Raw genomic sequence first — 55345 nt, 5'->3', positions numbered from 1 at the left:
CGCCGGTCAGCTCCCCTTGAAGCCCCGGTGCAGGGTGACCACGCCGCCGGTCAGGTTCCGCCAGGCGACCCGGGACCAGCCGGCCTTGCCCAGCCGCTCGGCCAGCGCGGGCTGGTCGGGCCAGGCGCGGATGGACTCGGCGAGGTAGACGTAGGCGTCCGGGTTGGTGCACACCGTGCGCGCGAGCGGCGGCAGCGCGCGCATCAGGTACTCGGTGTAGACGGTGCGGAACGGCGCCCACGTGGGGTGCGAGAACTCGCAGATGACGATCCGCCCGCCGGGCCGGGTCACCCGGTGCATCTCGCGCAGCGCGGCGTCGAAGTCCTGCACGTTGCGCAGCCCGAAGGAGATGGTGACGGCGTCGAACACGTCGTCCTTGAAGGGCAGCCGGGTGGCGTCCCCGGCGGTGTGCGGGAGCCACGCGTGGTTGCGCTTGCCGACCCGGAGCATGCCGAGGGAGAAGTCGCAGGGGACCACGTAGGCCCCGGCGCGGGCGAAGGGCAGCGAGGACGTGCCGGTGCCGGCCGCCAGGTCGAGGATCTTCTGCGCGGGGCGCGCGTCGACGGCCCGGGCGACCTCCTTGCGCCATCGGCGGTCCTGGCCGAGGGACAGCACGTCGTTGGTCAGGTCGTAGCGTTCCGCCACGTCGTCGAACATCGAGGCGACTTCGTGCGGCTGCTTGTCCAGGGATGCGCGGGTCACGGGCCCATTGTGGCAGCCCGCCCCCGGCCGCCCCACGGCGCCCGCCGCGCCACCCGGCGTTCAGCGCCGCCGGTGCACCAGGCGGCCGGCCAGGACGGTGGCCACGCAGGTCCCGGCGCCGCGGACGGCCAGCGCGGCCTCGTCGGGCACGTCGAAGACGGCGAACGTGGCGGTTCCCTGCCCCGCGACGAGCGGGGGCGCCGCCACGGCGGCCGGACTCCGGCCGGCCAGCGGGTCCAGGACGGCCGGGCCGGCACAGTCCCCGGTGCCGCCGGAACCGGCGGGACCCGGCAGGACGCCCAGCCCCGCCCGCCGCACGGCGTCCACCACGGCGGGCCGCCGCAGCGGCCCGGTCACGGCGACGACGCCGTGCGCCAGCAGCCGCTGCGCCCCGCGCCGGGCGCTGGCGCCCCAGCGGGCCTCGGTCGGGGCGAGCGCGGCGAGGGCGTCACCGGTCAGCGGGGCGGTGCCCAGTTCGTCGGCCTCGCGCGGGTCCGGGTGGTAGGCGCGTTCCAGCAGCGCGGCACCGCAGGGGTGGACGAACCCCGGGGTGAGCAGCCCCGGCCAGCGCCGGGTGCGCGCCGCCGGGTGGGCGGCGGCCAGCGTCGCGTACGGGCCGACGGCGGCCGGCACGCGGCCGTCCACCAGCACGGCCCCGTCCGGCACGGCGGGCCGCCCGCCCCCGGGGACCACGAGGTCCGCCGCGTGAAGCGTCAGCACGGCCCGGTCAGTTGGAGGCGAGGAGCTTCAGCTCCGGGTGGGCGGTGCCGCCCTCGATGGCCGTGGAGGAGATGTGCGAGACCACGCGGTCGTCGGCCGGGTCGTTCGCCGGGTCGTCGTGCACGACCAGGTGCTCGTACGTGGTCGACCGCTGCGCGGGGACCCGGTCCGCCCGGCGGATGAGGTCGATGATCTCCAGCCGGTTGGAGCGGTGCTTGGCACCCGCCGAGGAGACCACGTTCTCCTCCAGCATGATCGAGCCGAGGTCGTCCGCGCCGTAGTGCAGGGACAGCTGGCCGGCCTCCTTGCCGGTGGTCAGCCACGAGCCCTGGATGTGCGCCACGTTGTCGAGGAACAGGCGGGCGATGGCGATCATCCGCAGGTACTCGAAGAGGGTCGCCTGGGTCCGGCCCTTCAGGTGGTTGTTCTCGGGCTGGTAGGTGTACGGGATGAACGCGCGGAAGCCGCCGGTGCGGTCCTGCACGTCGCGGATCATGCGCAGGTGCTCGATGCGCTCGGCGTTGGTCTCGCCGGTGCCCATCAGCATCGTCGAGGTGGACTCCACGCCCAGGGTGTGGGCGATCTCCATGATCTCCAGCCAGCGCTCGCCGGACTCCTTCAGCGGCGCGATGGCCTTGCGGGGGCGCTCCGGCAGCAGTTCGGCGCCGGCTCCGGCGAAGGAGTCGAGCCCGGCCGCGTGGATGCGGGTGATGGCCTCCTCGACCGACACCTTCGAGATCCGCGCCATGTGCTCGACCTCGCTCGCCCCCAGGGAGTGGATGACGAGCTGCGGGAACTCCTTCTTGATCGCGGAGAAGTGCTTCTCGTAGTACTCCACGCCGTAGTCCGGGTGGTGCCCGCCCTGGAACATGATCTGGGTGCCGCCGAGTTCGACGGTCTCCGCGCAGCGGCGCAGGATGTCGTCGAGGTCGCGGGTCCAGCCCTTGGCGGTGTCCTTCGGCGCGGCGTAGAAGGCGCAGAACCGGCACGCGGTGACGCAGACGTTCGTGTAGTTGATGTTGCGCTCGATGATGTACGTCGCGATGTGCTCGGTCCCGGCGTAGCGGCGGCGGCGCACCGCGTCGGCGGCGGAGCCCAGCGCGTGCAGCGGGGCGTCGCGGTAGAGGAGCACGGCCTCCTCGGGGGTGATCCGCCCACCGGCGGCGGCGCGGTCGAGGATGGGCTGAAGGTCGGCCTTCTCGGTCACCGGCGTCCCTTTCGTGAGGGTTGATCAGGCGGTGCGCGCGGAGCGCTCGCTGGGGGAGTGGTGGGGTGGGAGACGGGTGGGCGGACCGATCCAGCGTACGTCAGCGCGGATTCCCGGCCGACGTCAGGCCGTGTACGCGCCGATGAGCAGCCCGGTCAGGGCGCCCGTGACGAGGAACGGCCCGAACGGTATGACCGTCCCGCGTCCCGCCCGGCGGGCGAGGACCAGGGCGCCGCCGTACAGCGCCCCGAGCAGGAAGCCGGCGAACGTGCCGAGCAGTACCGTCGGCCAGCCGTACCAGCCGAGGACGGCGCCCGCGCCCAGGGCGAGCTTGACGTCCCCGAAGCCCATGCCGCCGGGGTTGATGAGGAACAGCACGAGGTAGCCGGCGCCCAGGGCGAGCGCGCCCAGCACCGCGGTGGTCCACCGGCCCGCGTGCCCGGGGAGGAGGGCGGCGGCGCCGAGCAGGAGGATCGCGGCACCGGCGAACGGCAGGGTGAGCGGGTCGGGCAGCCGCTGCACCCGCAGGTCCACCACCGCGAGCAGCACGCCCACCGGCGCCAGCAGCAGCCAGACGGCCAGTTCGGGCCGGGGCCCGGTGGCGGCGGCCAGCACGGCGCAGACGGCGGCGGTCACCGGGACGGAGGCCGATCCGGACCCGTACGGCCGCCCCGGGCAGCCCGCGCACCGGGCCGGGCCCAGCCAGCCGACGAGCACGTGTCCCGCCGGGCACACCGCCCGCCAGTCCTCCTCCGGCGGGACGGACAGCCGGTAGGCCGCGCGCGGCAGCAGCGCGCCCGCCGCGGCACCCCACAGCGCGGCGAGCACGATCAGCACGGCGTCGACGGGTAACGGCATGGGGCGTCCTGACGGGCGGGCGACGGAGGGCGGCGCCGGGGTGCCGGGCCGAGGAGATCCTAGGGATGCTCCGCGCCCGCGTCGACGGGCCCGGAGGGCCGCCGGGTCCGCCGGGCCCGTCGAGGCGGGCGCGCACGGCGGCGCACGGCAGGCGGGAAGGTGACGACAGGGCCTACGGGGTGTCCCCCTGGCTCAGCCGCGACAGGCGGGCCTCGGGCCGCCCCGACGCCTTGCTGTCGGACTCGTAGCGGAGGTCGTCGCCGGTCGGGGTGAGGACGACGGTGTGCCGGTCCTGGTCGCACACGGAGCGGTTGGACTCGGCACCGGACGCGCTGGTGACGAGCCGTTCGCCGGAGACCCGCACCAGGGTGAGGACGTCGTCGCAGACCCCGCCGAGGATGTCGGTGTGGCGGACGGTGCCGACCCGCTCGCCCACCTTCGCGTCCTGCACCGTCACCCGGAACGTCCCGAGCGGGATGGTGATGCTGTCCCGGGAGGCGGCCTGCCCCTCCCAGGTGCCGACGTAGGCGGCGGGGACCGTCCGGGCGGGGGCCTCGGACTGGGCGTCGTCCCGCGAACCCTGCGCGCCCCCGGGGGAGCCGCCCGGCAGCAGGTCGAGGACGAGGACCGAGCCGACGGTCACCGCGGCGAGGGCACCGGCGACGGCGAGCGCCACGGTGCAGCTGACCCGCCGGCCCCGGCCGCCGCCGCGCTCCCGGCCGCCGGTGGCCGTCACCGACACGGAGAGCCGTCCGGGCCGTCCGCCGCCGGAGGGCTCGGTCGGCGGGTGCGGCGGTACGGCGGACGGGGCGGGGTCCGGCGCGGGGGCCGTCCGGGGCGGCTGCGCGGGCACGGCGGGCGACGACACCGCGGGCGCATCACGGGGTTCGGGCACGGCTCCCCCGCCCGCGGCCCGGCCGGTCCCCGGCATCACCGGCGGCGGGCCGAACGTGCCGAACGTGCCGGACGCCGTCCCGTCGCCGGACCAGGCGGCCGGGCCGCCGGGCTCCGGGCCGTCGGCCGCTCCGACGGACGGGGTGCTGAACCCCACGGGCCCGGACGCGGGTCCGTCGCCGTCCCGGCCGCCGTGCCCGGCCTCCAGGTTGAGCAGCCGGACGGCGCCCCGGCTGACCTGCTCCACCAGCGGTCCGGGCAGCCACCCGCCCGCCACCAGCCGGGCCGCCCCCTCGGGGGCGAGCCGCCGGGCCACCTCGGCGGGGGCCGGGCGGGCGGACGGGTCCTTGGCCAGGCACTCCTCCACCAGCGCCCGCACCTCGCCGTCCAGGCCGCCGAGTTCGGGCGGCTCGTGGACGACCTTGTAGAGCAGGGCCGCCGAGGAGTCGCCGGGGAAGGGCGAGGCGCCGGTCGCCGCGTAGGCGAGGACCGCGCCCAGGGAGAACACGTCGGCCGCGCCGGTGACGCCCCTGCCGAGGATCTGCTCGGGCGACATGTAGCCGGGCGAGCCGATCGAGACGCCGGTGGAGGTGAGGGAGGCCGTGCCGTCCGTGGCCCGGGCGATGCCGAAGTCGATCAGCAGCGGGCCGTCGAGGGTGAGGAGCACGTTGGACGGCTTCACGTCCCGGTGCACCAGGCCCAGGTCGTGGACCGCCGTCAGCGCCTCGGCGAGGCCCGCGCCCAGCGCCCGCACCGTGCCGTCGGGCAGCGCGCCACCCTCGGTGACCGCCGCGGCGAGCGAGGGACCGGCGGCGTAGGCGGTGGCGACCCAGGGCACGCGGGCGTCGGGGTCCGCGTCCAGGACGGGGGCCGTCCAGGCGCCACCGACCCGGCGCGCGGCCTCCACCTCGCGCCGGAACCGCGCCCGGAACTCCTCGTCGAGCGCGAAGTGCGGGTGCACGATCTTGACCGCGACGGTGCGCCCGCCGGCGCTCCGCCCCAGGTAGACCCGGCCCATGCCGCCGGAGCCGAGCCGGCCGAGCAGCCGGTACGGCCCCACTGCCGTGGGTTCGTCGGCCTCGAGCGGCCGCATGGCGCCCCCCTCCCCCGTCACGCCTGGTGCGCCGGAACTCCAGCAGGGTAGTGGGCGGGGCGCCCGCTCCTCACGGCCGCAGCAGGTCCACCGTCACGTCGGCCGGGAAGCCGGTCGTGGGGCCCACCCGGCGGGCGAACTCCGCGACCGCCGCGAGCTGGGGCGCGCCGAAGCTGAAGTCGAGGGTGGTGAAGTACTCGGCCAGGGTCGCCTCGTCGAAGTCCTCCCAGCGGGCGGCCTGCTCGGCGACCTTGCCGACCTCCTGCAGGGAGAGGTTGCGGGAGGAGAGGAACGCCTCGTGCACCTTGCGGGTGATGACCGGCTCGCGTTCCAGGTAGTCGCGGCGCGCCGCCCAGACGGCGAAGACGAACGGCAGCCCCGTCCACTCCTTCCACAGCCGGCCCAGGTCGTGCACGTCGAGCCCGTAGCGGGGCGCGTCGAGCATGTTGGCGCGCAGGGCGGCGTCGCCGATCAGGACGGCCGCCTCGGCCTCCTGCATCATCGAGCTGAGGTCGGGCGGGCAGGTGTAGTAGTCGGGCCGGACGCCGTACCGCTCGGCCAGGAGCAGCTGGGCGAGGCGCACGGAGGTCCGCGAGGTAGAGCCGAGGGCGACGCGGGCGCCGTCCAGGCGGTCCAGCGGGACCTGCGAGACGATCACGCAGGACATCACCGGCCCGTCGCAGCCGACGGCGATGTCGGGGAAGGCGACCAGCTGGTCGGCGTGCTTGAGGAACTCGACCAGGGTGATCGGCCCGATGTCGAGGTCGCCCTGCACCAGCTTCTCGCTGAGCTTCTCCGGGGTGTCCTTCGTGAGCTCGAAGTCGAGGAGTGTGCCCGTTCTGGCGAGCCCCCAGTACAGGGGCACGCAGTTCAGGAACTGGATGTGGCCGACGCGCGGCCGGGTGCGAGGATTGTCCACATCGTGAGGCTAGCCCCCGCCCGGCGCGGCCGGGCCGCCCACCCTCCCCGTCCGGGGACGCCCCCGGGAATCGGGGCCCGCGGAAGGCACACTCAGGGGCGTGACGGGGGTGACGGAAGGGGCATTCAAACATTCGGGTGACGTGATCTTGACCTCTATTGCGAACGGGCACCCCCGTGCTAGGCTCGTCGCAAGTTGCAGTTTGGTTTCCCTTGCAGTACAGAGCCTGCGGAGCATGTGACCGCGGGCTCTCGTCGTTCTCAGACGGATGCAGTTGTGCGGAATTGGTCTTCACACTTGCTGGTTCTGGAGCAGGGCAACCCTTTTGAGCCCAAGGAGGGCTTATGGCTACCGGAACCGTGAAGTGGTTCAACGCCGAAAAGGGCTTTGGTTTCATCGCCCAGGAAGGCGGCGGCCCCGACGTCTTCGTCCACTACTCCGCGATCAACGCGACCGGCTTCCGGTCCCTCGAGGAGAACCAGCAGGTCACCTTCGACGTCACGCAGGGCCCGAAGGGCCCGCAGGCGGAGAACGTCACCCCTGCCTGACCCGATCCTCCGATCCGGGAACGACCAGCAGTACCCAAGGAGCCCCGCGCCGTACGGCGACGGGGCTCCTGCCTTTCGCCGTCCGGACCCCGCCCTTTCCCCTCGTCCGCATTCCGGAACGGCAGGCCACCGGACGTTGCCCGCGCGGGAATCCGCGGTCCCGGCCGGCCGGGGTACCGTCGCCCGAACGGCGTCATCCGCGGTGAATTCCCGGAGAATTTTCCGCCTCCGGGCCCCCTCTTCCACAGGAATTGCCGCCCCTCCGCGCGACACGCGGCCGGGCGCGCCACCCGTCCGGCCGGTCATCCCGCGTACAGCTCCTCCACCGCGTCGGCGAAGTCCCGCAGGACGGCCTCGCGCCGCAGCTTCATCGACGGGGTGAGATGCCCGGCCGCCTCCGTGAAGTCGACGGGCAGGACGGTGAAACGGCGGATGGACTCGGGGCGGGACAGCATCCTGTTGGCCTCGTCGACGGCGCGCTGGAGGACCGCGAGCAGGTCCGCGTCGTCGGCGAGGAGCTCCGGCGGGACCGGGTGCCTGCCGTTCATGCGCCGCCAGTGGGTGATGCCGTCCGGGTCCAGGGTGATCAGCGCGGTCACGTAGGGGCGGCCGTCGCCGAGCACCATGACCTGGGAGATCAGGGGGTGCGAGCGCAGCCAGTCCTCCAGCGGGGCCGGGGCGACGCTCTTGCCGCCCGCGGTGATCAGCAGCTCCTTCTTGCGGCCGGTGAGGGTGAGGTGGCCCTCGTCGTCGAGCTGTCCGAGGTCCCCGGTCGCGAGCCACCCGTCGGGCGCGGCGGGCACCACTCCCCCGGCCCGGGGGTCCCAGTAGCCGCGCAGCACGTGCTCGCCCGCGACGAGGATCTCGCCGTCCGCGGCGATCCGGACCCGGGTGCCGGGCAGCGGCAGGCCCACGGTGCCCAGGCGGGGCCGCTCGGGCGAGGTGATGGTGGTGGCGCCGGTGGTCTCCGTCAGTCCGTAGCCCTCGAAGACCTCGATGCCGGCCCCCGCGTAGAAGGCGGCGAGGCGGCGGCCGAGCGGGGAGCCCCCGCTGATGACGTAGCGGACCCGGCCGCCCATGGCGTTGCGCAGCTTGCGGTAGACCAGCGGGTCGTACAGGGCGCGCGCGGCCTTCAGCGCGCGGGACGGGCCCGGCCCGGTGCCGTTGCGGCCGGCCTCGACGGCCTCACCGTGGCGGCGGGCCACGGCGACCGCCCGGTCGAAGGTCGCCGCGCGCCCGCCCGACTCCGCGCGGGCGCGGGCGGTGTTGAAGACCTTCTCCAGCATGTAGGGGATGGTCAGCAGACAGGTCGGCCGGAAGGCCGCCAGGTCCGGGAGCAGGTCCTCCGGCTTCAGGCTGGGCGCGTGGCCGAGGCGCACCCGGGCCCGGACGCAGGCCACGGCGACCATCCGCCCGAAGATGTGCGACATGGGCAGGAAGAGCAGGACCGACGCCTCCTCGCTGGTCCGGGCGCGGAAGACGGGGTAGAGCAGCTCGATCGCGTTGTCGACCTCGGCGAAGAAGTTGCCGTGGGTCAGGGCGCAGCCCTTGGGGCGGCCGGTGGTGCCGGAGGTGTAGACGAGCGTGGCGAGGGTGTCGGGGCCGAGGACCCCCCGGCGCACCTCCACCTCCTGGTCGGGCACCTGTGCCCCGGCCTCGGCCAGCCGTTCCACGTGCCCCTTCTCCACGACCCACACGTGGCGCAGGCCGGGCAGGTGGGCGAGTTCCGGGCCGAGGGCGGCGGCCTGTCCGGCGCTCTCGGTGATCAGGGCGACGGCGCCGGAGTCGTGGAGGATCCAGCGCGCCTGGTACGGCGAGGAGGTGGGGTAGACGGGCACCGTGACCAGCCCGGCCGCCCAGGCCGCGAAGTCCAGGACCGTCCACTCGTAGATCGTGCGGGCCATGACGGCGACCCGGTCCCCCGGCCGCAGCCCTTCGGCGATCAACCCCCGGGCCACCGCCCGCACCTGGTCCGCGAACGCGGCGGCGGTCACGTCCGACCAGTCGCCGTCCGCCGACCGACGGCTGAGGACCACCTCGTCCGGCGCCGCGTGCGCGTTGTCGAAGGGCAGGTCGGCGAGCGAACCGTGACGCACCGGCCGGGCGAGCGGCGGCACCGACACCTCGCGCACGACGCCGTCGAGCCGTCGGATCTCGGCCTCGGCCGGGGCGGTCGCGCCGTACGCGTCGTCGGGGGCGGGGGAGGAAGGCGCGGGGGACACGGGGCGGCTCCAGGGACGTGCGGTGGGGGTGGCCGGGTGCCGTCGCGCGGGCTCACCGGCCGGGGCGCCCGGCGGCGGCACGCGTCGCGGGGCGTTCCGGGGGAAGGGGGGCGGACCGGCCGGACCGGGATCGTACGGCGCGCGCGTGACGGGATCGTGCGGGTTCCGGGGCGGTCCGGAGCCGGGGATGTGCAGTCTCGGGGGATCACCGGGCGACGCGCCCGCCCGCGACGGCCGGTCAGGCGCGCTCCAGCACCGCCGTCACCCCCTGGCCGCCGGCCGCGCACACGGAGATCAGGCCGCGGCCCGGGCCGTCCCGCTCGGCGAGGAGTTTCGCCAGGGTCGCCACGATGCGGGCGCCCGTGGCGGCGAACGGGTGGCCGGTGGCCAGCGACGACCCGGCCACGTTGAGCCGGGCGCGGTCGACGGCCCCCAGCCCCTGCTTCTCCCAGGCCGCCAGGGTGGCCAGCACCTGGGAGGCGAACGCCTCGTGCACCTCGATCAGGTCGAAGTCGTCCAGGCCCAGCCCGGCACGCTCCAGCATCCGCGGGACCGCGTACGCCGGGGCCATCAGCAGGCCGTCCTCGCCGCCCGCGACGTCGCCGCCGGCGAAGTCCACGGCGGCCGTGGCACAGGTGGTCAGGTGGGCCAGCGGGGTCAGGCCGCGGGCCTCGGCCCACTCCTCGCTCGCCAGCAGCACGACGGCGGCGCCGTCGGTGAGCGGGGTGGAGTTGCCCGCCGTCATCGTCGGCGCGGGACCGTCGAGGCCGAAGACCGGCCGGAGCTTCGCCAGGCTCTCCACGGTGGAGCCGGGCCGCAGGTTCTGGTCGCGCTCCAGCCCGCGGAACGGCACCACCAGGTCCTCGAAGAAGCCGCGTTCGTACGCCGCCGCCAGCCGCTGGTGGCTGGCCGCGGCGAGTTCGTCCTGGGCCTCGCGGGTGACGCCCCACGCCCGGGCGGTCACGGCGGCGTGCTCGCCCATGGACAGGCCGGTGCGCGGCTCGGCGTTGCGCGGGATGTCGGGCACCAGGTGACGGGGGCGGATCCCCGCCAGGGCCTTGAGCCGGGCCCCGGCCGAGCGGGCCCGGCGGGCGGCCAGCAGGATGCGGCGCAGGTCGTCGTTGACACCGAGGGGCGCGTCGCTCGCGGTGTCCGCGCCGCCCGCGACCGCGGCCTCGCTCTGCCCCAGCGCGATCTTGTTGGCGGCGGCGATCACGGCCTGCAGGCCGGTGCCGCACGCCTGCTGGATGTCGTAGGCGGGGGTGCGGGGGTCCAGCCGGGAGCCGAGGACGGTCTCGCGGGCCAGGTTGAAGTCGCGGCTGTGCTTGAGGACCGCGCCGGCCACGAACTCGTCCACGGCGCCCGGCTCGTCGAGGCCGTGGCGCTCGACCAGGGCGTCGAGGGCGGCGGTGAGCATCTCCTGGTTGGAGGCGGTGGCGTAGGGGCCGTCGGCGCGGGCGAAGGGGACGCGGCTGCCACCGATGACGGCGACCCGCCGCACCGCCGTCCCCGGCAGCGGCTTCGAAGGACTCATCTCGACCTGCTCCTCACGCGTGACCTAGGATAACCTCCGGTAACCTTACTCCAGAGTAAGCACGGGGCGGCCCTCCGGCGAGCCCCCCACGAACCCGCTGGGAGTCGCACATGGCCGACCGCTACCTGAGCTTCACCGGCACCCCGCCCGGCCGCTTCCTCACCCGCCGCCTCGGCCTCCCCCGGCCCACGGCCCTGAAGCGCTGGTCGCCCGGGCAGCCGGCCCTCGACGGCGGCCTGCTCCACCTCACCGCCGGCACCTCCGACCTCGACCTCGCCCCGGTCCTCGCCACCACCGGGCTCGCCCCCGACGACGACGGACGGCCCGCCGCGGTCGTCTTGGACGCCACCGGGGTACGGGACGTCGACGGCCTCGCCGCCGTGCACGCGGCCCTGCACCCCGTCGTCCGGTCGGTCACCGCCAACGGACGCATCGTCGTCCTCGGCACACCCCCGGACCCCGACGACCACCACCAGGCCGCAGCCCAGCAGGCCCTGGAGGGGTTCACCCGCTCCCTCGGCAAGGAGACCGGCCGCGGCACCACCGTCAACCTGCTCCGCCTCGCCGGAGCCGCCCCCGCCGCCGCCTCCACCCTCCGCTTCCTGCTCTCGCCCAGATCCGCCTACGTCAGCGGCCAGGTCATCGGCGTCGGCACCGGCACGGACGGCCGGGAGACGGCCCCCGGCGACGCCACCGCCGACCGCCCCCTGGCCGGCCGCACCGCCCTGGTGACCGGCGCCGCCCGCGGCATCGGCGAGGCCGTCGCCGAGACCCTGGCCCGCGACGGCGCCCGGGTCGTGGTGCTCGACGTCCCGCAGGCCGAACAGGACGCCGCCCGTGTCGCCGAACGCCTCGGCGGCACCGCGCTGCCCCTCGACATCACCGCCTCCGACGCCGGCCGGCGGATCCTTCAGGCCCTCCCCGACGGCCTCGACATCCTGGTCCACAACGCGGGCATCACTCGCGACCGACGGCTCGTCAACATGCCCGCCGACCGCTGGAACCCGGTCCTCGACGTCAACCTGGCGAGCGTGCTGCGCACCACCGACGCCCTGCTCGACGCCGGCGCCCTGCGGCCCGGCGGACGCATCGTCGCGACGGCCTCCATCGCGGGCATCGCCGGCAACGCCGGACAGACCAACTACGGCGCCTCCAAGGCGGGCATCGTCGGCCTGGTCCGCTCCCTGGCCCCCCGCGCGCACGCCGCCCACGGCGTCACCGTCAACGCGGTCGCACCGGGCTTCATCGAGACGAAGATGACCGCCACCGTCCCGCTGCTCATCCGCGAGGCCGGCCGCCGCATGAACTCCCTCGCCCAGGGCGGCCTCCCCGTCGACGTCGCCGAGACCACCGCCTGGTTCGCGCACCCCGACTCGGGCGCGGTCAACGGCCAGGTCGTCCGCGTCTGCGGCCAGAGCCTGCTGGGGGCCTGACACCCATGACCCCCGCCCCCGGCACCCCGGCCCACGTCCTCGACGGCTCCCCCGCCCTCCCCCCGCTCCTGCTGCGCGGCGCCCTGCTCTCCCCCTTCAAACGCCCCCGTCCCGACGCCGGCTTCCCCCGCACCCGCCTGGTCCTGCCCGGCCTGCGCGTGGACCCGGCCCGGCTCGCCGCCTACCAGCGGGTCTGCGGCTTCCCCGTCGGCGCGGACACGCTGCCGGTCACATACCCGCACGTCCTCGGCTTCCCCGCGGCCATGCGGCTGATGAGCCGGCGCGACTTCCCCCTGCCGCTGCTCGGGCTGGTCCACACCGCCGTGCACATCACCCGGCACCGACCGTCGTCCGCCACCGACGCGCACGAACTCACCGTGTACGTGCGCGGCCTGAGCCCGCACCGGCGCGGCACCGAGGCCACCGTCGTCACCGAACTGCGCACCGGCGGAGTGCTCGCCTGGGAGTCCAGCAGCACCTACCTCGCCCGGCACCGCACCCCCGCCCGCACCCCCGACGCCCCGGGCGCCCGCCCCGCGGACACGCCGGATGCCGGCCCCGCCGACGACCCCGCGCACCTGCCCGCCGTCGACACCTGGCAGCTCCCCGGCGACCTGGGACGGCGCTACGGCGCCGCCTCCGGCGACCGCAACCCGATCCATCTGCACCCGCTCACCGCGCGGCCGTTCGGCTTCCCCCGGGCCATCGCCCACGGCATGTGGACCGCGGCCCGCTGCCTCGCCGCCCGCCCGGTCCCGGACGCCGCCGTGGTCCGGGCCGGCTTCCGCGCGCCGGTCCCGCTGCCCGGGACGGTGACCCTGGCGGCCGACGGCGGGCGCTTCGCCCTGCGCGGCCCCGGGGACCGCGTCCACCTCACCGGGGAGATCCGCCCGCTCTGACGCCGGGTCAGCTCGGGTCGGCGGCGCCGCCGTCGTCCTCCTCGGGCGGCGACCAGCGGGCGCCCGCCATCAGGTTGCCCAGCCCGGCCCACGCGAAGTTCATCAGGGTCGCCGCCGCCTGCCGCGCCGTCGTGCCCGGGGTCGCGTTGGCCCAGTCGGCCAGCGACTCGGCGGCCCCCACCAGGGCCTCCGCGAGCCCCGACACCTCGCGCTCCGGCAGGTCCGGGTCCCGGTGCGCCTCCCGCGCGGCGGCCAGGATCAACTGGGTCACGAAGGCCACGATCTCCGCCCGCATCGCGGCCACCTCGGCCGCGAACACCGAGCCCTGCGTACGGGCCTGCAGGTGCAGCACGGCCCAGCCGTCGGGGTGCCGCGCGGTGTGCGCGAAGAACGCCATCAGCCCCGCCCACAGCTGCCGGTCCGCGGGCAGCTCCGGCCGCGCCCCCGCGCGCACCGCCTCGGTGAGGGCCTGCGCCTCCCGCCGGATGCAGGCGGTGAACAGGTCCTCCTTGGAGTTCAGGTACAGGTAGACCAACGGCTTGGACACACCCGCCAGTTCGGCGATCTCGTCCATCGACGCGGCCATGTACCCCCGCCGCCCGAAGGTCCGCACGGCGGCGTCCAGCATCTGCTGCTCACGGACCGCACGCGGCATCCGCTTGGTCTTCACGGCACCCATGCGGATCAGCGTACGGGGCCCCGGCCCCGGCTCCACCGCCCGCCGCCGACGCGGGCCGGAAACGCCCGTGCCCGCGGACCCCCTCTCGGGAGCCCGCGGGCACGGGACGACGGCGGCCGCCGCGCGTCGCGTCAGGCCGGTACCGCCACCTGACGGGAGTCGTCGGCGGGGGTGTCCCCGTCGACCGGGGAGGAGTGCACCGAGTCGTAGGCGTCCCGGTCCAGCAGTCCCTCGCGGGCGGAGACGACCACCGGCACCAGCGCCTGGCCGGCCACGTTGGTGGCCGTGCGGATCATGTCCAGGATGGGGTCGATCGCGAGGAGCAGGCCGACGCCCTCCATCGGCAGGCCGAGGGTGGACAGGGTCAGCGTCAGCATGACGGTCGCGCCGGTCAGGCCCGCCGTGGCGGCGGAGCCGACCACCGACACGAAGGCGATCAGCAGGTAGTCGCCGACGCCGAGCGGGACGTCGAAGATCTGCGCGACGAAGATCGCGGCGATGGCCGGGTAGATCGCGGCGCAGCCGTCCATCTTCGTGGTCGCGCCGAACGGCACGGCGAAGGAGGCGTACTCGCGGGGCACGCCGAGACGTTCGGTGACCTTCTGGGTGAGCGGCATGGTGCCGACCGAGGAGCGGGAGACGAAGGCCAGCTGGATGGCGGGCCAGGCGCCCTTGAAGAACTGCACCGGGTTGATCTTCGCGACGCCCGCGAGCAGCGCCGGGTACACGCCGAACATGACGATGAGGCAGCCGATGTAGATGTCGGCGGTGAAGGTCGCGTACTGGCCGAGCAGGTCCCAGCCGTAGCTGGCGATGGCGTTGCCGATCAGGCCGACGGTGCCGAGGGGCGCGAGCCGGATGACCCACCACAGCGCCTTCTGCAGCAGCGCCAGGACGGACTCGCTGAAGACCAGGACGGGTTCGGCCTTCTCGCCGAGCTGGAGCGCGGCGATGCCGGCGACGGCGGCCATGAAGACGATCTGCAGCACGTTCAGTTCGGTGAACGGCGTGATGACGTCGGGAGGGATGATGCCGGTGAGGAAGTCGATCCAGGAGCCGGTCTTCTCGGGCTTCGCCCCGTCGGCGGGGGTGAGGCCGGTGCCGGAGCCCGGGTTGGTGACCAGGCCGATGGTGAGGCCGATGGCGACCGCGATCAGCGACGTGATCATGAACCAGAGCAGGGTGCGGGAGGCCAGGCGGGCCGCGTTGTTGACCTTGCGCAGGTTGGTGATCGAGACCAGGATCGCGAAGAAGACCAGGGGGGCGACGGCCAGCTTCAGCAGGCCGATGAAGGTGCCGCCGACCTTTTCGAGGGTGGTGACCAGCCAGGAGAGGTCCTGGCTGCGGGCGAGCCAGCCGAGCAGGACGCCGAGGACCAGACCGGCGAGTATCTGGGCCCAGAAGGGTGCCCGGACGGGCAGCCTGAAGGACTTCGTGTTCGTGGACACGGACATGCTCCGAGGGGGACGCGGTGGTGAGGGGGGAAGGTGGCGGGGGTGGTGCGGGTCGTCAGGGACGACAGGTCGCGGTGGTCACCCGGCAGAGGTCCACGTGCAGGCGTGCCACGAGCGGAACGCTCCGGGGCGTGGGGAACACGGCTGCTGACTTCACCCCGTGACCGTAGCACCTGAACTTTGAGACTCTCAAAGCCTCGCTTTGAGAGGCGGGCGCCGCACACCGGCCCCACAACGCAAAGCGCCCCGGTGTCCTGGTGGTTCAGGGACCGGGGCGCTCGGCGGCGGGTGTCCGCCTGTGACGGACGCAACGCGTCCGCGACGGCGGAGGGGGCGCGGAGGGGCCGCGCTCGGGGGTCAGGAGGTCTGGGCGCGGCCCTCGCCGCGGGCGGCGTCGTCGGCCGCGTCCTCCTGGTTGCGGTGGGCCTCCAGGTTGGCCTTGACGCGGTCGACCTTCCGCACGATGCCCTCGGAGGCGACGTCCCGCTGCTTGCGCAGGGCGACGAAGCTGATGGGGGCGGAGAGCACCAGGGCGAGCAGGACGATCCACAGGCCGTTGGAGTCGCCCAGCCCGCGCGGGGCGAGGCCCGAGTAGACGAGGCCCCAGACGACCACGAGGCAGCCCACGAAGATCCCGAGGCGCATCAGCGTGTAGCGGAGCATCAGATCCACTCTTCCGTGTTCGGACGGCCGGAACGTCCCTTATGGAACGTCCTCCAGTGAAGCACGGGCGGGGAGGGATCTTGCACGGGGGTGGGGGCGGTGCGGCTCAGGTGAGCGGCAGGAGCATGACGATGTCGTCGCGGTCGTCGCCGGGAGCCACCCGGATCGCGCCGGGGATGCGGCCGACCTCCTTGTACCCGCAGGACGCGTAGAAGCGTTCCAGGCCGAGGCCGCCGCGGCAGGTGAGGCGGATCGCCTCGATGCCGTCGAAGCCGCGGGCCGCGCGTTCGGCGGCGGCCAGCAGGTCGCGGCCGTATCCCTTGCCCTGGTGGCGGGGGTGGACCATCACCGTGTACAGCCACAGCCAGTGGGTCATCAGGCGGTGGGTGTTGAAGGTGAGGAAGGCGGTCGCGGCCACCCGGCCGTCCTGGTCGTGCCCGACGAGGAGACGGGAGCGCCCTTCGTCCATGGCCACGAACTGGCGGACGAGTTCCGGCCGGATCCGCTCGCGGTCCGCGGGCGGCACGAAGCCGACGGCTCCGCCGGCGTCGGTGACGTCGGCCCACAGGTCGAGCATGCCGTCGCGCAGGGCGGGGGTCACCGGCGGGTCGAGCGTGAAGGTGAGGGGCGCCGGGCGAGCGGAGGTAAGCGGCATGAGGCGATGGTAACCCTTACCTCTGGGCGTCCGCCGGGACGTTCAGGTCGGCGACGACCCCGCGGAGGGCGCCCTCCCGGTCGTCCGCCCGGAGCACCGCCGATGCGGGAGCCCGCCGACGCGGGAGCACCCGGACACCGGCCGCCCCGGGGGCCGTGGAACCGGTCCCCGAGGACGGTGCCGCGCGGCCGAGGACGGAAACGCCCGGCCCGGGACGGGTCCCGGCCCGGGCGGGGCTCCCGGCCAGGGCGGGGCGCGCGGCGCGGGGCGGGCTCAGACCCGCATCGGCTGCGGCGACTCCCGGCGGGCCGGGTCGGGGCCGTCGTACTCCCGGATGATCTCGTAGCGGGTGTTGCGCTCCACCGGGCGGAAGCCGGCGTCCCGGATGAGTTCCAGCAGGTCCTCGCGGGTGAGCTTGTCCGGGGTGCCGAAGTTGTCGGCGTCGTGCGTGATCTTGTACTCGACGACCGAGCCGTCCATGTCGTCGGCGCCGTGCTGGAGGGCGAGCTGGGCGGTGTTGACGCCGTGCATCACCCAGAAGACCTTCACGTGCGGCACGTTGTCGAACAGCAGGCGGGAGACGGCGAAGGTCTTCAGCGCCTCGACGCCGGTGGCCATGGAGGTGCGGGCCTGGAGCCGGTTGCGGACCTTGCCGTCCTTCATGTCGACGAAGTCGTGCTGGTAGCGCAGCGGGATGAAGACCTGGAAGCCGCCGGTCTCGTCCTGGAGTTCCCGCAGCCGCAGCACGTGGTCGACGCGGTGGCGCGGCTCCTCGATGTGGCCGTAGAGCATGGTGCACGGGGTCTTCAGACCCTTCTCGTGCGCCAGCCGGTGGATGCGGGACCAGTCCTCCCAGTGGGTGCGGTGGTCCACGATGTGCTGCCGGACCTCCCAGTCGAAGATCTCCGCGCCGCCGCCGGTCAGGGACTCCAGCCCGGCGTCGATCAGCTCGTCGAGGATCTCCGAGGCGGACAGGCCCGAGATGGTCTCGAAGTGGTGGATCTCGGTGGCGGTGAACGCCTTCAGCGACACCTCCGGCAGCGCCGCCTTCAGCTCGCGCAGCGAGCGCGGGTAGTAGCGCCACGGCAGGTTGGGGTGCAGGCCGTTGACGATGTGCAGCTCGGTGAGGTTCTCGCCCTCCATCGCCTTGGCCAGCTTCACCGCCTCCTCGATGCGCATCGTGTAGGCGTCCTTCTCGCCGGGCTTGCGCTGGAAGGAGCAGTAGGCGCAGGAGGCGGTGCACACGTTCGTCATGTTGAGGTGCCGGTTGACGTTGAAGTGCACCACGTCGCCGTTGAGCCTCGTGCGGACCTCGTGCGCCAGCCCGCCGAGCCAGGCCAGGTCGTCCGACTCGTACAGCGCGATGCCGTCCTCGCGGGTCAGGCGGACGCCCGCCCTCACCTTCTCCTCCAGCTCACGCTTGAGCCCGACGTCCATGCCGACACCTTTCTCCTGAGACAGATCTCGCCCACCGTACTCCCCCGCCGTCCGGGCCGAGGGCCCCCCGGACGGGGGTGCTCCGTGCCCGGCTACGCCTCCTCCTCGGGCAGCTCGCCGACGCGGTTCTCCCACTTGGTGGAGAGCACGATGGTGGTCCGCGTCCGGGAGACCCCTTTGGTGCCGGACAGCCGGCGGATGATCCGCTCCAGGCCGTCCACGTCGGCCGCCCGCACCTTGATCATGAAGGAGTCGTCCCCGGCGATGAACCAGCAGTCCTCGATCTCCTGGAGGTCCTTCAGCCGCTGCGCGACGTCCTCGTGGTCGGCGGCGTCCGAGAGCGAGATGCCGATGAGCGCGGTGACCCCGAGCCCGAGCGAGGCGGAGTCGACGGTGGCCCGGTAGCCGGTGATGACGCCTGCCGCCTCCAGCCGGTTGATGCGGTCGGTGACGCTGGGTCCCGACAGGCCGACGAGACGCCCCAGCTCCGCGTAGGAGGCCCGGCCGTTCTCTCTCAGAGCCTGGATGAGCTGCCTGTCCACCGCGTCCATTGCGATCGAAGCCTTCCGCTGAAGAGGTCGAGAAGTTCTGGAGTTCTGCGAGGGGTGAGGGGAGGGGAGAGAGGATGGGGAGGGGAGGAAGGGGGGAGCGGGCCCGGGTGTGCCGGCCGGGCGGGGTCGCGCGGTGCGGCGGTCAGTGGGTCCTCGACCCACCGCCGAGTTCGCCCTCCCAGCGGCGGTAGAGCCGGTGCTCGACGCCCGCCGCGTCCAGGACCCGCCCGGCGACGAAGTCCACCAGGTCCTGGATGTGCGTCGCGCCCGCGTAGAACGCCGGTGAGGCCGGCAGGACGGTCGCGCCCGCCTCGTCCAGGGCGACCAGCTGGCGCAGGGTCGGGCCGGCCAGCGGCGTCTCCCGCACGGCGACGACCAGCGTGCGCCCCTCCTTCAGGGTCACGCTCGCCGCCCGTTGCAGCAGGTCCTTGGACAGTCCGAGCGCGACCCCGGCCACACAGGCCGTGGAGGCGGGCACGATGAGCATGCCCTTGCTCGGGTACGACCCCGACGACGGCCCCGCCGCCAGGTCGCCCGCCGGCCAGTAGCGCACGCCGTCGAGGTCCACGGCGAACGTGTCCGGCTTGCCGTCCGCCCCGCGGGACAGCCATTGCCGCAGGTCGTCGCGCCAGTGGGCGTCCCGGAAGGAGACCCCGGTCTCGTCCAGCAGGGTGAGCCGCGAGGCCCGGCTGACGACGAGGTCGACGCTCTCCCCGGCCAGGAGCAGCGCTCGCAGAACAGCGGCCGCATATGGCGTGCCGGAGGCCCCGGACACCCCCACGATCCAAGGTGTTCTGGTCGTCTCTCCTGGCTTGAGATGGTTCACGACACCGAGCCTATCCGGCGGCGGTGAACGGGAACCGTTCCAGGGGGCTGTGGGAACCCCTCCGAAGGGCCCGTGGCGACCGTTCCGGGGGGCCGTGGGAACCGTTCCGGGGGGCCCGCGCGTTGTTCCGGGACGGACGGGCGCGGCGCGTGGGGGTGATCATGTCCGGTACGGGTCGGCAGTTCTCCGGCGGCGAGCGGGCGAAGACGGCGGCCGTGGTGATGGTGGCCTGGGTGGCCCTGCTGTGGGTGCTGGAGGTCGTCGACGTGGCGACCGGCCACGCCCTGGACACCTTCGGCGTGCGCCCGCGCACCTCGGGCGAACTGGTCGACGTCGTCCCCTCCGCCTTCGTGCACTTCGGCTTCGGACACGTCGCCGCCAACAGCGTGCCGCTGCTGGTGTTCGGCTTCCTCGCCGCACTCGGCGGGCTGCGCCGCTTCGCCGCGGTGTGCGCGCTGATCATCGTCTGCGACGGCCTGGGCGTCTGGCTGATCGCCCCCGCCCACACCAACACGGCCGGCGCCTCCGGCCTGATCTTCGGCCTCTTCGGCTTCCTGGTGTGCAGCGGCTTCGTCGAGCGCCGCCCGCTGGGCGTGGTGGCCGGCGTCCTCGTCGCCGCGGTGTGGGGCGGATCCATCCTGGCGGGCATCGCCCCCGGGCAGGCCGGCGTCAGCTGGCAGGGCCACCTCATCGGGCTGCTGGCGGGCATCGCCTCGGCGTTCCTGTTCCGGCGCCGGCCGAACAGACCGGCGGGCGCGGCGACACCCGGCTTCTGACACCGCCGCCGGGCCGTACGCGCGCCGCACACGCCGTCGCAGGGGCCGTACGCACGCGTCCGCAGGGGCCGTACGCGCCGCCCGGCCCGGGATCGGCGACGGCCCGGCGCGGCCCCGGTCCGGCGTGCGGTCGACCGCACCGCCCGGCCCCGTCACCCGGCCGGGTGACGGAGGCGTACCGACGTCCCGGAGGGCCCGAGGGCCGGGGAGCCGGGCCCCTACGGGGTGAGCCCCCGCACCAGCAGGTCCAGCAGCGCGCACACGAACAGCGCGATCCCGATGAAGCCGTTGACGCTGAAGAACGCCCGGTTGAGCCGGGTCAGGTCGTGCGGGCGCACGATGGTGTGCTCGTAGACGAAGGCTCCGGCGACGATCAGCAGCCCCAGCCAGAAGAAGGCCCCGGCGCCGGTGAGGACCGCGTACCAGGCGAAGAGGGCGGTCGTCACGACGTGGCAGGCGCGGGCGCCCCAGATGGCGGCCGGGACGCCGAAGCGGGCCGGCACCGACCGCACGCCGATCTCGCGGTCGGCGTCGACGTCCTGGCAGGCGTAGATCAGGTCGAAGCCGCCGATCCAGATGCCGACCGCGAGCCCCAGGACGACCGCTTCCCACGACCAGGAACCGGTGACGGCCAGCCACCCGCCGATGGGCCCCATCGCCTGTGCGATCCCCAGGATCGCCTGCGGGAAGTCCGTGAACCGCTTCCCGTACGGGTAGACCACCATCGGCACGATCGCCACCGGCGCCAGCGCCAGGCACAGCGGGTTGAGCAGGGCCGCCGCGCCCAGGAACACCGCCAGGGCGATGAGCGCGCCCGTCCAGGCGTGCTTGACCGACATCGCGCCGGTGACCAGCTCGCGGTGGGCGGTGCGCGGATTGCGGGCGTCGACCTCGCGGTCGATGATCCGGTTGGCGGCCATCGCGAAGGTGCGCAGTCCCACCATGGCGAGGGTGACCAGCAGCAGCTCCACCCAGTGGATGGTCCGGTCCCACTCGTACATCGCCGTGAGCCCGGCGATGTACGCGAAGGGCAGCGCGAACACCGAGTGCTCGATCATCACCAGGCGCAGGAACGCCTTGGTCCGCCCCGGTTGCCGTGGCAGCGCGGCGGAGGCAGAGGTCACAGTCCGTACTCCTTCCACCGGCGGTCCACCTTGGCGGCCGTCTCCGGGTCGGACTCCACCATGTCGGGCCAGCCCCCGTCGCGCGTGTACCCCTCCTCGGGCCACTTCTTCGTCGCGTCGATGCCCGCCTTGCCGCCCCAGAACTGCTGGTACGAGGCGTGGTCGAGGTGGTCGACGGGGCCCTCGACGAGGCTGAGGTCACGGGCGTAGTCGGTGTTGCCGAGGGCCCGCCAGGCGACCTCGTGCAGGTCGTGCACGTCGCAGTCGGCGTCGACGACCACGATCAGCTTGGTCAGCGACATCATGTGGGCGCCCCACACGGCGTGCATGACCTTCTGCGCGTGCTTGGGGTACTTCTTGTCGATCGAGATGATCGCGCAGTTGTGGAAGCCCCCGGCCTCGGGCAGGTGGTAGTCCACGATGTCCGGGATGATGATCTTCAGCAGGGGCAGGAAGAAGCGCTCGGTGGCGCGCCCCAGCGGACCGTCCTCCGTCGGCGGCCGGCCGACCACGATGGACTGCAGCAGCGGGCGCTTGCGCATCGTCACGCAGTCGATCTTCAGTGCGGGGAACGGTTCCTGCGGGGTGTAGAAGCCGGTGTGGTCGCCGAAGGGCCCCTCGGGGAGCATCTCCCCCGGCTCCAGCCAGCCCTCGATGACGACCTCCGCCTGCGCGGGCACCTGGAGCGGGACCGTCTTGCAGTCCACCATCTCGATCCGCTTGCCCTGGAGGAAGCCCGCGAACAGGTACTCGTCGATGTCGCCGGGCAGCGGCGCGGTCGAGGCGTAGGTGACGGCCGGCGGGCAGCCGAAGGCGATGGCGACGGGCAGCCGCTCGCCGCGCCGGGCGGCCACCTGGTAGTGGTTGCGGCTGTCCTTGTGGATCTGCCAGTGCATGCCGATGGTGCGCTTGTCGTGCCGCTGGAGGCGGTACAGGCCGAGGTTGCGGATGCCCGTCTCCGGGTCCTTGGTGTGGGTGAGCCCCAGGTTGAAGAAGGAGCCGCCGTCCTTGGGCCAGGTGAACAGCGCCGGAAGCTGCTCCAGGTCCACGTCGTCACCGGTGAGCACGACCTCGTGCACGGGCGCGTCGCCGGACTTCACCTTCTTCGGCGGGACGTGCGTCATCGAGCCCAGCTTGCCGAACGCCTCCCGGACGCCGACGAAGCCCTGCGGCAGCTCGGGTTTGAGCAGTCCGCCGATCTTGTCGCTGATCTCGGAGTACGACTTCAGCCCGAGCGCCTTGAGCAGCCGCCGGTCGGTGCCGTACACGTTCATCGCGAGCGGCATGCTGGCGCCGCGCACGTTCTCGAAGAGGAGGGCGGGGCCGCCGGCCTTCTGCACCCGGTCGACGATCTCACCGACCTCCAGGTGCGGGTCGACCTCTGCCTTGATCCGCTTGAGGTCGCCCTCGCGCTCCAGCGCCCTGAGCAGGGAACGAAGATCGTCGTAAGCCATGGGGTCAAGTATCCCCGAGCGGTTACCCTGGCCCTGTACCTGGGGGCTGTGCCGATGTCCCCACGACCCCTTCTCTGGAGAGGCCCATGCTCCGGGTGCTGATGTTCCTCGTCCCGCTGGCTCTGAGCATCTACGCGTTCATCGACTGCATCAGCACGAAGGACGAGGACATCCGTCACATGCCCAAGCCGCTGTGGGCGATCCTCGTGCTGCTGTTCCCGCTCGTGGGCTCCATCTCCTGGATCATCGCCGGCAAGAAGCGCCACCCCGCGGGCGCGCCCGGCTCCGGCGGCTCCCCCTGGGGCTTCGGCGGCGGCAGCAGGCAGCAGTGGGTGGCCCCGGACGACAACCCGGACTTCCTGAAGTCCCTGAACGACGACAAGCCGGCCAAGCCGGCCAAGCCGGCCGAGGACACCCAGCGGGCCAAGGACCTCGACGAGGACGGCGACAAGGACAGGCAGGACCGCGGCGACTGACCCGCGCCGCCGGACGGACCACGCTCCCCCGGCTCCGGCCGGACGCGCCTCCTGCCCGCGCCCGCCCCTGCCCGCCGCCACCTCCCCGCCGCCACCTCCCTGCACCCCTGCCGGGACCGGGAAGGGACCGGCGTCCCTTGTCTGCCGGGGGCACCGGTGGCTGACGTGAGGTGAGGTCCGGCAGGCTGGCGGCGGCACCGGCCATGGGCGAACGGGGGCGGTTTGAGGCAGGTACTCGTCTTCCGCTGGACCGTGGCGCTCGGGCTGCTGCTGATCGCGGTGTCGTTCGGCGTGTGGTGGACGGCCCGCACGCCCGAGCTGGAGCAGGTCGACCTGCTCGTGCTGCACGAGGAGGCGGACGGGACCTGCGAGGTGCAGTGGGGCGATCCGTTCGGCCCCGGCACCCGCGAGGCGCCCTACCGCTGCGACCCCGAGCGGGACCCGCTGCTGAAGGCGCCCGAGTACCGGCCGGGTACGGACATCGGCTGGGAGACGGGATTCGTGATCGCCGAGGGGGCGGACAAGGGCGAGCTGTACTCGGAGGAGAAGCACGACGGCAGCGGGGCCGTCCTGGTGTCCGACGTGCTGGTCACCGCGGGCGTGCTCCTGACGTTCGTCGGCGTCGCCGGCGGCGCCGTCCGGTCCGGCACCCGGGTGAGCGGCGTGCGTCCGGGTGTGCTGCGCCGGGCGGAACGTCTGCGGGCGGCGGCCGAACGGGTCGCGGGGGACCACGCCCGGGCGGTCCGGGCGGTCCGGGACGCCTGGGAGCCCGTGCACCGGGAGGCGGTCCGGGAACGCCTGGACCGGATGCCGGCCGGGACGCTGCGGCGGGCCGCCGGAGTACGGAGGGTGCCGGCCGACGTGTGGAGGAGCAGCGGCCTGCACACGGTGCGGGACGTGCTCGACGCCGGGGCGTGGGGCGTCGCGCACGCCACCCGTCTGGGGCGTCGCCCCGCGGAGAAGGTGTGGGAGGCCGCCCGGCGCAGGGCCGACGACGTGGAGGCCGACACGGTGGTGCGCCTGGACCCCGACCCGCTCGACCCCGGCACGGCACGGCTGTTGAACGCCCTCCGGGTGCTGGTGGAGGCCGGGCCCGCGGCGCGTGAGGCGGCCGGCGAGGGCGCGCGGCTGGCCGGGCGACTGGAGCGGCTCCTGGCGGATGCCGCGCCCGCGGCCGGCCGGCGGCAGATGCTGGACGCGTGCCCCGAGGCGCGCCACCTGGCTCCACTGGCGGTTACCGAGTTGCGCGGCATCCTGGACGCGGCCGGACGGGCGCGCACCGCCGAGCGGTTCGCGCAGGCGTCGGTCGACCTGCTGAGGGGCGCGGACGCGGATCCGGCGGCGCTGGCCGCACGCGTCGACTTCGCGTCCCGGCCCGCCGTGTACTACGGCCTCCTGGCGGAGGCCGTGGGCTCCGGCAGCCTGGCGGAGGTCGTGGGCACCGGCAGCCCGGCCACACCGGGTCCGGGGCGTTGAACGGACGTCGTCCCGGGTACGAGTGACGGCCCGTCCGGTGCGCTCCGGGCGGGCCACGGCCTTCCCGCGCCCGGGGCCCGCACCCGGGCGTCCTCCGCCCCGGGCCCCCAGGGCCCGACGGGCCGGCCCATCCCCGGCGACGGCGGTCACCGTGACGCGGCGGGGTCACCGCGGGCGGCCACGGCGAAGGCCGGCCCCCGTGACCGTGGTCACGGCGAACCGGCCCTCGAAGCGGCGGCGGGATCAGAACCCGACGGCCGCCAGCGCGCCCAGGCCGACGTCGGCGTAGGAGTGCTTGCCGGAGACGAAGATGTTGACGCCGTAGTAGTTGAACAGCCAGCAGCCGAAGGCGGCGAGGGCCAGGTAGGCGGCCTTGCGGCCCTTCCAGCCGGCGGTGGCGCGGGCGTGCAGGTACCCGGCGTAGGCGACCCAGGTGATGAACGACCAGGTCTCCTTGGGGTCCCAGCCCCAGTAACGGCCCCAGGCGTCGCCGGCCCAGATGGCGCCCGCGATGATCGTGAACGTCCACAGCGGGAACACGGCGGCGTTGACCCGGTAGGCGAACTTGTCCAGCGAGGCGGCCGACGGCATCCGTTCCAGGACGGAGGTCGCGAAGGCGCCGGGCTTGCCGCCGTTCACCAGCTTGTTCTCGTACGAGTCCTTGAACAGGTACATGATCGTGCCCATGGCGCCGACGTAGAAGACCGCGCCGCACAGGATCGCCGTCGAGACGTGGATGTACAGCCAGTACGAGTGGAGCGCCGGGACCAGCTGGTCGCTCTCGGTGTAGAGGACGGTGACGGCGAGCCCGAGGTCCAGCAGGACGGCGGTGGTCAGGAACAGGCCGACCCAGCGCACGTTCTTCTTCAGCGCCAGCAGCAGGAGGTAGATGCCGACCGCGGTGGTGGAGAACGTGATGTTGAACTCGTACATGTTGCCCCACGGCGCCCGCTCCACGGACAGCGCGCGGGTGAGGACCCCGCCGACCGCGAGCAGGAACGCGAGCACCGTGAGGGAGACGGCGATCCGGCCGTAGAGGTCGCCCTGCTCGTCCCCGCCGTGGGCGCCGGGGCCGTCCGGCACGTCCCGGGTGCCGGAGGCCGCCCGGACGGCGACCTGGGGCCGCTCCAGCACGGCGGTCCCGCCGCCCTGCCGGACGGTGACGGCCGGGCCGCTCTTCCTTCCGGCGGCGGGGGTGAGGGCGGAGGCAGTGCGGGCGACCTTGCTGCGGCTGCCGAAGATCCACTCGGCGATGTACGCGAAGAAGGCCAGGGTGTAGACCGCCATCGCCGAGTAGATGAGCACGTTGCTCATCTCGGCGAGGCTCTCGTTGTTGGCGGCGGCCAGCTGCGTGGCAGCCCCGGCCAGGTCGGTTGCGGCGGCGGAAGTCACTGCTTCTCAGCCCCTTCGGCAGGTTCCACTTCGGAGTCGGATGCGGAGTCGGAGGCGGCGGGTCCGGCGGAGGCCGCGGACCCCTCGGGTGGGTCGTCCGGTCCGGGGACGCCCGGGGCCCGGTCGTAGAGGACGTCCGCGAGGTCGCCGAGTTCCTCGGGCACCTTGGCGGACTCGCTGCGGCCGAGGCCGCCCATCTCGACGACGGTGACGCCGTCGGCGCCCTGCACCGCGCGCACCCACACGCGACGGCGCTGGATGAACAGGGAGCCGGCGAGGCCGCCGATCGCGACGACGGCACCGCCCAGAGCCCAGCCGCCGCCCGGCTCCTGGACGATCTGGAAGCCGGCCCACTCCTTGACGTCCTTCTCGAAGGTGACCGAGCCGGCGCCGTCGGGGAGGGTCATGGTCTCGCCGGGCGTCAGCATCTGCTTGAACAGCTCGCCGTCGGCGTCCTTGAACTCCTCCATCTTCGTCTTGTCCATCTGGTACACGCTCTGCGGGATGCCCGAGTCGGCCTTCAGGTCGCCGTGGTACGCGGACAGCGCGAGCACCGGATAGTCCAGGGCGGGGAACTGCGACAGCATCGTGCCGCTGGCCGAGCCGCCGAAGGTGGGCACGAAGAAGGCGTTGAAGCCGAGCTGCTCCTTCTTGCCCTCGGGGTTGCGGTAGCCGTCGAGGACCTTGACCACGCCGGAGGAGGTGACGTTGCCGTCCAGCGGCAGCAGCGGCACGGCGCTGCGGTAGACGACCTCGCCCTTGCCGTCGCGGACGGTGACCACGGGGGCGTAGCCGTGGCTGACGAGGTAGACCTTCGCGTCGCCGATCTCCAGCGGCTTGTTGACCTTGACGGTGGTGGTCTTCTCCTCGCCGTAGGCGCCCTCGCTGTAGGTGAGGTCGGCCTCGTAGGTGCGCGGGGTGCCCTTGTTGGGGCCGCTGCGCTCGTAGGTGCCCTTGAAGTCCTTCACCGTGAAGCTGAACGGCTCCAGGTCACCGACGTCGAAGAGGTTGCCGGACTTGAAGTCGTCGTACTGCGGGAGCGTGTTGGAGAAGCCGTCGCCCTCGACGATCAGCTTGTTGCCCTCGGACTTGAACAACTGTCCCCAGGCGAAGGCGACCAGCATCACGATCAGCGCGATGTGGAAGGTCAGGTTGCCGACCTCGCGCAGGTAGCCCTTCTCGGCGGCGACGGCGTCACCGGCCACGTGGGCCCGGAAGCGGCGCTTCTTCAGCAGGGCCAGGGCGGCCTCGCGGACCTCCTCGGGCTCGGCCGCGGTGCGCCAGGTGGTGTGCGCGGGCAGCCGGTCCAGCCGCCGGGGGGCGCCCGGCGGGCGGCCGCGCAGCTGGCCCACGAACTGCCAGGTGCGGGGCACGATGCAGCCGATGAGGGAGACGAACAGCAGGATGTAGATCGCGGAGAACCACACCGAGCTGTAGACGTTGAACAGGCCCAGCTTGTCGTAGACCGGCGCCAGGACCTCGTGCTGTTCGCGGAAGTCGGCGACCCGGGTCTCGTCGATCCCGGTCTGCGGGATCAGCGAGCCGGGGATCGCGGCCAGCGACAGCAGCAGGAGCAGCAGCAGCGCCACCCGCATCGAGGTCAGCTGACGCCAGAACCAGCGGGCCCAGCCGATGACGCCCAGGGAGGGCAGGCTGGGCTGCTCCTCGTGGGGAGCGGTGGACAGCTGGGAGCCGGCGGCGCCCAGTTCCTGCTCGTCACCGGCCTTCGGCCCGGTGTCGGTCGTGGTGTCGCTCATGGGTCAGATCCCCACCGTGAAGCCGTTGGACCAGGTCTGCATCTCCGCCACGAGGCCGTCCCACGCGCCGGTCAGCAGCAGCACGCCGGTCACGATCATCATCGTGCCGCCGACGCGCATCACCCACACGTAGTGCCGCTTGATCCAGGCGAACGCGCCGAGCGCCTTGCGGAAGGCGACGGCGGTGAGCACGAGGGGCAGGCCCAGCCCCAGACAGTACGCGACGGTCAGTATGGCGCCGCGCCCGGCGCTCTCCTGCTGGGCGGACAGGGTCAGGACGGAGGCGAGAGCGGGGCCGGTGCAGGGGGCCCAGCCGATGCCGAACAGCGCGCCGAGGACGGGCGCGCCGACCAGGCCGGTGGCGGGACGCTTGTGGAAACGGAACTCCCGCTGCGTCACCCACGGCATCAGGCCCATGAAGAAGGCGCCCATGAGGATCATGAGCACCCCGAGGACCTTCGTCAGGACGCCCTTCTGTTCCTGCAGCGTGTACCCGAAGTACCCGAAGAAGGCCCCGCCGGAGACGAACACGGCGGTGAAACCGAGGACGAACAGGGAGGCGCCGGCCACCATCCGTCCGCGCCGGGCCTCGCCGAGGTCGGTGCCGGACACGCCGGTGACGTAGGAGAGGTATCCGGGGACGAGGGGGAGCACGCAGGGGGAGAAGAAGGAGACCAGGCCCGCGAGCAGGGCGATGGGCAGCGCCACCAGCAGGGCGCCGTTGAGCACGGTGGTGTTCGGGTCCACGCCGGTGGCGAGCGTGTGGAGGGGCGTCACGTCACTTCTCCGCGACGACCGGCTCGAGCATCTTCAGCAGGCGTTCCTCGCTGAGCGGGGACAGCGTGCGGGCGGCGATCCCGCCCTTGCGGTCCAGGATCAGGGTGGAGGGGATGGCCTGCGGGTTGAGCGTTCCCTTCTCGAAGCGCAGCAGCAGCTTGCCCGTCGGGTCGTACAGGCTCGGATACGGGACGTCGAAGTCCTTCTCGAAGGCGCGCGCGTTGCCGACGCTGGTGTCCCGGGTGTTGATGCCGACGAACTGCACGCCCTGGTCGGCGTAGTCGCGGGAGACCTTGGCGAAGTGCTTGGCCTCGGCCCGGCAGGGGTTGCACCAGGAACCCCACACGTTGAGGACGACGACCTTGCCCCGGTAGTCGGCGACGTCGAGCTGCTCGCCGTCGAGGGTCTCGCCGGACAGCTCGGGGGCCGTCGTCCGCTTGCCCTCGGGGACGGTGGCGACGCCGTCGGAACCGGCGACGAAGTTGGTGTCGCCGCCCCCGCCGGACGTGCCGCCGGAGCCGCAGGCGGAGACGAGCAGAGCGGCCACGGCGGCGCCGGTCGCCAGGACGGCGCGACGGCGGGCGCGGGTGGTGCGGTTCGAGCGCTGGGGGGCGCGACTGGCGGCACTCATGTGAAAAGTTTCGCATGCCCGTTCTGGGGATCTTGCCCACCCCCCTGGTGGGCATCCCGGCCTCGTCAGGAGGCGTCCGGGCCCCCGGTCGCGGAGCTGCCCGCACCGCCCTTGAGGAAGTCGTTCCAGCCTCCGGCCGGTTCCTGGCCGACGTCCAGCGTACGCAGCCGCTCCAGTACCTCGGGCTTCTGCACGTCCAGCCAGTCGGTGAACTGCCGGAAGGAGACGAGCCTCACGTCGCCGCCCTTCTCCTTCTCCCGGGCGATGTGCTTCAGGGCCTGCTCCACGGCGTCCATGTAGATGCCGCCGTTCCACTCCTCGAAGTGGTTGCCGACGAAGAAGGGCGCCCGGTTCGACTCGTATGCCCGCTTGAAGCCCGATATGTAGGCCCCGGCCGCCTGTTCGCGCCAGCCCGGGTAGTTGTGGGCGGGCGCCTTGGTCGTGTTGAGGGACTGGTTGGCGAGCATGTTGTAGTCCATCGACAGGACCTCGAAAGAACGTCCGGGGAAAGGTATCTGCTGGAGCGGAAGGTCCCATATGCCCTGCTTCTTCGCCGGCCAGACCTGCCGTCCCCCGGGCGAGGAGGCGTCGTAGCGCCAGCCCAGCTCGCGGGCGGTGGGCAGCAGGTTGTCCTGGCCCAGCAGGCAGGGCGTCCGGCCGCCGACGAGTTCCTTGTCGTAGTCGAACGGCAGGGACTCCAGTTCGGTCCAGCCGGAGTGGGTGCGCCACTTCTTGACGAAGGACTTCGCCTGCTCGATCTCGCTGCGCCACTGCTTCGGCGTCCAGTTGGCCACGCTGCCGGACCCGGCGCAGAAGTGGCCGTTGAAGTGGGTGCCGATCTCGTGGCCCTCCAGCCAGGCCCGGCGGACGTTCTTCAGGGTGTCCTTGACGTGGTCGTCGGTGAGGTAGCCGATGTCCGAGGCGCCGCGCGGGTTGTTCGGCGGGTCGTACAGCCGCTTCTTCGACTCCGGGAGCAGGTAGAGCCCCGAGAGGAAGAAGGTCATGTGCGCGCCGTGCTCCTTGGCGAGGTCCAGGAAGCGCGGGAACAGCCCGTTGCCGACCTCACCGGCCCCGTCCCAGGAGAAGACGACGAACTGCGGCGGGGTCTCCCCCGGCTCCAGCGGCTTCGGCGCGGCGGGCTGGTGGGGTTGCTTGCCGGTGAAGGAGGTGGAGCCGTCGCCGATGGGGCGCACGGTGGCGCTCGGCTTCGGCTCGGGCTTGCTCCCGTCGCCGGAACCGCCGGCGCCGTCCGAGCCGTCCGATCCCGTGAGGCCGCCGCAGCCGGCCAACGAGACGGCGGCCGCGGCGCCCGCGCCGAGCCCGAGCATTCCCCTGCGGGTGAGACTGCGCATGGCATCCCCGATCGTCACGTCGTGAAGGGTGTTCACTCAGTCAGAGGACAGCGGGCACGGGGAGGTTCCCGGCCATATGCGGAGATTCCGCAACGAATGCCACACCACGGCAACGCTCCCGCAGCCGGCCACGCGCCCGGTGACGCACCGGCCACCCGGACCGGTCACGGGACCGTACACAACGGGACCGGCCCCCGCACCCCTCCGGTACGGAAGAGAGTGCGGGGGCGTTCGGGACGGGGGTTTACGGGGGCGGGCGCGTCCGGGGCGGGGCTCGGGCTCGGGGGTGCGGGCTCTGGTGTGGGGCGCGGGCTTCCGCTCGGGGCGGCGGGCTTCGGCTCGGGGGGTACGGCGTGCGGGCCCGGCTGTGGGGCTGCGGGCTTCGGCTCCGGGGGTGCGTGCCCCGCCGTGGGGGCGCGGGGAAGGGGGACGGGCGGCGTCGCGCGACGCGCCGGGAGGGACCGGACCGGACAACCGGCCGCACGCGACGCTCCGGATCCCGACCGGGTCACCTCCGTCCGGCCCCCGACCGGGTCACCTCCGTCCGGATCCGGACCGGGTCACTCCGGCACGGGCCCTGACCGGTCCGCCCCCGCACGGCTCCTGCCCGAGGCGCCCCGTCCGGATCCGTCACGTCCCGTCAGGCGACGCCCCGCCCTGCACGGTTGCCCCGCACCGTTGCGCCGCCCCCTTACACGCCCTTACGCCCCACTGTGCCCGTTTCAGGCGCCGAACGCCTTGCCCTGTCCCTTCACCGGCTTGGCACCGGCGAGCAGATGGGCGGGGACGAGGTCGCGGGCCGGCTCGCTGTAGCCGACGGAGACGATCCGGTCGCCCTGGTAGGTGAACGTGGTGAGCGAGGCCAGCGTGCACTCCCGCCGGCGCGGGTCGTGCCACAGCCGCCGGCGCTCGACGAACGACCGCACGATCCAGATCGGCAGCTGGTGGCTGACCAGCACCGCCTCGTGACCGCGCGCCGCGTCCCGGGCCGCGTCCATCGCGCCCTTCATCCGGACCACCTGGTCGACGTAGGGCTCGCCCCAGGACGGCTTGAACGGGTTGACGACGTGCCGCCAGTTGCCCGGACGGCGCAGCGCGCCGTCCCCGACGCCGAAGGTCTTGCCCTGGAAGACGTTGCCCGCCTCGATCAGCCGGGCGTCGGTGGCGATGTCCAGGCCGTGCGCCTTGGCGATCGGCTCGGCCGTCTCCTGCGCCCGCTCCAGGGGCGAGGCGCCGACGTGGGTGATGTCACGGCCCGCGAGGTGCTCGGCGACCCGGTCGGCCATCCGCCGGCCCAGGTCGGACAGGTGGTAGCCGGGCAGCCGGCCGTAGAGGATGCCCTCCGGGTTGTGCACCTCGCCGTGCCGCATCAGGTGGACGACGGTGATGTCGCCCATGTCGTCGTCGTGCTTCTTCACGGACCCCTCCTCCCCCGTGCTCACGCGGTCGCCTCCGCCGCCGCGCGCGCCGCCGCCGGGAGGGCGTCGGCGATCCGCTGGACGGCCCGCTCGTCGTGCGCGGTGGAGACGAACCAGGACTCGAAGGACGACGGCGGCAGGTACACGCCGTTGGCGAGCAGGGAGTGGAAGAAGGCGGTGAAGCGGAAGGACTCCTGCGCCTTGGCGTCCTCGTAGTCGCGCACCGGCCGGTCGGTGAAGAAGACCGAGAACATGTTGGAGGCGTTCTGCAGCGTGTGCGCGACGCCCTCCTTGGTCAGCGCCTCGGCGACGAGTGCCTGGATCTGCGCCGACACCGCGTCGACCGTCCGGTAGGCGGCGTCGTCGAGCAGGCGCAGCTGGGCGAGCCCGGCGGCGGTGGCGACGGGGTTCCCGGAGAGGGTGCCGGCCTGGTAGACGGGACCGGCGGGCGCGAGGTGCGCCATGACGTCGGCCCGGCCGCCGAAGGCCGCGGCCGGGAAGCCGCCGCCCATGACCTTGCCGAAGGTCATCAGGTCCGGCCGCACCCCGTCGACGCCGAACCAGCCGGCGCGGCTGGTGCGGAAGCCGGTCATCACCTCGTCGGAGATGTACAGCGCGCCGTTGGCGGCGCAGGCGTCCTTCAGCCCCTGGTTGAAGCCGGGCAGCGGCGGCACGACGCCCATGTTGCCGGGGGACGCCTCGGTGATCACGCAGGCGATCTCCCCGGGGTGCGCGGCGAACGCGGCCCGCACGGCCTCCAGGTCGTTGTACGGCAGGACGATGGTGTCCCCGGCCTGGGCGCCGGTGACGCCCGGGGTGTCCGGCAGCGCGAAGGTGGCGACGCCCGAGCCCGCGGAGGCGAGCAGCGAGTCGACGTGGCCGTGGTAGCACCCGGCGAACTTGATCACCTTGGTGCGCTGGGTGAAGCCGCGGGCGAGCCGGATGGCCGACATGGTGGCCTCGGTCCCGCTGGAGACCAGCCGGACCTCCTCCAGCGGCTCGATCCGGGCGACCATCTCCTCGGCGAGCGCGACCTCGCCCTCACCGGGCGTGCCGAAGGACGTACCGCGCGCGACGGCCTCCTGCACGGCGGCGATCACCTCGGGGTGGGCGTGCCCGAGGATCATCGGCCCCCAGGAGCACACGAGGTCGACGTACTCCCGCCCGTCGGCGTCGGTGAGGTACGGCCCGGTGCCGGACACCATGAACCGCGGGGTGCCGCCGACGGCGCGGAAAGCACGCACCGGCGAGTTGACGCCACCGGGAGTGACGGCCGCGGCACGATCGAACAGCGCCTGCGAGGCGGGGGCTTCGTATGAATATGGCAGTTCGCTCATGACCTGCGACTTCTCCGACCTTCTCCGACGAACCGGACTCCGGGTGCGAGTGACGTGTTCAGGGTAGGCCAGGAGCCGTGCGAGCCCGTCGTGCCCGCCCGTCCGCCCCCTCCGTCCGTCCCTCCTGTCGCATCCGGCCCCGGATCCGCCGTGATCTGCGAAACTGTCGTCTGATACACACAGCTCACACGGCCCGTGCGGCCGGAGGCCGCCGAGGTCCCGCGGACATATGTCGGACCGCACGTTTCGGCGCGCGGCCGTGGGGGAGGTCACTGACACGATGATCGGGTTGCGCGGTGGGGACCACGCGTCCTGGAAAAGCAGTCGGGTGGAGATATGCATCGCGGTGGCGGACTGGGCGAGGGGACCGATGGCCTGGGTCCTCGTCGGTCCCGGCGGGGAAGGCACCGGCGCGAGGCGGAGGACGCGGAAGCGGCACGTCAGGCACACGGGGTACCGAACGAGCCCGACCGGATCGAGCAGCGCCTCGACCGGCTGGGGGCCGGGAGCAGGAATGGTGGTCGGGTGGGGGTGACGTACAAGTACTTCGGCGCGCCCGACGGCGCCACCGCGGCCCGCGTCCCGATCTCGATGCGCCCCGAGGAACTCGGCGGCGACGAGCTCGGCATGGGCGGCATGTTCACCAAGATCAAGCCGGAGACCATGGCCGCCATGGTCCTCACCGGCATAGAGGGCGTCCCCCTGCACAAGGTGCCGCCCCTGGAACTGGTCGTCCTGCACCCCGACTACGCGGTCGTGAAGCTCCCCATGACCGTCGTCGACCCGCTGCGCGGCATAGGCGAGGAAGCGGTCGGCGCGGCGGCCTTCATCTGGTCCACGGTCCCGGACCGCGGCGGGCCCCGGGACGCGTTCAACGTGTACCAGCTGCTGCACGAGTGGCAGGACTTCAGCCACCGGCTGCATGAGGCGGGGCATCAGCCGTATTGCCTGGTGTGGCCCTGAACTGGGGTTTCATGAGGGTTGGGCGGGGTCTTCGGGCCTCGCCCTTCTGCTTGCCGGGGAGGGTCACGGTGTCTACACGGCGGGGTGGGCGGCGGTGGTCAGGATGCGCGGTCGTCCGCTGCCGGACCGGCCCGAGCCCTGGGACGTGGCACTGACGGCGGTGGCGACGTTCCGGCTGAGCCGGCTGCTGAGCAAGGCGTCGGTGACGAGTCCGCCGAGGGCTCCCTTCACCACGTTCCAGGGCCCTGAGGGACCGGCCGAGCTGCACGAGGAGGCGCGGTCCGATTGCGCCAAGGACACGGTCGGCGAGCTGGTGACGTGCCCGTTCTGTATGAGCGTCTGGGTGGCCTCGGCCCTCACCGCCGCACAGCTGCTCTGGCCGCGCGCCACCCGCACCGCCATGGGGGCGCTCACCGCGCCGGCCGGCGCGGGCGCCCTGCACCTGACGTACAGCGCACTGGTGCCCAAGACGACCGGCGACCGACCACGCCACACCGCGCCCGCCCGACCGCCTCGCGGCCGCGCACGCGCACGTGGCGGTCACCGCCCCCGGGGCAGAGGTCCCACGTCGGATCGGCGGCCGGGGCGCATCGCCGCGTGCCGCTGCCCGGGACCGGGGCCCGGCCGGGCGGCCAGGGCGTCGGCGACCGCGCCGGTAGTGAAGGCGTACACCGTCTTGTGCAGCAGGTCGACGGCGAGTTCGTGGCGGGGCCAGGTCTGGGGCGGGGCACCGACGCCGGTGGCGTTTTCCAGGATCTGGTCACTGGTGACCCGGACGACGGCGAACTTCCCCGACGACCAGGGCCCGCGCAGCCCGGCGTGCGCCATCACCGACCGCAGCACGCCGAGGAGGGCGCCCTGCCCGAAGTGCATGGCCAGGTTCACCGGGACGGGCTGACGCCTGGAGTACTCCCGCATGCCGGTGAGGCGTTCCAGTGTGCGGGCGGGGACGTGGGAGTCGGGTCGGCCGGTCAGACGTTGCTCCGCCTTCTCGCCCAGCGTCATCACCAGCACTCCGGTCGTACCGGCCAGCAGTCCCTGCCACAGTGCACGCTTCATCATGCGGCGGCGAGTACCCAGCGCGCCCCGGCTCACCTCGCTCCGGTACGGGACCGCGCCCGCACCCAGCCGATCGCAGGCCGAACGGCCCCGTCTTCCAGTCGGACGGGTGACGACGCGGGCAGCGTTGAGTACCGGCCTTGGTCACCGTGGCCGTTTCGTCCGCGGGGCTACGGAAACCCGGCGCCGGACGGTGAGCGCCGGGCCACCGGAAGCGGAGGGCGTTCGATGAGGAAGCTGTGGTGGGCGGTGCCGGTCGCGGCCGCCGGGGCGGCGGCCGTACGGCGGTCCCGGCCGACGCACCCGGCCGACGAGCGGGCGGGTGACCGCTGGCTCACCGTGACGGTCAACCGGCCCCCCACGGACGTGGGGTCGGAGGGGAAGCTGCCGCCGCCCCTGGACGAGCTGGCGGAACGGATCGACGTACGAATCCGGCCGGCACCGGGCGACCGCGGCACGGAACTGGCCGCGCGCTTCAAGGAGCCCGCGCCCGCCGCGTCCACGTCCGTACCCGCGCGGCTGACCGGACAGGACCCACGGCAGGAGCTGCGGCGCGCGTTGCGGGACGCGAAGTCCCTGCTGGAGGCGGGCGAGGTGCTGTGGCCCGACGCGCCACCCACCACCCGCCCCACGCCGGGCGGCAAGCTGGTCGAGGTGTTCACCCGTCGCTCCGGTGGGGAGGGAGTGCTGTGAAGGCGCTGTGCTGGGAAGGCGTGAACAAACTGTCCGTCGAGCAGGTCCCCGATCCGGAGCTGCGCAACGACCAGGACGTCATCGTGCGGCTGATCGCGGGCACCACCTGCGGCTCCGACCTGCACCTCATCGGCGGCTACATCCCGGCGATGCGCGCCGGTGACGTGATCGGCCACGAATTCGTCGGCGAGGTCGTCGAGACCGGCTCCGCCGTGCGCAGGCACAAGGTCGGCGACCGGGTCGTCGTCTGCTCCTTCGTCGGCTGCGGGCGCTGCTGGTACTGCGCCAACGACCTGTGGTCCCTGTGCGACAACACCAACACCAACCCGGGCATCGGCCAGGCCCTCTTCGGCTACGAGACCGCCGGCATCTTCGGCTACTCGCACGCCATGGGCGGCCTGCGCGGCAGCCACGCCGAGTACGTCCGAGTCCCCTTCGCCGACTACGGCGCCTTCAAGGTCCCCGAGGGCATCGACGACACCAGCGCCCTGTTCGTCTCCGACTCGGTGCCCACCGGCTGGATGGGCGCCGACCTGGCCGGGGTGAAGCCCGGTGACGTGGTCGCCGTCTGGGGCTGCGGCGCGGTGGGGCAGATGGCTGCCCGGGCGGCGGTCCTCAAGGGTGCCGAGCGGGTGATCTCCATCGACCGCATCCCCGAGCGCCTGGCGATGGCCGAACGGTACGCCGGCGCGGAGACCATCGACTACACCAGCACGGACGTCGCCGCCGAACTGCGCGAACGCACCGGCGGCCGCGGCCCCGACGTGTGCATCGAGGCCGTGGGCATGGAGGCCCACAGCGACGGCCCGATGCACCTGTACGACCAGGCCAAGCAGCAGCTGCGCCTGCAGACCGACCGGCCCACCGCCGTACGCCAGGCCATCCATGCCTGTCGCAAGGCCGGCACCGTCTTCATCCTGGGCGTCTTCGCGGGCGCCGTCGACAAGTTTCCGCTCGGCGCCGTGATCAACAAGGGGCTCACCGTGCGCGGCGCCCAGATGCACGGCCAGCGCTACATCCCGATGCTGCTCGAGCGGATGGCCGCCGGCGAGATCGAGACGGCGCAGCTCGCAACCCACAGCCTCTCGCTCGACCAGGCGCCGACGGCGTACGACATGTTCAAGGAAAAGGCCGACGGCTGCGTACGCGCCGTCATCCGCCCCCAGCCCTGAAGGGCCGCATGATCCTCAGTAGCGTCGCCCACGGACTCGCCCGGCGCCTGGCCCGGTGGCGGTCGGCGCCGGCCCTGCACCCCCACGGGGTGCTGTGCACGGGGACGCTGACCGTCACCGCCGACGCGGGGGCCCGGTGGGGGGTCCCGTGGCTGGACGGATCCGGCTCCTACCCGGTGACGGTGCGCTGGTCACGGGCGCTTGGCCTCCCCCGAGGGCTGCCGGACGGTCTGGGACTGGCTGTGCGCGCCGAGGGAGCCGACGGTCCGGGCAGCGCGCTCGACCTGCTGTTCACGTCCAGCCGCCACGGCAGGTTCGGCCGCCACCTGCCTCTCCCCCGGTCCGACGCCCTGAAGGGGCCGTACTCGACCCTGTTGTCGTACCGGGTGGGTGATCGCGAACGGGTGCTGGCGGCCTTCCCGGTGCACGAGCCCGACGCACGCCGAGAGGACGTGCGGCCGACTCTGTGGCAGGAACTCGCCCGCCGGCCCGTGCGGTTCGCCCTGCGGGCGGCGGCACCGGACGAGCCCTGGCGCACCTTCGCCACCCTGAGCCTGGAGGCGGTGCGCCCCGCTCCGGCCTCCCGCACCGTGTCCTACGACCCCTACGCGCACAACCTGCCCCGCCTGCACCCCACCGAACGGCTGCGACGCCTCCGCGACGCTGCGTACACCGGTTCCCGCCACGGACGAACCGCCGACGATCGCGACAAGTGAGGCGGTCGCTCCGGCGGCGGTGCCAACGACCGGCAGACGACAGGAAGCGCCCGCCGTCAGCCGCAGCCGCAGCCGCAGCCGCAGCCGCAGGAACGACGTCAGCGGCCCTTCGGACGGCGGGCGGTGGCACGAACCACGCGGGATACGGCGGCCGCAGCTCCTGCGGCAGCGAAGGCCGTGAACGCGACGCGGCGGGCGGCGGAGCCACCGGCCGGTGCGAGGTCACGGAGCCGGTCGAAAAGGCTCAGGGGGACGCCTCGCACAGCGTTGCCCGGCGGGCGCCGCGGGACGCCGGGGTGGGGGCGAGTCGGAGCGGTCGCCCGAACCGCCTCCCACACAGCGCCGATCCGCCGCAACCGGCGGTCGCCGAACGCCTCCCGCAGATGGGGCAACAGCTCGTCCTCCTCGTCACGGATGTCCTGGCGGATGAGGGTGAACGCCTGCCGGATCCACTCGGCTCGCCGAGGGTCGTCGGGCGACTTCTCGACCTGTGCGACCAGCTCGTTGATCGCCTGGTGCTCCTCCTCCACCCGACCGGTGAGCTCCTCTCCGCCGGGAGCCACTCGACGCAGGACGGGCCACAGAACAGTCTCCTCCGCGAAGGCGTGACTGAACACCAGCTGGACGATGTCCTGCCACAGGGCGTCGAGCTCGTCGTCCGAGCCCCCGGCCAGCCAGCAGTTCATCATCCTGTCGAGCCGGGCGTGATCCCGGCGCTGACGCACGAGAATGCTGCCGTAGCCTCCCAGCGCCGCGGGATCCCGGTGAGTGATCGAGATGGTCACGGTCGTCGCTCCTGCCTCGCGGTGACGCCTGGGTCCGGACCGGCGCCGTCCTCCGTGCCGGAGGGGCCTCCGGCCCCAGCACGCGGGTTCCCATCAGACGCGTGCCCCATCATCTGACATCGTCCCTTCTGCGGCCTTGGTCGGTGCGCCTCCGCCCGTCCCACCGGCATGGTTCGCAACGGAGCATTCGCCTTCTGCCCTCGCCACGCGCTGCAGGGGCCGTCAGGCAGCCGAAGCGCGTCGAGGGCACAGCGGTGCGTCCGACGATCGAGTTCCAGCGCAGCTTCTCTTCCAACACCTTGCGCGGCGGGGGCCGCGATGCCGCGCACGTGCTGTCCCGGCTCAGTCGCTCACGCTGACTCAGCGGCCTCGGCCGCACGGTTCCATACCTCGCTGTAGACCTGGATGTCTTCATCGGACAGGTCCAGGTCTCCGTGGACGCGCACCACGTTGGTATCCCACGGGCGCACGCCGTCGTGACGTGGAGTGAGCAAGGCTCCGAGCGTGGAAGATTCCTCTGCCATGCCAGTGCGCGCGGTGACCTCATGGTGGCGCAGTTGCACGTACGCGGAGAAGGAAGCCTGGACGATGGGATCGAAGCGGGTGGCCGCGCCCACGATCAGCTGACGGGCTCCGTCCTCCTCGAGAAGACGCCGGAAGCGCCACTTGCAGTGCTCATCCGGTACCTCCGGCACGTCACGGAGCATGTCCAACAGCAGGTGACCCCATTCAGCCCGGGCCGGCACCGGCAGCCGGTCGAAGTCGGACAGCACCGTGAAGCGGTCTGCCTCAGCCACCGAATCGCGCAGGAAGCTGGTGGCAACGTCTTCCAGCATGATGCGGATCATGAGGTGGGCATGGGTACCGTCGGCCCCCACGGGAGCCTGCGGCAGCCGCGCTGGGTCACCCAGGTCGTCTCGACGTTGTCATCCAGTGCGAGGTCGGCTGCGACCTGGGCGCCGAGTTCCCTCCACCGACTACGAGGACGCGTTGACCGGCGAAATCGCCTGAACGGTGATAGTTCGCGGTGTGCAGTTGCCGACCGGTGAAATCGGTGTTGCCCGGCACGGCGGGGACGAAAGGCCGTGACCAGGTACCGGTGGCACTGATGACTGTCCGGGCCGCCAGGTGCCGGAGTCGGTCTCGACCAGGAGCCGGTCGCCGTCACGGTGCACGGCGTCGACCTGGGTGCCGTGTTGGACGGGCAGGCCGTACCGCTTCTCGTAGTCGGTGAGGTAGTCGACCACGTGCCCGGCGTCCGGATAGGTCTCACCGTGCTGGACGGGCATGAGGCGGCCAGGCAAGGAGGAGTGGTCCGCCGGCGAGAAGAGGTGCAGCGAGTCACACGTGTGCTGCCATGACCCGCCCGGTGCCGCGTCAGCGTCCAGGATCACGCGGTCGAGGCCCTGGCGGCGCAGGTGGTAGCCGGCGGCGAGCCCAGCCTGGCCGCCGCCGACCACCACCACATCCGTGTGCTGCGTCACGGCGCCGTCGTCACCGTGCCGGCGGCGAACTTCCTTCGCCAGGCGAGCGCGACGTAGACCAGACCGATCAGCACCGGGACTTCGATGAGCGGGCCGACGACCCCGGACAGTGCCTGGCCGGAGGTGACACCGAAGGTGGCGATGGCGACAGCGATGGCCAGCTCGAAGTTGTTGCCCGCCGCGGTGAACGCCAGCGTGGTGGTGCGGTCATAGGCGAGCCCCAGGCTCTTGCCGAGCAGGAAGGTGCCGAAGAACATGACCGCGAAGTAGACGAGCAGCGGCAGGGCGATCCGGGCGACGTCCAGGGGCTGGGAGGTGATGGTCGTGCCCTGCAGGGCGAAGAGGATGACGATCGTGAACAGCAGCCCGTACAGCGCCCACGGCCCGATCTTCGGCAGGAAGCGCTGTTCGTAGTCCTCGCGGCCCATCTTCTGCTCACCGATCCGGCGGGTCAGGAAGCCGGCCAGCAGCGGGACGCCGAGGAAGATGATCACGTTCAGGGCGATCTCCCACATCGAGATGTCCAGGTGCTCTCCGTCGCCCAGGCCGAGCCAGCCGGGCAGCAGGTCGAGGTAGAACCAGCCCAGCAGACCGAACGCCAGGACCTGGAAAACCGAGTTCAGCGCGACGAGCACGGCCGCGGCCTCGCGGTCACCGCAGGCGAGGTCGTTCCAGATGATCACCATGGCGATGCAGCGGGCCAGGCCGACGACGATCAGGCCGGTGCGGTACTCGGGCAGGTCCGGCAGGAAGATCCACGCCAGCGCGAACATCACCGCAGGTCCGAGGATCCAGTTGATGACCAGGGAGGAGATCATCAGCTTCCGGTCGCCGGTGACGGCGTCCAGCCTGTCGTAGCGGACCTTAGCCAGGACCGGATACATCATGATCAGCAGGCCGAGCGCGATCGGCAGGGAGACACCGCCGACCTCCACCTTCGCCAGCGCGTCGTTCAGCCCTGGAATGGCCCGTCCGAGCCCGAGGCCGACGGCCATGGCGATGAGGATCCACACCGCCAGGTAGCGGTCGAGGGTGGAGAGCTTCTTGACGATCGAGTCGTCGCCACCCCCGGTCTGCACGGAGGTGGTGGGCTCGGCGGAGGTCACGGGCAGGCCCTCTTGTTCTCGGCGGCGGTACGGGCGGAGGCGGCGAGTTCGGCGAACTGCTCGGACAGGCCGGCCAGGACCTCGGGCCTGAGCTTGTAGTAGGTGTAGCGGCCGCAGGGCTCGGTCTCCACGATCCCGGTCTCGCGCAGCACCTTCATATGGTTGGACAGGTTGGTCTGCTTGGCTCCGGTCTCCTCGACCAGGTGCGTCGTGCACAGCGTCTCGCGCGCCAGCAGGGTCACGATCTTCAAGCGGAGCGGATCACCCAGCACCCGGATCACATCAGGATCGACTGAAGTCAGCATGCACTGATACTTTCACATCACTACTCACTGATATCAGCGGGGGATGAAGTCATTGGCGGCTGGATTCCGCCATGCGACGAGAGAGAACGATCACCATGGCCGACAAGCCGTCCGTCCTGTTCGTCTGCGTCCACAACGCCGGCCGCTCCCAGATGGCCGCCGCGTGGCTGACCCACCTGGCCGGCGACCGCGTCGAGGTCCGTTCCGCCGGCTCCAACCCGGGCGACCAGGTCAACCCGGCCGCCGTCGAGGCCATGGCCGAGGTCGGCATCGACATCTCCAAGGAGACGCCGAAGATCCTCACCATCGACGCGGTCCGCGAGTCGAACGTCTGCATCACCATGGGATGCGGCGACACCTGCCCCGTCTTTCCCGGCAAGCGCTACCTGGACTGGAAGCTCGACGACCCGGCCGGCCAGGGCATCGAGGCCGTCCGCTCCATCCGTGACGCGATAAAAACGCTGGTCGAGGGCCTGATCACCGAGATCACCCCGGAGAAGCCGGAGGCGACGGCATGAGCGAGATACGCGAGGTCGTCATCATCGAGCGCCGCGCTGCGAGCGGGTGCCGACCGCAGTGAACGCAAGGCCGTCTCACCGCACTTCACGACGGGAGCGCCGAAGCTGCTCCGCTCCGAGGGCCAGGAGGGGAACCGAGCACCGCCGAACCGCTCGATCGACACGCTCATCCGTTGATGAACTCGATGATCTGCGGGGCGATTTTCCTCGGGGCCATGACGACGGCCCCATGGTTGAGTCCGGGCAGGGTGCGGTGGTCGGCCTGCGGCAGGATCTCGGTGACGGCGAGGGCAGCGCGCTGGAACGCGGCCGGGCTCTTCCCGCCGGTCAACACGCGGGTGCGTACGCCCACTCCTTTCCACTCCTCGGCATCGAGCGGCTTGCCCTGTTGGGTGTCGCCCATGACCGCGATGTCATACGGCAGACTGCCGGCCAGCCTGGTGAGGTCTGCCCACAGCTTCGGCATGCACCTCATGAAGAACACGGCGATGCCGGGCATCCCCTGCACCCTGGTCATGAAGTACTTGACCGCGTCACCGTGCCGGCCTTCCGCAAGGAGCGCGGTGATCTGCTGCGCGAAGTCCTTGGGCGGTCCGTCGTCGCCTTCGGCGACCACGAACGGCGGTTCATACAGAGCCAAGCGGTCGACGTTCACTCCGGCCGCGGCCGCGCGCAGGGCGAGCACCGCTCCGGAGGACGACCCGAACAGCGACGCCGAACCGCCGACGTGTTCGACCAACGCGACGATGTCCTCGATCTCGCGGTCAGGGGCGTAGTCAGGGGTGTCACCGCTGGCGCCCCGCCCGCGCCGGTCGTAGTTGATGACGGTGAAGTGCTGGGCGAGGAGGGCCGCGAGTTCGGTCGTGTCCGAGCGGTCTGCCAAAGCCGAGGCAACCAGGACGACGGCCGGCCCGCTGCCCGACTGCTCGAACGCGATCTGGGTGCCATCGGCGGAGATGACACGAGCCTCGGCTCCGGCCGGCTGCTTTCGCGCTGTTGCCATGTTCCTCTCTCCGGTTCACGTAGGGGCCGTACCGCTCGCTGTGGCGTGCTTACTGCCCATAGGACGCCCGCACCGCAGAAAACTCATCGGTGCGCCAGGCGTTCGGTGCCGAAACCCTGCCCCTTCGGAAAGGACAGACCCCTCACGGGCTCCGGGCCCCGGTCCACCGCTTCACGGTCTACCGGTACCTGCGGCCCGCCTTCGAATCGAGCAGAACGCCATTGACACCGCTGATGTCCTGGCCACGGCCTCAGCCCGTGGCCGTCGGTCGGTCGGCGTCTCATGACGGGTTCGTACCGGACGGCGTGAGCGTTCCCCGGAAGAGTGCCATGACAGCTCTCGAGTGAGCGCTGTGAAGACAGCAAGGGCCGAAGTGCTCATGCTTTCCGGGGAAAGGCATCAGTTCCTTGAGGTGAGGGGCACCGCTCGGGTGGCCGAGGGTCCGGTAGGGAGACAGGCCGCTGCGGAGCCCCGGACGTTCCGCTGGGCACCTCTCGGTCAGCCTTGCGCGTCCGCACGCCGGCAAGTCGAGTCCTCACGAGCGATGACTTCGGCCGCGGGCGCCGGTCTTCTTCGGCAGCGTCCCACTCCGGTGCTCACCCCTTGCCGGTCCGAGGCGACGCGGGACATGCCCGGCCCGATCCGGGACCGACGAAGGAGCCCTCACCCCATGACCGATCCGAAGCCGACAGCGCGCGGCGACCGCGGGGCCGGCATCTGGTCCTCCCTCCACACGGAGCGAGCGGCACTGGCAGCCGACCTCGACGGCCTGAGCGACGAGCAGTGGGCGACACCCTCGCTCTGCGTCGGCCTGACGGTGCGCGAGGTGCTGGCGCATCTCACCGCCGGGGCGAGCCTCGGCCTCGTCCGCTGGCTGGCGGGGGTGATCCGCTGCAGGTTCGACTTCGACCGGCAGGTTGCCCTGCGGCTGGCCGAGCAACTGGGGGCGACCCCGGCCGAGACACTGGAACGGTTCCGGCGCGCCGTCCCGAGCAGGACCAGGCCCGCCTTGCCGGTCGTCGCCATGCTGGGCGAGACGCTCGTGCACGGAGCGGACATCCGGCGCCCGCTGGGCATCCGTCACGACGTACCGATCGATGTCGTCACACGGGTCGCCGAGTACTACCGGGGCACGGACCTGGTGGTCGTCGCGAAGGGGCGCATCGACGGCCTGCGACTCGTCGCGGACGACGGTCCCTTCGAGACCGGCTCCGGGCCTGTGGTGTGCGGCCCCACCCTGTCCCTGGTGATGGCCATGACCGGACGGACGGCGTACTGCGACGACCTGGAGGGCGACGGGGTGGAGCTTCTCCGCAGCCGGTGCGGGACGGCGTGACCCGTTCCGCACGGTCTGTCGGACTCAGCCCACCACCTCGCCACGCCCCGAGCCGACCCAGCTCGCCGCCACGCTCGGCACACCTGCCCGCCATGACCTGCGAGTTGACGCGGCCCTCGCCACAGCCGACCCACCTCTCGGCCAGGACCTGCGAGTCGACCCGGCTCATCACCACACTCGGCTCACCTCTCCATCTCAGCATGCGAGTTGACCCGGCTCATCCCCGCGCCCCGGCACACCTGCCCGCCATGGACCACGAGTTGCCCCGGCTCACCGAAACTCCCGGCCCACCTCCCGCTCCACATCCCAGAGTTGCCCGGGCCCGTCTACGATCGGCCGCCATGGACTGGCTGGAGCGGATCACGGAACTCAGGCAGTGGACGCGGAGCGGCACGCGGGCGCCGCACAAGCCGCTGCTCCTGCTGTACGCCCTCGGCCGGTTCCGGCAGGACGACGGCGACGCCGACGGGGGCCTGCGGTACAGCGCGGTGGAACAGGATCTCCAGCAGCTGCTGACCGAGTACGGCCCGCCGCACCGGACGACACCGGCGTACCCCTTCCACCACCTGGTCAGCGACGGTGTGTGGGAGGTCCGCACCGATCGCGGGCCGGGCAGCCCGGGGACCGGGGTGCGCGACCTGCGGGAGACGGGTGCGACCGGGCGGCTCGCACCGGAGCTGAGGGCGGCGCTGCGCCGCGAGCCGGAGCTGCTCGGCCGCATCACGCGTCTGCTGCTCGACCGGCACTTCCCGCCCTCCGTGCACGGCGAACTGTGCGAAGCCGTCGGGCTGGAGCCGGAGGCGGCCGCGGTGGAGCGGCTGTCGGCGGTGCGCCGTCAGCGGGACCCGCGGATGCGCCGACTGGTGCTGACGGCCTACGAGTACCGCTGTGCCTTCTGCGGGTACGACGGCCGGATCGGCACGGTGACCGGCACGGTGCCCGTCGGCCTGGAGGCCGCTCACGTGCGCTGGTGGGCCTTCGGCGGGCCCGACGAGGTCGAGAACGGGCTGTGCCTGTGCTCCCTGCACCACAAGCTGTTCGACAAGGGCGTCCTCGGAGTGGGGGACGACCTGCGCATCCTGGTCTCACAGCGCTTCGTCGGCCACAGCTCCGCCGCGCGTGAGCAGGTCACCGCCCTCGCGGGCCGCCCCGTCATCGGCCCGCAGCCCGGCACGGCCCCCCTCGCGGCGGCCCACCGGGACTGGCACACCCGGCAGGTCTTCCACGGTGATCCCCGCCCCGCCGTACCCGTCTGAGCCCGTCGGCCGGCCTCCACGGACGACCCCGCGAGCCCGTCGGGCCGGGCAGTCGGCCGCCGGACCTCGGGCTCCGGCCCCTGCCACGGCGACGGATCGACGGCGGCACGGCCGCCGATCCGTCGCCGGTCCGGTCGGACGAACGGTTGCGTGACCCGGCCGTCCCCCGCGACTACGGCGCCGGGGTTGTTCGCTCTCCGCGGGCTCCGCACCCCGGCGACCGGGTCGACCCCGCGCCGTGGAGGCGATGGGGGAGGCAGGCAACGACCTCGCGGGCGCCCGGGCCGGACCCTGCCCGGCGAAGCCGTCCGCGCGTCCGGGCGTCCGGGCGTCCGGCCACGTCATGGCGACGGGCTGCGGCGGCGCCTGCCCCGCCCTCCCCGGCCGGACGCACCTCGGCCGGACGCCGGAGGACCCGGCAGGCGGGCGACTGGACGCCGTGCCTCCGATCAGAGACGTGACCAGGGACGTGGGCGGGGACGTGAACAGGCAGCGCGTCGAGGCGTTCGGCACCGGGATCGAACGGACGGCCGGGATCTGACAGGAGCACGACGCCCCTGCCCGCCCGGGGGCCCCCGCAGCCGGCCTGCGGGGCTGCCCCGCAGGCCGGCTGCGGGGGCGCCGCCCCTCTCCCCGGGCACCAAGGTCACGCACAGGCTCGCCCCCGCTTCGTCCATCCGAGCGAACTGCGGGACCCGCGGGTGTGAGCGGTGGCTGGAAAGCGACGGGGATGAACCAATTGTGGTGCCGTTGCGTGCGGGTCGCCCGATACGGGGTACCCCGGCGGCGCGCGAGTCCCCCTCGTCCACAGGAGGCACCCCCCATGACCTTCAATCCACTGGAACAGCGGGGCATCCCGCTGGACCGCCAGCTACGGAGCTGGCGTGAACTGAACGTGGAGCCGATCGACCCGGACCGCTCCGACCCGTACACCCGCTGCCGCGTCATCACGATGAACGGCATCGAGGTGGAAGCGATCATGTTCAGCCACCACATGGCCCGCCACACGGCCGACCCCGAGGTGAAGCGGCAGCTGGCGCGGGTCCGCTACATCGAGGCGCAGCAGCAGAAGGCCGTCAACTGGCTGCTGCCGGGTGTGTCCTCGGTACTGGAGACGACCATCGCGTACGAACAGGTCGCGGTGGACCTGACGGCGTGGGTGGCACGGATGGAGCCGGACCCGTACCTGAAGCAGGCGTACCAGTTCGGCGTCCTGGAGGACTTCGACCACCTGTACCGGTACGCGAACCTGTACGAGATGATCGAGCACCGCAAGGCGGAGTCGATCGTGGACAACCTGACCGAGGTCATGCCCGGCAGGCCCACCCGGTACCACCACCGAGACCCGTACGACAACGTCCGGGACCCGTACGCCAAGGACGAGACGAACCCGCTGTCGAAGCTGCACGCGCTGACGATCATGTCGGCGGAGCAGCAGACGATGAACTTCTACATGAACACCGGCCCCACCTACATGGAGCCGATCGCCCGTCAGCTCTACCAGGAGATCGGGCTCATCGAGGAGGAGCACGTCACCCACTACGAGTCCCTGGTGGACCCGGGTGAGACGTGGTGGGAGCAGCTCGTCAACCACGAGTACAACGAGTGCTACCTGTACTACTCCTTCATGGAGCAGGAGAGCGACCCCAAGGTCAAGGCGATCTGGGAGCTGCACCTGAACATGGAGCTGGAGCACCTGCACCTGGCGTGCGACCTCATGCGCCGGCACGACGGCCGCGACCCGGCCTCCGTCCTGGCCCCCGAGCTGCCCAACGTGCTCACCTTCGAGCCCAACAAGACCTACATCCGGGAGCTGCTGGACACCCAGATGGATCTGACCACGCTCGGGGCCGGTTACGTGCGCGAGGCACACGAGCGGTTCGAGACGATGCAGGAGCAGATCCACGGCGGCGAGGCGGCGCCCAGCGACCGCGTCATGACCCAGCACGACGAGATGTTCGGCCGCGAGTACCGCGTGCAGTCCGAGGGCGAGCACCCCGACCCCGCCATGCGGGAGAAGTGAGGGTCGCCATGTCCGAGCTTTCCACCCCGCACGCCGGGGACGACCGGGCCGCCGACGACGACGTGGTCGCGCTGCTGATGCGGCAGCACGGCGACATCCGCAACCTCTTCGACGAGGTCGAGGCCACGCAGGGCGAGGAACGCCGCGACGCCTTCCGCCGTCTGGTGCGGCTGCTGGCCGTGCACGAGACGGCCGAGCAGGAGGTCGTGCACCCCTTCGCCCGGCGTGGTTTCCCGGGTGGTGAAGGGGTCGTCGAGGACCGTCTCGCCGAGGAGAAGGCCGCCAAGGAGACGCTGGCGGCGCTCGACGAGATGGACACGGACGACCCGGCGTTCATGCCGAAGTTGATCGAACTGCGCATGGACGTCCAGAAGCACGCGCGGGCCGAGGAACGCTACGAGTTCACCCACATCCGGCGCAGCACCGACACCGCCGGGCTCGCGTCGATGGCCAAGACCGTCAAGGCGGCCGAGGCCATGGCGCCCACCCGGCCGCACCCCGGGGTGCAGTCGGCCGCGGCCAACATGGCGGCGGGGCCGGTGGCGGCCCTGATGGACCGCACGAAGGACGCCGTCCGCAAGGCGATGGGGAAGGACTGAGCCCACCGCCGGGCGGCACGAATCGGCGGGGGCGGACGGCCCGGCCACGTCCCGGGGCCCCGGGACGGGCAGGCTCCAGGTCCCGCATCCGAGGACCCGCGCCCCGGGCCCACGTCCCATGCCACGCCCTGGGGCCACGTCCGGAGCCGCGCCCCCAGCCCCGCGCCCGGAACCCCGGTCGGCCGCGCGTCGCTCCCGACGCCCGGTCGGCCGGGGCACCGGCACACCGGCAACGGCACCGGCACCACCGACGGCGCCACCGACGTGCCGTGCCACCAGCCGACAGCGACAACCGGCTCACGGCCCGGCTCACGGCCGCGAAGAACCGTCCGGAAGTGACGGCCCGCTCCTCCCGCGGTACGCGGTACGCGCGCCGGGAACGGGCAGCGAGCACGCACCACCGACCGCGGAAAGGGGTACGCACCGGGTGACCGTCCACGAACAGCCGGAGCGCACGGGCGGCACGGGGCGTCCCGACCGCCGCCGCTCCCTCCTGGCGTGCGCGCTGATCGGCGCGGCCGTGATGGCGGCCGTGGACGAGATCGTGTTCCACCAGATCCTGCACTGGCACCACTTCTACGACCGTTCCACCTCCGGTGTCGCGCTCGTCTCCGACGGCCTGCTGCACACCGCCTCCCTGCTGGCACTGGTGACCGGGTTCTTCCTCTACGCGGATCTGCGCCGCCGCCGGGCTCTGTCGCCCGCGCACGGCTGGGCCGGGTTCTTCCTGGGACTGGGCGGTTTCCAGCTCTTCGACGGCATCGTGGACCACAAGCTGCTGCGGGTGCACCAGATCCGGTACGGCGTCGACCTCGCCCCGTACGACTGGGCGTGGAACCTGGGCGGTCTGGTGCTGCTGCTGATCGGGGTGGGCGTCCTGGTGCGCGCCGGGCGGCGGGGGCGGCGGGCGTCGTGACGGCCGGTCCGGCTCCGGCCGTCGTGGCGGCGGCCGTGCTCACCATCGGCCTGGCCTGCGCGGCGTACCTGTGGGCCGCCGCCGTCCTGCGCAGGCGCGGTGACACCTGGCCGTGGCGCCGGGACTGCCTCTTCACGGCCGGGTGCGCGGTGGTGGTGCACGGGCTGTGGGGGCAGGTGCCGGGGGAACCGTTCACCGCGCACTCGGTGCGTCACCTGCTGATCGGCATGGCCGGTCCCGTCCTGCTCGTGGCCGCCCGCCCGCTCACCCTCACCCTGCGGGCGCTGCCGCCGGGCGGTGTCCGTCGCGGGCTGCTGCGCGTGGCGCACTCCGCTCCGGCGGGGTGGCTGCTGTTCCCCCCGGTGGCCGCGGTCATCGACATCGGAGGGCTGTGGGCGCTGTACCGCACCGGCCTGTCGGCCGCGGCACACCACCGGCCCGTCCTCGGTGCCCTGCTCGACCTGCACATGCTGGCGGCGGGGCTGTTGTTCACCTTCGCGGTGCTGTCGCTCGACCCGGTGCGCCGCCGGTGGGGTCTGCCGCTGCGAGGGGCGACACTGCTGTCGGCCGGGGCCGCCCACGCCGTCCTTGCCAAGAGCCTGTACGCCACCGGGCCCCCGGGGACCTCGTTCGGGACGTCCGACCTGCGGCTCGGGGCGCAAATCATGTACTACGGCGGGGACGCGGTCGAGGTCGCCCTCGCGGTCGTGCTCGCCGCGCAGTGGTACGCGGCCGTCGGACGGCGCCTGGCCCGCGCCCGCGCCGGGCGGGGAACCCGCCGGCCACTGACCGGTCGGCCGACTCGTACGGGCGGGAAGCGGGCACCCGGAGACGGACCGGCGGTACCACTCCGGGCTCACGGAACGGAGCCACCGGTCCGGAATACCCCCTAGGGGTACCGCGTTCCCCTTCCGCCCAGACACGCGGACACGCGGACACGCGGACACGGCAGACGCAGCAGACGCAGCCACCGATACGCCCCGGCGGGCCGATCGGTGACGGTGATCGGTGAACAGGGGATGAGCACCATGAACGATCACGCCCACCCCGCACGCGAACGGCGGAGCGGTCCCGCCCCGCACGCGCCCGGGGCCGCGCCGTCGGGGGCGACCTGGGCGACCGCCGTGCGGGCCACCCTGCACTGCCTCACCGGGTGTGCGGTCGGAGAGATCCTCGGCATGGTCATCGGCACCGCCCTGCGGTGGGGGAACGTGCCGACCATGGCCCTCGCGATCGCGCTGGCCTTCGTCTTCGGCTACTCGCTGACCCTGTTCGCGGTGGTGCGCGCGGGACTGTCCCTTAAGGCGGCGGTCAGGGTCGCACTGGCCGCCGACACGGTGTCCATCGCCGTGATGGAGCTGGTCGACAACGGCATCATCGCGCTCACCCCGGGCGCCATGGACGCGGGCCTGACGGACTGGCTGTTCTGGTCGGCGCTGCTCGGCGGCTTCGTCGTCGCCTTCCTGGTCACCGCCCCCGTCAACAAGTGGATGATCGGCCGCGGCAAGGGCCACGCCGTGGTGCACACCCACCACTGACCCTACGGACATCTGGCCCGCACCCACCCCGACCGCCGGCCCGCCGTGCACCGCTCAGGCGTCGAGGCCGGCGTCCCGGGCCAGGAGGGCGGCCTGGACGCGGTTCTCGCACCCCAGCTTGGCGAGGATGCGGCTCACGTACGTCTTGACCGTCGCCTCGCTCATGTGGATGCGCTGACCGGCGTCGGCGTTGGACAGGCCCTCCCCCAGCAGGGCCAGCACCTCCCGTTCCCGGTCCGTCAGCACCTCCAGGCGCCGGCGCGCCTGCTCGGCGCGCTGCACCGCGCCGCCCGACGCCAGCGAGTCCACGACGTGCCGGGTGGCCCCCGGGGACAGGTACGCCTCGCCGGACGCCGCCGCCCGCACCGCGCCCAGCAGTTCGGCGGGGGCCGAGTCCTTCAGCAGGAACCCGGAGCTGCCCTCGGTCAGGGCCCGCAGGACGTTCTGCCGCTCGCCGAACGTCGTCAGGATGAGCACGCGGGCGCGGGGAACGGTCCGGTGCAGCTCGGCCAGGGCGGTCAGGCCGTCCATGACCGGCATCTGGAGGTCGAGCAGGACGACGTCGACACGGCAGGTGCGGGCGAGGTCGACCGCCTCACGGCCGTTCGCCGCCTCGGCGACCACCTCGATGTCGTCGGCGGAGGAGAGGATCATCCTGATGCCCGCCCGGATGAGCGGTTCGTCATCGGTGACGAGAACCCTGATCACGACTCCCCCGCGCGGTCCTGTGCGGCCCTGTCCTTGCCTGCGAACACCGGGACATCATCCCTGATCCCGGGGTGCACCGTCCCGGCCGGTGCCGCCCCGTGGCCGCCCCTGCCGTCCCCGCCGGCGCCGGGCGCCACGCGTGCGGTGGACGTCCCCGTCCGTCCCGGAGACGGCGACACCGAACGCCGGCACAGGACGCCGGCACAGGGCAGCGACACAGGACGGCACCGCCCACGCGCTACACCGTGACCTCGAAGGACTTCTTCTCCACCAGAACGCCGTCCTTGAAGCAGAACCGGAAGACCGGTTCCTTGTCCCAGTCGTCCGCCACCTCGGTGGAGCGGTAGGTGATGCACTGAGCCCCCTCCGGCTCGGGCGGGGCGCCCTTGTCCAGGCCGTCCATCAGGAAGGAGTCACCGCTGGGCAGCCGGTCACGGACCTCGGCCTCGGGCCGGCCGACCTCGACGGCGTCGTACTGCTTCGGCTCGATCATGGACTTCTCCGCCTCCCGGAACAGCAGCACCCCTCCCACGATCACACCGGCCAGCAGCAGCACACCCACCAGGACGGCCACCCCGCAGCCGATGGCGAAGCCCTTGCGTCTCTTGTCCCTGTTCATGGCTCTGGCCAACTCCTTCGGGAGAGCGATCCGTTCGAGAACGCGATCACTCTGACCGAGGGCGCCCGCCGGGCTCTGCCCCCGAAGGTCGTTCACCGGCGCGACGAACGGTGTGACCGGAGCGGGCGGCGGGGCCTGCTGGGCGGAGCCGTCGCCCGGCGGGGCGTACGGCAGGACGCCCGCGAGCCGGAAGCCGCCGTCCGCCGTGGGACCCGCGTGGACCATGCCGCCGACCAGCCGGGCACGCTCCGCCAGCCCGGTCAGGCCCTGCCCGCCGCTCGCCACGCCGTGCGGCGCCGGGTCCTTGGCGGGGCCGTTGGCGACCTCGACGACCAGGGAGTCCGGCTCGTACCGCAGGCCGACGGAGATCCGGGCGCCGGGCGCGTGCTTGTGGGCGTTGGTCAGCCCTTCCTGGGCCAGCCGGTACGCCGCGTGGCCCGCCGCGGGGCCGAGGGCGCGCGGATCGCCCGTGCACCGCAGCTCCACGACCGCGCCCGCCTTGCGGGAGGACTCCACCAGGCCCTCGATGCCCGCCACCCCGCGGGAGCGCTGACCGGGGCCCGCGTCCGACGGGTCCGGGTTCGCGGGGCCGCCCGCCGGGCCGGAGGGTGCCTCGACGCCGTCGCGCAGCACGCCGACCACGTCGCGCAGTTCGTGCATCGCCGCTGCCGACGCCTCGCGCAGCACCCCCACCGCCTCCCGCTGCCGGTCGGTCAGGTCCCGGTCCACCTCCAGCGCCCCGGTGTGCACCGCGATCAGGGCGAGCTGGTGCCCCAGGCTGTCGTGCATGTCCTGGGCGATGCGCTGCCGCTCCCTTATCCGGGCGTGCTCGGCGATGATCTCCCGCTCACGCAGGAGCTGGGCGTGGTACTCGCCGAGGATGTCCGCCAGGGTCCGGCGCTGCGACAGGTAGCGTCCGGCCAGCCCCGGCAGCAGGATGAAGAACAGCTGCATCATCGCGCCGAGGGCCATGACCGGCAGGGACAGGCCGGGCAACTCCCACGCACTGGACGCCAGGGCCAGCACGTAGGCGAGGGCGAAGACGCCGAAGGTCCGGCGGGCGCCGTCGATGCGCCGCCCGGCCGACCAGGCGGCGACGAGCACCAGCAGGGACAGCGCGGGGAGCGCGGCAAGGGCGGCGGTGAGCACCAGGACGGTCGCGGGCAGCACCCGGCGCAGCGGTGTGAGCAGCACGATCAGCGACGCCGTCGCGACGGTGCGCGGCACGCCTGCGCCGTCGAACAGGTCGATGCCGAGCGACATGCCGAGCAGCACCAGGAGGAGCAGGGACTCCCCGACCACGCGCCGGGTGGGCCACATGCCGGGTGCGAACAGCGCCTTCAGCGGCTCGGCCGGGCGCGGGAACCGGCGCCCCACCGCGTCCGGCACCGGGGCGGCGGATCCGGCGGGCGTCATCGATTCCATGGATTCCGCGTGCGTCACGGCAGCACGGTAGGGCCTGTCGGCCGTCCGGCGCTGTGACCTTTGGTCGCGGCCCCCGACGACGAAAGTCGCCCCGGACCCCGCCCCACCCGCTCCGGGCACCCGGCCGCCCCGGAAACCGGCGGTCCGAAAACCCGGAGAGAGCCCGGGCAAAGCCCGGAGAGAACCCGGAGAAGCGCCCGCCCGGAAAGCGCCGTACATGGGTTCTCCTACTCAGGCGCCCGGTCCGGCCGGGGGCTAGGCTGCGGCCACCCGCGGAGGGCTCGGCACACGGAGAGGGGGACGGCGGATGCTGCCGGTCGGTGACGGAGGCGCCTTGGAACCACTCGGGCCGGACGATCCCCGGGAGATCAGCGGCTACCCGCTCGAAGCCCGTATCGGCGAGGGCGGCATGGGCACCGTCTACCTGTCGCGCACGCGGGGGAACCGCCCGCTCGCGCTGAAGGTGATCCGCCGGGAGTACGCCCGGGACCCGCAGTACCGCCGTCGTTTCGCCCGGGAGGCGCAGGCCGCCCGGAAGGTGGCCGGGTACCACCTGGTCCCGGTGTTGGACTTCGACACCGACGCCGAGCAGCCCTGGATCGCCTCCGCCTACCAGCCGGGGCTGCCCCTGGACTCCCTGCTCGATCGGTACGGCCCGCTGCCCGTCCCGGCCGCCCTCCAGGTCACCGGGTGTCTCGCGCGGGCGCTGCACGCCGTGCACGCCGCCGGGTACGTGCACCGGGACGTCAAGCCCAGCAATGCCCTGATCGGCAGCGACGGGCCCTGGCTGATCGACTTCGGGATCGCCCGCTCCGACGACACCACCAACCTGACGGTGACCGGCGGCATCGTGGGGACGCCCCGCTTCATGTCGCCCGAGCACGCTCGGGGCCGGGAGCCCGGCCCGGCCAGTGATGTCTTCTCGCTCGGTCTGTTGGCCGCCGTCACCGGCACCGGCCGCCACCCCTACGGGGACGGCACCGGCCTCGGGGTCGCCGCGCTGATCGCCGCCACCGACACCGGTCCGCCGGACCTCGACGGCTACCCCGAGCCGCTGCGGCAGGTCCTGCGGGCCGCCCTGGCGGCCGACCCCGGAAGGCGCCCGGGGGCGGACGAACTGGCTGCGCTCTGCGAGGAGTTGGCCGACCGGCCGCTGACCGGCTTCGACGACTGGCTGCCCCCGACCGTGGCCGCGGCGGTGGCCTCGGCGGAGGAGGCGGCGACCCTCCTCGTCCGACGCCCGCAGCCCCCGTCCGCGGCACCGGCGACACCGCCCCTCCCTCCGCCGTCCGCCGCCCCGTCAGCGGCAGCGGTGGCCGCGGCGGCCGGGGGACCGGCACACCCGCCCGTACCCGGGCCGGGCGCCGTGCCGGCCGGCGGCTTCGGGCCGCCCCCGTCGATGGGCACGACGCTCCGGGCCGACCCCTCGGCCGGTTCCCGCCGGCGCGCCAAGGTGCTGACCGTGGCGGTCGCGGCCCTCGCCGTGGCGGCGGTGACCGTCGCCGGGACGCTGGCCTGGCAGGCGGACGACGGGCGCTCACGGGACGACCGGGCGGGTAGCGGCGCCCAGGCGGACCGGCCCGCGGGCACCGGCCCCGCGGCCTCCCCCGGGCAGACCGGCGACGGCCGGACCGGCGACGGGAAGGACGACGGCGACGGTGGCCGTGCCAACGAAGGCGGCGGTGGCGGTGATGGCGGTGGCGAACGTCCGGTGCCGTCCGCGCCCGCCGGCTACACCCTGCTGTTCGCGCACAAACCGTTCACCTTCGCGCCGCCGCCGGCCGACGACCGGGCCAACCACCTGGACTTCGACGTCCCCCGGTCCACCACCATGGAACGCGGGGCGCTCCCGGGACC

53 protein-coding genes and 2 pseudogenes (1 of these 55 cut by a window edge) are annotated in these 55345 nt (G+C 72.9%); 20 read left to right on the top strand and 35 right to left on the bottom strand.

Annotation, left to right across the window (positions count from 1 at the left end):
• Positions 1 to 6 precede the first annotated feature (6 nt).
• The 6 genes from AB0F01_RS06080 to AB0F01_RS06055 all read right to left on the bottom strand — a co-directional run bounded on the left by AB0F01_RS06080 (position 7) and on the right by AB0F01_RS06055 (position 6393).
• A complete protein-coding gene (locus AB0F01_RS06080) occupies positions 7 to 702 on the bottom strand; it encodes a demethylmenaquinone methyltransferase (protein WP_362090435.1) in 696 nt (231 codons plus the stop codon).
• A gap of 60 nt (positions 703 to 762) precedes the next feature.
• Positions 763 to 1422, bottom strand: coding sequence for a hypothetical protein (locus AB0F01_RS06075; protein WP_362090433.1), 660 nt, complete (start codon positions 1420 to 1422; stop codon positions 763 to 765).
• Positions 1423 to 1429: 7 nt separating this feature from the next.
• On the bottom strand, positions 1430 to 2629 hold the full coding sequence (mqnC, locus tag AB0F01_RS06070; protein ID WP_362090431.1) for a cyclic dehypoxanthinyl futalosine synthase: 1200 nt from the start codon (positions 2627 to 2629) through the stop codon (positions 1430 to 1432).
• Between the two features lie 123 nt (positions 2630 to 2752).
• Entirely contained in the window at positions 2753 to 3487 is a 735-nt protein-coding gene (locus tag AB0F01_RS06065; RefSeq protein ID WP_362090429.1) for an A24 family peptidase, read from the bottom strand.
• Positions 3488 to 3659: 172 nt separating this feature from the next.
• Positions 3660 to 5474, bottom strand: coding sequence for a serine/threonine-protein kinase (locus AB0F01_RS06060; protein ID WP_362090427.1), 1815 nt, complete (start codon positions 5472 to 5474; stop codon positions 3660 to 3662).
• Between the two features lie 70 nt (positions 5475 to 5544).
• Positions 5545 to 6393: a menaquinone biosynthesis protein gene (locus AB0F01_RS06055; RefSeq protein ID WP_362090425.1), complete on the bottom strand. Its 849-nt coding sequence runs from the start codon at positions 6391 to 6393 to the stop codon at positions 5545 to 5547.
• 344 nt (positions 6394 to 6737) lie between these two features.
• On the opposite strand from AB0F01_RS06055, the gene AB0F01_RS06050 reads away from it, so the two are divergent.
• On the top strand, positions 6738 to 6941 hold the full coding sequence (locus AB0F01_RS06050) for a cold-shock protein (protein WP_006133199.1): 204 nt from the start codon (positions 6738 to 6740) through the stop codon (positions 6939 to 6941).
• A gap of 302 nt (positions 6942 to 7243) precedes the next feature.
• On the opposite strand, the gene AB0F01_RS06045 is transcribed toward AB0F01_RS06050, so the two are convergent.
• Both AB0F01_RS06045 and AB0F01_RS06040 read right to left on the bottom strand, forming a co-directional pair.
• A complete protein-coding gene (locus AB0F01_RS06045) occupies positions 7244 to 9163 on the bottom strand; it encodes an AMP-dependent synthetase/ligase (protein WP_362090423.1) in 1920 nt (639 codons plus the stop codon).
• A gap of 238 nt (positions 9164 to 9401) precedes the next feature.
• Positions 9402 to 10697, bottom strand: coding sequence for an acetyl-CoA C-acetyltransferase (locus tag AB0F01_RS06040; protein ID WP_362090421.1), 1296 nt, complete (start codon positions 10695 to 10697; stop codon positions 9402 to 9404).
• A 110-nt stretch (positions 10698 to 10807) separates the two neighbouring features.
• Between AB0F01_RS06040 and AB0F01_RS06035 the strand changes: the two genes are divergently transcribed.
• A complete protein-coding gene (locus AB0F01_RS06035; RefSeq protein ID WP_362090419.1) occupies positions 10808 to 12130 on the top strand; it encodes a 3-oxoacyl-ACP reductase in 1323 nt (440 codons plus the stop codon).
• A 5-nt stretch (positions 12131 to 12135) separates the two neighbouring features.
• The gene (locus AB0F01_RS06030) at positions 12136 to 13029 is read left to right on the top strand and encodes a MaoC/PaaZ C-terminal domain-containing protein (RefSeq protein WP_362090417.1); all 894 of its coding nucleotides are present in this window, start codon (positions 12136 to 12138) and stop codon (positions 13027 to 13029) included.
• Positions 13030 to 13036: 7 nt separating this feature from the next.
• Here the strand turns inward: AB0F01_RS06030 and AB0F01_RS06025 are convergent, their stop codons facing one another.
• From AB0F01_RS06025 to AB0F01_RS05990, 8 genes are all read right to left on the bottom strand, one after another.
• Positions 13037 to 13708: a TetR/AcrR family transcriptional regulator gene (locus AB0F01_RS06025; RefSeq protein ID WP_362090415.1), complete on the bottom strand. Its 672-nt coding sequence runs from the start codon at positions 13706 to 13708 to the stop codon at positions 13037 to 13039.
• Between the two features lie 131 nt (positions 13709 to 13839).
• Positions 13840 to 15162 (bottom strand): dicarboxylate/amino acid:cation symporter, encoded by a 1323-nt coding sequence (locus AB0F01_RS06020; protein WP_362090413.1) that lies wholly within the window; start codon positions 15160 to 15162, stop codon positions 13840 to 13842.
• 55 nt (positions 15163 to 15217) lie between these two features.
• Positions 15218 to 15304 (bottom strand): putative leader peptide, encoded by an 87-nt coding sequence (locus tag AB0F01_RS06015; protein WP_362092431.1) that lies wholly within the window; start codon positions 15302 to 15304, stop codon positions 15218 to 15220.
• A 215-nt stretch (positions 15305 to 15519) separates the two neighbouring features.
• The gene (locus AB0F01_RS06010) at positions 15520 to 15825 is read right to left on the bottom strand and encodes a DUF4229 domain-containing protein (RefSeq protein WP_362090412.1); all 306 of its coding nucleotides are present in this window, start codon (positions 15823 to 15825) and stop codon (positions 15520 to 15522) included.
• Between the two features lie 106 nt (positions 15826 to 15931).
• Complete coding sequence (locus AB0F01_RS06005; protein ID WP_362090410.1) at positions 15932 to 16480, bottom strand: GNAT family N-acetyltransferase; 549 nt, start codon at positions 16478 to 16480, stop codon at positions 15932 to 15934.
• A gap of 273 nt (positions 16481 to 16753) precedes the next feature.
• Positions 16754 to 17917 carry an aminofutalosine synthase MqnE gene (gene mqnE / locus AB0F01_RS06000; protein WP_362090408.1) on the bottom strand — a complete coding sequence of 388 codons (1164 nt, stop codon included), beginning with the start codon at positions 17915 to 17917 and terminating at the stop codon, positions 16754 to 16756.
• Positions 17918 to 18009: 92 nt separating this feature from the next.
• Positions 18010 to 18468, bottom strand: coding sequence for an Lrp/AsnC family transcriptional regulator (locus AB0F01_RS05995; RefSeq protein WP_362090406.1), 459 nt, complete (start codon positions 18466 to 18468; stop codon positions 18010 to 18012).
• Positions 18469 to 18610: 142 nt separating this feature from the next.
• Positions 18611 to 19294, bottom strand: coding sequence for a UbiX family flavin prenyltransferase (locus AB0F01_RS05990; protein WP_362090404.1), 684 nt, complete (start codon positions 19292 to 19294; stop codon positions 18611 to 18613).
• Positions 19295 to 19455: 161 nt separating this feature from the next.
• Between AB0F01_RS05990 and AB0F01_RS05985 the strand changes: the two genes are divergently transcribed.
• Entirely contained in the window at positions 19456 to 20070 is a 615-nt protein-coding gene (locus AB0F01_RS05985) for a rhomboid family intramembrane serine protease (RefSeq protein WP_362090402.1), read from the top strand.
• Between the two features lie 218 nt (positions 20071 to 20288).
• Here AB0F01_RS05985 and mqnP read toward each other — a convergent pair whose 3' ends face one another.
• Both mqnP and AB0F01_RS05975 read right to left on the bottom strand, forming a co-directional pair.
• The gene (gene mqnP, locus AB0F01_RS05980; RefSeq protein WP_362090400.1) at positions 20289 to 21194 is read right to left on the bottom strand and encodes a menaquinone biosynthesis prenyltransferase MqnP; all 906 of its coding nucleotides are present in this window, start codon (positions 21192 to 21194) and stop codon (positions 20289 to 20291) included.
• On the bottom strand, positions 21191 to 22648 hold the full coding sequence (locus tag AB0F01_RS05975) for a menaquinone biosynthesis decarboxylase (RefSeq protein ID WP_362090398.1): 1458 nt from the start codon (positions 22646 to 22648) through the stop codon (positions 21191 to 21193). The genes mqnP and AB0F01_RS05975 overlap by 4 nt, the downstream gene beginning before the upstream one ends.
• Positions 22649 to 22734: 86 nt before the next feature.
• Here AB0F01_RS05975 and AB0F01_RS05970 point away from each other — a divergent pair, with 86 nt between their 5' ends.
• Together AB0F01_RS05970 and AB0F01_RS05965 are read left to right on the top strand one after the other, a co-directional pair.
• Positions 22735 to 23124, top strand: a complete 390-nt coding sequence (locus tag AB0F01_RS05970; protein WP_362090396.1) for a PLD nuclease N-terminal domain-containing protein — start codon at positions 22735 to 22737, stop codon at positions 23122 to 23124.
• A 222-nt stretch (positions 23125 to 23346) separates the two neighbouring features.
• Positions 23347 to 24600 carry a hypothetical protein gene (locus AB0F01_RS05965; RefSeq protein WP_362090395.1) on the top strand — a complete coding sequence of 418 codons (1254 nt, stop codon included), beginning with the start codon at positions 23347 to 23349 and terminating at the stop codon, positions 24598 to 24600.
• Between the two features lie 243 nt (positions 24601 to 24843).
• Here the strand turns inward: AB0F01_RS05965 and ccsB are convergent, their stop codons facing one another.
• The 7 genes from ccsB to hemL form a co-directional block, all read right to left on the bottom strand.
• Positions 24844 to 25914: a c-type cytochrome biogenesis protein CcsB gene (ccsB, locus tag AB0F01_RS05960; protein ID WP_362092428.1), complete on the bottom strand. Its 1071-nt coding sequence runs from the start codon at positions 25912 to 25914 to the stop codon at positions 24844 to 24846.
• Between the two features lie 74 nt (positions 25915 to 25988).
• Entirely contained in the window at positions 25989 to 27749 is a 1761-nt protein-coding gene (locus tag AB0F01_RS05955; protein WP_362090393.1) for a cytochrome c biogenesis protein ResB, read from the bottom strand.
• Positions 27750 to 27752: 3 nt separating this feature from the next.
• On the bottom strand, positions 27753 to 28526 hold the full coding sequence (locus AB0F01_RS05950) for a cytochrome c biogenesis protein CcdA (protein ID WP_362090391.1): 774 nt from the start codon (positions 28524 to 28526) through the stop codon (positions 27753 to 27755).
• 1 nt (position 28527) lies between these two features.
• Positions 28528 to 29157: a TlpA disulfide reductase family protein gene (locus AB0F01_RS05945; protein ID WP_362090389.1), complete on the bottom strand. Its 630-nt coding sequence runs from the start codon at positions 29155 to 29157 to the stop codon at positions 28528 to 28530.
• A gap of 65 nt (positions 29158 to 29222) precedes the next feature.
• Positions 29223 to 30485 (bottom strand): polysaccharide deacetylase family protein, encoded by a 1263-nt coding sequence (locus tag AB0F01_RS05940; RefSeq protein ID WP_362092425.1) that lies wholly within the window; start codon positions 30483 to 30485, stop codon positions 29223 to 29225.
• A gap of 746 nt (positions 30486 to 31231) precedes the next feature.
• Positions 31232 to 31906, bottom strand: a complete 675-nt coding sequence (locus AB0F01_RS05935) for a histidine phosphatase family protein (RefSeq protein WP_362092422.1) — start codon at positions 31904 to 31906, stop codon at positions 31232 to 31234.
• A gap of 41 nt (positions 31907 to 31947) precedes the next feature.
• On the bottom strand, positions 31948 to 33264 hold the full coding sequence (gene hemL / locus AB0F01_RS05930; RefSeq protein ID WP_362090387.1) for a glutamate-1-semialdehyde 2,1-aminomutase: 1317 nt from the start codon (positions 33262 to 33264) through the stop codon (positions 31948 to 31950).
• A gap of 336 nt (positions 33265 to 33600) precedes the next feature.
• Here hemL and AB0F01_RS05925 point away from each other — a divergent pair, with 336 nt between their 5' ends.
• Positions 33601 to 34227, top strand: coding sequence for a hypothetical protein (locus AB0F01_RS05925; protein WP_362090385.1), 627 nt, complete (start codon positions 33601 to 33603; stop codon positions 34225 to 34227).
• A 72-nt stretch (positions 34228 to 34299) separates the two neighbouring features.
• Here AB0F01_RS05925 and AB0F01_RS05920 read toward each other — a convergent pair whose 3' ends face one another.
• Positions 34300 to 34461: a hypothetical protein gene (locus AB0F01_RS05920; RefSeq protein ID WP_362090383.1), complete on the bottom strand. Its 162-nt coding sequence runs from the start codon at positions 34459 to 34461 to the stop codon at positions 34300 to 34302.
• Here AB0F01_RS05920 and AB0F01_RS05915 point away from each other — a divergent pair.
• Positions 34388 to 34618 (top strand): annotated as a pseudogene (locus AB0F01_RS05915) (DUF1360 domain-containing protein); the annotation flags it as partial. The gene AB0F01_RS05920 and the pseudogene AB0F01_RS05915 overlap by 74 nt on opposite strands.
• A 149-nt stretch (positions 34619 to 34767) precedes the next feature.
• Here the strand turns inward: AB0F01_RS05915 and AB0F01_RS05910 are convergent.
• On the bottom strand, positions 34768 to 35289 hold the full coding sequence (locus AB0F01_RS05910) for a hypothetical protein (RefSeq protein ID WP_362090381.1): 522 nt from the start codon (positions 35287 to 35289) through the stop codon (positions 34768 to 34770).
• 225 nt (positions 35290 to 35514) lie between these two features.
• Here AB0F01_RS05910 and AB0F01_RS05905 point away from each other — a divergent pair, with 225 nt between their 5' ends.
• From AB0F01_RS05905 to AB0F01_RS05895, 3 genes are read left to right on the top strand one after another with little or no spacing between them, the layout of a single operon-like run.
• Entirely contained in the window at positions 35515 to 35979 is a 465-nt protein-coding gene (locus tag AB0F01_RS05905) for a hypothetical protein (protein ID WP_362090379.1), read from the top strand.
• Positions 35976 to 37151 carry a zinc-dependent alcohol dehydrogenase gene (locus AB0F01_RS05900; protein ID WP_362090377.1) on the top strand — a complete coding sequence of 392 codons (1176 nt, stop codon included), beginning with the start codon at positions 35976 to 35978 and terminating at the stop codon, positions 37149 to 37151. The genes AB0F01_RS05905 and AB0F01_RS05900 overlap by 4 nt, the downstream gene beginning before the upstream one ends.
• Before the next feature lie 8 nt (positions 37152 to 37159).
• The gene (locus AB0F01_RS05895) at positions 37160 to 37867 is read left to right on the top strand and encodes a phosphodiesterase (RefSeq protein ID WP_362090375.1); all 708 of its coding nucleotides are present in this window, start codon (positions 37160 to 37162) and stop codon (positions 37865 to 37867) included.
• Positions 37868 to 37965: 98 nt separating this feature from the next.
• On the opposite strand, the gene AB0F01_RS05890 is transcribed toward AB0F01_RS05895, so the two are convergent.
• The 5 genes and pseudogenes from AB0F01_RS05890 to AB0F01_RS05870 form a co-directional block, all read right to left on the bottom strand.
• The gene (locus tag AB0F01_RS05890; protein WP_362090374.1) at positions 37966 to 38652 is read right to left on the bottom strand and encodes a hemerythrin domain-containing protein; all 687 of its coding nucleotides are present in this window, start codon (positions 38650 to 38652) and stop codon (positions 37966 to 37968) included.
• Positions 38653 to 39002: 350 nt separating this feature from the next.
• The gene (locus tag AB0F01_RS05885; protein ID WP_362090372.1) at positions 39003 to 39500 is read right to left on the bottom strand and encodes a hypothetical protein; all 498 of its coding nucleotides are present in this window, start codon (positions 39498 to 39500) and stop codon (positions 39003 to 39005) included.
• Positions 39501 to 39547: 47 nt separating this feature from the next.
• A pseudogene (locus AB0F01_RS05880) lies at positions 39548 to 40136 on the bottom strand (FAD-dependent oxidoreductase); the annotation flags it as partial.
• Positions 40133 to 41242, bottom strand: a complete 1110-nt coding sequence (gene arsB, locus AB0F01_RS05875) for an ACR3 family arsenite efflux transporter (RefSeq protein ID WP_362090370.1) — start codon at positions 41240 to 41242, stop codon at positions 40133 to 40135. The pseudogene AB0F01_RS05880 and the gene arsB, both read right to left, overlap by 4 nt.
• Positions 41239 to 41547 carry a metalloregulator ArsR/SmtB family transcription factor gene (locus AB0F01_RS05870; RefSeq protein WP_349791208.1) on the bottom strand — a complete coding sequence of 103 codons (309 nt, stop codon included), beginning with the start codon at positions 41545 to 41547 and terminating at the stop codon, positions 41239 to 41241. The genes arsB and AB0F01_RS05870 overlap by 4 nt, the downstream gene beginning before the upstream one ends.
• A gap of 95 nt (positions 41548 to 41642) precedes the next feature.
• Between AB0F01_RS05870 and AB0F01_RS05865 the strand changes: the two genes are divergently transcribed.
• Positions 41643 to 42065 carry an arsenate reductase ArsC gene (locus AB0F01_RS05865; protein WP_362092419.1) on the top strand — a complete coding sequence of 141 codons (423 nt, stop codon included), beginning with the start codon at positions 41643 to 41645 and terminating at the stop codon, positions 42063 to 42065.
• Between the two features lie 166 nt (positions 42066 to 42231).
• Here the strand turns inward: AB0F01_RS05865 and AB0F01_RS05860 are convergent, their stop codons facing one another.
• Entirely contained in the window at positions 42232 to 43068 is an 837-nt protein-coding gene (locus AB0F01_RS05860; RefSeq protein ID WP_362090368.1) for an alpha/beta fold hydrolase, read from the bottom strand.
• 670 nt (positions 43069 to 43738) lie between these two features.
• On the opposite strand from AB0F01_RS05860, the gene AB0F01_RS05855 reads away from it, so the two are divergent.
• From AB0F01_RS05855 to AB0F01_RS05825, 7 genes are all read left to right on the top strand, one after another.
• Positions 43739 to 44404 carry a maleylpyruvate isomerase family mycothiol-dependent enzyme gene (locus AB0F01_RS05855; protein ID WP_362090366.1) on the top strand — a complete coding sequence of 222 codons (666 nt, stop codon included), beginning with the start codon at positions 43739 to 43741 and terminating at the stop codon, positions 44402 to 44404.
• 341 nt (positions 44405 to 44745) lie between these two features.
• A complete protein-coding gene (locus AB0F01_RS05850; RefSeq protein WP_362090364.1) occupies positions 44746 to 45660 on the top strand; it encodes a phosphorothioated DNA-binding restriction endonuclease in 915 nt (304 codons plus the stop codon).
• 823 nt (positions 45661 to 46483) lie between these two features.
• Positions 46484 to 47683 (top strand): hypothetical protein, encoded by a 1200-nt coding sequence (locus AB0F01_RS05845; RefSeq protein ID WP_362090362.1) that lies wholly within the window; start codon positions 46484 to 46486, stop codon positions 47681 to 47683.
• A gap of 8 nt (positions 47684 to 47691) precedes the next feature.
• Positions 47692 to 48282: a hemerythrin domain-containing protein gene (locus AB0F01_RS05840; RefSeq protein ID WP_362090360.1), complete on the top strand. Its 591-nt coding sequence runs from the start codon at positions 47692 to 47694 to the stop codon at positions 48280 to 48282.
• 427 nt (positions 48283 to 48709) lie between these two features.
• Positions 48710 to 49198 carry a DUF2243 domain-containing protein gene (locus AB0F01_RS05835; RefSeq protein ID WP_362090358.1) on the top strand — a complete coding sequence of 163 codons (489 nt, stop codon included), beginning with the start codon at positions 48710 to 48712 and terminating at the stop codon, positions 49196 to 49198.
• Entirely contained in the window at positions 49195 to 50091 is an 897-nt protein-coding gene (locus AB0F01_RS05830) for a cytochrome c oxidase assembly protein (RefSeq protein WP_362090356.1), read from the top strand. The genes AB0F01_RS05835 and AB0F01_RS05830 overlap by 4 nt, the downstream gene beginning before the upstream one ends.
• A 135-nt stretch (positions 50092 to 50226) precedes the next feature.
• A complete protein-coding gene (locus AB0F01_RS05825; RefSeq protein WP_362090354.1) occupies positions 50227 to 50736 on the top strand; it encodes a DUF4396 domain-containing protein in 510 nt (169 codons plus the stop codon).
• A 54-nt stretch (positions 50737 to 50790) separates the two neighbouring features.
• Here the strand turns inward: AB0F01_RS05825 and AB0F01_RS05820 are convergent, their stop codons facing one another.
• A complete protein-coding gene (locus tag AB0F01_RS05820) occupies positions 50791 to 51444 on the bottom strand; it encodes a response regulator transcription factor (RefSeq protein ID WP_362090352.1) in 654 nt (217 codons plus the stop codon).
• Positions 51445 to 51682: 238 nt separating this feature from the next.
• On the bottom strand, positions 51683 to 53506 hold the full coding sequence (locus AB0F01_RS05815; RefSeq protein WP_362090350.1) for a histidine kinase: 1824 nt from the start codon (positions 53504 to 53506) through the stop codon (positions 51683 to 51685).
• 316 nt (positions 53507 to 53822) lie between these two features.
• Between AB0F01_RS05815 and AB0F01_RS05810 the strand changes: the two genes are divergently transcribed.
• Positions 53823 to 55345, top strand: the 5' portion of a protein-coding gene (locus AB0F01_RS05810) for a serine/threonine-protein kinase (protein ID WP_362090348.1). 304 nt of this gene lie beyond the right edge of the window; the window shows 1523 of its 1827 coding nt (coding positions 1-1523); it begins with the start codon at positions 53823 to 53825; the stop codon falls past the right edge of the window.

Source organism: Streptomyces sp. NPDC029526 (assembly GCF_040637405.1).
In the GTDB taxonomy this organism is placed as follows: domain Bacteria; phylum Actinomycetota; class Actinomycetes; order Streptomycetales; family Streptomycetaceae; genus Streptomyces.
Note: the sequence above shows the minus strand (reverse complement) of the source record. Positions and strands in the feature narration are given on the sequence as shown.

Bases quoted from the DNA above. Each gene is read 5' to 3' on its own strand.
- AB0F01_RS06020 (WP_362090413.1), bottom strand. From the start codon at position 15,162: ATGTCCGTGTCCACGAACACGAAGTCCTTCAGGCTGCCCGTCCGGGCA.
- AB0F01_RS05825 (WP_362090354.1), top strand. From the start codon at position 50,227: ATGAACGATCACGCCCACCCCGCACGCGAACGGCGGAGCGGTCCCGCC.
- AB0F01_RS06050 (WP_006133199.1), top strand. From the start codon at position 6,738: ATGGCTACCGGAACCGTGAAGTGGTTCAACGCCGAAAAGGGCTTTGGT.
- AB0F01_RS05940 (WP_362092425.1), bottom strand. From the start codon at position 30,485: ATGCTCGGGCTCGGCGCGGGCGCCGCGGCCGCCGTCTCGTTGGCCGGC.
- AB0F01_RS05925 (WP_362090385.1), top strand. From the start codon at position 33,601: ATGCATCGCGGTGGCGGACTGGGCGAGGGGACCGATGGCCTGGGTCCT.
- AB0F01_RS05995 (WP_362090406.1), bottom strand. From the start codon at position 18,468: ATGGACGCGGTGGACAGGCAGCTCATCCAGGCTCTGAGAGAGAACGGC.
- AB0F01_RS05985 (WP_362090402.1), top strand. From the start codon at position 19,456: ATGTCCGGTACGGGTCGGCAGTTCTCCGGCGGCGAGCGGGCGAAGACG.
- AB0F01_RS05840 (WP_362090360.1), top strand. From the start codon at position 47,692: ATGTCCGAGCTTTCCACCCCGCACGCCGGGGACGACCGGGCCGCCGAC.
- AB0F01_RS05935 (WP_362092422.1), bottom strand. From the start codon at position 31,906: ATGGGCGACATCACCGTCGTCCACCTGATGCGGCACGGCGAGGTGCAC.
- AB0F01_RS06005 (WP_362090410.1), bottom strand. From the start codon at position 16,480: ATGCCGCTTACCTCCGCTCGCCCGGCGCCCCTCACCTTCACGCTCGAC.
- AB0F01_RS06025 (WP_362090415.1), bottom strand. From the start codon at position 13,708: ATGGGTGCCGTGAAGACCAAGCGGATGCCGCGTGCGGTCCGTGAGCAG.
- AB0F01_RS05845 (WP_362090362.1), top strand. From the start codon at position 46,484: ATGACCTTCAATCCACTGGAACAGCGGGGCATCCCGCTGGACCGCCAG.
- AB0F01_RS05865 (WP_362092419.1), top strand. From the start codon at position 41,643: ATGGCCGACAAGCCGTCCGTCCTGTTCGTCTGCGTCCACAACGCCGGC.
- AB0F01_RS05855 (WP_362090366.1), top strand. From the start codon at position 43,739: ATGACCGATCCGAAGCCGACAGCGCGCGGCGACCGCGGGGCCGGCATC.
- AB0F01_RS05970 (WP_362090396.1), top strand. From the start codon at position 22,735: ATGCTCCGGGTGCTGATGTTCCTCGTCCCGCTGGCTCTGAGCATCTAC.
- AB0F01_RS06010 (WP_362090412.1), bottom strand. From the start codon at position 15,825: ATGCTCCGCTACACGCTGATGCGCCTCGGGATCTTCGTGGGCTGCCTC.
- AB0F01_RS06035 (WP_362090419.1), top strand. From the start codon at position 10,808: ATGGCCGACCGCTACCTGAGCTTCACCGGCACCCCGCCCGGCCGCTTC.
- ccsB (WP_362092428.1), bottom strand. From the start codon at position 25,914: ATGAGCAACGTGCTCATCTACTCGGCGATGGCGGTCTACACCCTGGCC.
- AB0F01_RS05850 (WP_362090364.1), top strand. From the start codon at position 44,746: ATGGACTGGCTGGAGCGGATCACGGAACTCAGGCAGTGGACGCGGAGC.
- AB0F01_RS05975 (WP_362090398.1), bottom strand. From the start codon at position 22,648: ATGGCTTACGACGATCTTCGTTCCCTGCTCAGGGCGCTGGAGCGCGAG.
- AB0F01_RS05955 (WP_362090393.1), bottom strand. From the start codon at position 27,749: ATGAGCGACACCACGACCGACACCGGGCCGAAGGCCGGTGACGAGCAG.
- mqnE (WP_362090408.1), bottom strand. From the start codon at position 17,917: ATGGACGTCGGGCTCAAGCGTGAGCTGGAGGAGAAGGTGAGGGCGGGC.
- AB0F01_RS05885 (WP_362090372.1), bottom strand. From the start codon at position 39,500: ATGATCCGCATCATGCTGGAAGACGTTGCCACCAGCTTCCTGCGCGAT.
- AB0F01_RS05860 (WP_362090368.1), bottom strand. From the start codon at position 43,068: ATGGCAACAGCGCGAAAGCAGCCGGCCGGAGCCGAGGCTCGTGTCATC.
- AB0F01_RS05895 (WP_362090375.1), top strand. From the start codon at position 37,160: ATGATCCTCAGTAGCGTCGCCCACGGACTCGCCCGGCGCCTGGCCCGG.
- AB0F01_RS05945 (WP_362090389.1), bottom strand. From the start codon at position 29,157: ATGAGTGCCGCCAGTCGCGCCCCCCAGCGCTCGAACCGCACCACCCGC.
- AB0F01_RS06030 (WP_362090417.1), top strand. From the start codon at position 12,136: ATGACCCCCGCCCCCGGCACCCCGGCCCACGTCCTCGACGGCTCCCCC.
- AB0F01_RS06065 (WP_362090429.1), bottom strand. From the start codon at position 3,487: ATGCCGTTACCCGTCGACGCCGTGCTGATCGTGCTCGCCGCGCTGTGG.
- AB0F01_RS05905 (WP_362090379.1), top strand. From the start codon at position 35,515: ATGAGGAAGCTGTGGTGGGCGGTGCCGGTCGCGGCCGCCGGGGCGGCG.
- AB0F01_RS06060 (WP_362090427.1), bottom strand. From the start codon at position 5,474: ATGCGGCCGCTCGAGGCCGACGAACCCACGGCAGTGGGGCCGTACCGG.
- AB0F01_RS06040 (WP_362090421.1), bottom strand. From the start codon at position 10,697: ATGAGTCCTTCGAAGCCGCTGCCGGGGACGGCGGTGCGGCGGGTCGCC.
- hemL (WP_362090387.1), bottom strand. From the start codon at position 33,264: ATGAGCGAACTGCCATATTCATACGAAGCCCCCGCCTCGCAGGCGCTG.
- AB0F01_RS05870 (WP_349791208.1), bottom strand. From the start codon at position 41,547: ATGCTGACTTCAGTCGATCCTGATGTGATCCGGGTGCTGGGTGATCCG.
- AB0F01_RS05910 (WP_362090381.1), bottom strand. From the start codon at position 35,289: ATGATGAAGCGTGCACTGTGGCAGGGACTGCTGGCCGGTACGACCGGA.